27 protein-coding genes are annotated in these 40,659 nt (G+C 29.6%); 22 read left to right on the top strand and 5 right to left on the bottom strand.

The features are described from left to right. Positions 1-229: 229 nt before the first annotated feature. The 3 genes from xylA to xylB all read left to right on the top strand — a co-directional run bounded on the left by xylA (position 230) and on the right by xylB (position 4,332). Positions 230-1,549, top strand: coding sequence for a xylose isomerase (gene xylA, locus AAT22_RS16020; protein ID WP_016205623.1), 1,320 nt, complete (start codon positions 230-232; stop codon positions 1,547-1,549). A 61-nt stretch (positions 1,550-1,610) separates the two neighbouring features. Then, the gene (locus tag AAT22_RS16015; RefSeq protein ID WP_016205622.1) at positions 1,611-2,762 is read left to right on the top strand and encodes an ROK family transcriptional regulator; all 1,152 of its coding nucleotides are present in this window, start codon (positions 1,611-1,613) and stop codon (positions 2,760-2,762) included. A gap of 64 nt (positions 2,763-2,826) precedes the next feature. Further along, positions 2,827-4,332, top strand: coding sequence for a xylulokinase (xylB, locus tag AAT22_RS16010; RefSeq protein WP_047001980.1), 1,506 nt, complete (start codon positions 2,827-2,829; stop codon positions 4,330-4,332). 183 nt (positions 4,333-4,515) lie between these two features. Here xylB and AAT22_RS16005 read toward each other — a convergent pair whose 3' ends face one another. Beyond that, positions 4,516-5,601: a helix-turn-helix domain-containing protein gene (locus AAT22_RS16005; RefSeq protein WP_242849837.1), complete on the bottom strand. Its 1,086-nt coding sequence runs from the start codon at positions 5,599-5,601 to the stop codon at positions 4,516-4,518. Between the two features lie 51 nt (positions 5,602-5,652). Between AAT22_RS16005 and AAT22_RS16000 the strand changes: the two genes are divergently transcribed. The 6 genes from AAT22_RS16000 (at position 5,653) to AAT22_RS15975 (ending at position 11,243) form a co-directional block, all read left to right on the top strand. After that, positions 5,653-5,979: an AraC family transcriptional regulator gene (locus tag AAT22_RS16000; RefSeq protein WP_242849836.1), complete on the top strand. Its 327-nt coding sequence runs from the start codon at positions 5,653-5,655 to the stop codon at positions 5,977-5,979. 282 nt (positions 5,980-6,261) lie between these two features. After that, a complete protein-coding gene (gene rhaB / locus AAT22_RS15995; RefSeq protein ID WP_047001978.1) occupies positions 6,262-7,677 on the top strand; it encodes a rhamnulokinase in 1,416 nt (471 codons plus the stop codon). Between the two features lie 9 nt (positions 7,678-7,686). Further along, positions 7,687-8,943, top strand: a complete 1,257-nt coding sequence (gene rhaA, locus AAT22_RS15990; protein ID WP_047001977.1) for an L-rhamnose isomerase — start codon at positions 7,687-7,689, stop codon at positions 8,941-8,943. A 43-nt stretch (positions 8,944-8,986) separates the two neighbouring features. Then, the gene (gene rhaD, locus AAT22_RS15985; protein ID WP_047001976.1) at positions 8,987-9,805 is read left to right on the top strand and encodes a rhamnulose-1-phosphate aldolase; all 819 of its coding nucleotides are present in this window, start codon (positions 8,987-8,989) and stop codon (positions 9,803-9,805) included. A 183-nt stretch (positions 9,806-9,988) separates the two neighbouring features. Next, positions 9,989-10,630, top strand: a complete 642-nt coding sequence (locus AAT22_RS15980) for a histidine phosphatase family protein (RefSeq protein ID WP_047001975.1) — start codon at positions 9,989-9,991, stop codon at positions 10,628-10,630. 193 nt (positions 10,631-10,823) lie between these two features. Next, positions 10,824-11,243, top strand: a complete 420-nt coding sequence (locus AAT22_RS15975; protein WP_047001974.1) for a nucleotidyltransferase domain-containing protein — start codon at positions 10,824-10,826, stop codon at positions 11,241-11,243. A gap of 107 nt (positions 11,244-11,350) precedes the next feature. Here the strand turns inward: AAT22_RS15975 and AAT22_RS15970 are convergent, their stop codons facing one another. Continuing rightward, positions 11,351-12,355 (bottom strand): AraC family transcriptional regulator, encoded by a 1,005-nt coding sequence (locus AAT22_RS15970; protein WP_047001973.1) that lies wholly within the window; start codon positions 12,353-12,355, stop codon positions 11,351-11,353. 642 nt (positions 12,356-12,997) lie between these two features. Between AAT22_RS15970 and AAT22_RS15965 the strand changes: the two genes are divergently transcribed. The 8 genes from AAT22_RS15965 (at position 12,998) to AAT22_RS15930 (ending at position 28,916) form a co-directional block, all read left to right on the top strand. Further along, on the top strand, positions 12,998-13,948 hold the full coding sequence (locus tag AAT22_RS15965; protein ID WP_047001972.1) for an iron-hydroxamate ABC transporter substrate-binding protein: 951 nt from the start codon (positions 12,998-13,000) through the stop codon (positions 13,946-13,948). Continuing rightward, on the top strand, positions 13,935-14,927 hold the full coding sequence (locus AAT22_RS15960; protein ID WP_047001971.1) for an iron ABC transporter permease: 993 nt from the start codon (positions 13,935-13,937) through the stop codon (positions 14,925-14,927). The genes AAT22_RS15965 and AAT22_RS15960 overlap by 14 nt, the downstream gene beginning before the upstream one ends. Next, positions 14,927-15,934 (top strand): iron ABC transporter permease, encoded by a 1,008-nt coding sequence (locus tag AAT22_RS15955; protein ID WP_047001970.1) that lies wholly within the window; start codon positions 14,927-14,929, stop codon positions 15,932-15,934. Before AAT22_RS15960 ends, AAT22_RS15955 begins: the two co-directional genes overlap by 1 nt. Positions 15,935-15,936: 2 nt before the next feature. Continuing rightward, the gene (locus tag AAT22_RS15950; protein ID WP_047001969.1) at positions 15,937-16,737 is read left to right on the top strand and encodes an ABC transporter ATP-binding protein; all 801 of its coding nucleotides are present in this window, start codon (positions 15,937-15,939) and stop codon (positions 16,735-16,737) included. Further along, positions 16,727-18,115, top strand: a complete 1,389-nt coding sequence (locus tag AAT22_RS15945; protein WP_047001968.1) for an MFS transporter — start codon at positions 16,727-16,729, stop codon at positions 18,113-18,115. Before AAT22_RS15950 ends, AAT22_RS15945 begins: the two co-directional genes overlap by 11 nt. Before the next feature lie 432 nt (positions 18,116-18,547). After that, the gene (locus AAT22_RS15940) at positions 18,548-25,015 is read left to right on the top strand and encodes an endo-alpha-N-acetylgalactosaminidase family protein (RefSeq protein ID WP_052953984.1); all 6,468 of its coding nucleotides are present in this window, start codon (positions 18,548-18,550) and stop codon (positions 25,013-25,015) included. A gap of 860 nt (positions 25,016-25,875) precedes the next feature. Further along, a complete protein-coding gene (locus tag AAT22_RS15935) occupies positions 25,876-27,471 on the top strand; it encodes a peptide chain release factor 3 (RefSeq protein WP_016205583.1) in 1,596 nt (531 codons plus the stop codon). A 116-nt stretch (positions 27,472-27,587) separates the two neighbouring features. Next, positions 27,588-28,916 (top strand): IS3 family transposase, encoded by a 1,329-nt coding sequence (locus AAT22_RS15930; RefSeq protein ID WP_047001967.1) that lies wholly within the window; start codon positions 27,588-27,590, stop codon positions 28,914-28,916. 81 nt (positions 28,917-28,997) lie between these two features. Here the strand turns inward: AAT22_RS15930 and AAT22_RS15925 are convergent, their stop codons facing one another. After that, a complete protein-coding gene (locus AAT22_RS15925) occupies positions 28,998-30,044 on the bottom strand; it encodes an acyltransferase family protein (protein WP_047001966.1) in 1,047 nt (348 codons plus the stop codon). Between the two features lie 161 nt (positions 30,045-30,205). On the opposite strand from AAT22_RS15925, the gene AAT22_RS15920 reads away from it, so the two are divergent. Together AAT22_RS15920 and AAT22_RS15915 are read left to right on the top strand one after the other, a co-directional pair. Further along, entirely contained in the window at positions 30,206-33,157 is a 2,952-nt protein-coding gene (locus AAT22_RS15920; protein ID WP_047001965.1) for a cell wall-binding repeat-containing protein, read from the top strand. Between the two features lie 163 nt (positions 33,158-33,320). Beyond that, a complete protein-coding gene (locus tag AAT22_RS15915; RefSeq protein ID WP_047001981.1) occupies positions 33,321-34,505 on the top strand; it encodes a DegT/DnrJ/EryC1/StrS aminotransferase family protein in 1,185 nt (394 codons plus the stop codon). Positions 34,506-34,554: 49 nt separating this feature from the next. Here the strand turns inward: AAT22_RS15915 and AAT22_RS15910 are convergent, their stop codons facing one another. After that, entirely contained in the window at positions 34,555-35,472 is a 918-nt protein-coding gene (locus AAT22_RS15910; RefSeq protein ID WP_172655028.1) for an O-antigen ligase family protein, read from the bottom strand. Positions 35,473-35,954: 482 nt separating this feature from the next. On the opposite strand from AAT22_RS15910, the gene AAT22_RS15905 reads away from it, so the two are divergent. Both AAT22_RS15905 and AAT22_RS15900 read left to right on the top strand, forming a co-directional pair. Then, positions 35,955-37,133, top strand: a complete 1,179-nt coding sequence (locus AAT22_RS15905; RefSeq protein WP_047001963.1) for a DegT/DnrJ/EryC1/StrS family aminotransferase — start codon at positions 35,955-35,957, stop codon at positions 37,131-37,133. A 341-nt stretch (positions 37,134-37,474) separates the two neighbouring features. After that, positions 37,475-38,791: a nucleotide sugar dehydrogenase gene (locus AAT22_RS15900; RefSeq protein WP_047001962.1), complete on the top strand. Its 1,317-nt coding sequence runs from the start codon at positions 37,475-37,477 to the stop codon at positions 38,789-38,791. 138 nt (positions 38,792-38,929) lie between these two features. On the opposite strand, the gene AAT22_RS15895 is transcribed toward AAT22_RS15900, so the two are convergent. Further along, the gene (locus tag AAT22_RS15895; protein WP_047001961.1) at positions 38,930-39,772 is read right to left on the bottom strand and encodes a Cof-type HAD-IIB family hydrolase; all 843 of its coding nucleotides are present in this window, start codon (positions 39,770-39,772) and stop codon (positions 38,930-38,932) included. A 248-nt stretch (positions 39,773-40,020) separates the two neighbouring features. Between AAT22_RS15895 and AAT22_RS15890 the strand changes: the two genes are divergently transcribed. Further along, complete coding sequence (locus AAT22_RS15890; protein WP_047001960.1) at positions 40,021-40,575, top strand: sigma-70 family RNA polymerase sigma factor; 555 nt, start codon at positions 40,021-40,023, stop codon at positions 40,573-40,575. Positions 40,576-40,659 lie beyond the last annotated feature (84 nt).

Raw genomic sequence — 40,659 nt, 5'->3', positions numbered from 1 at the left:
TGGTTACTTTTATGCTTAATTCATTATCAACTTTTTTATAACTGTAATAATTAATATATGATTCAAATATATTAAAAACTTTTTAAAGTACATTTAAAAACATCTTAAAAAAGAATTTAAGTCATAGTAAAATAAAAATATAATATATGAAAACAATTTCCTTAAGAAGATCAAAAAACACAAAATAATATATTTTTATTTAAAATGACTAAAATTAGGAGGATGTAAAATGGTTGAATACTTTGCAAATGTACCATATATAAAATATGAAGGAAAAAATTCTAAAAATGACTTTGCTTTCAAGTACTATAATCTAGATGAGGTTATAGGCGGAAAAACTATGAGAGAACATTTAAAGTTTACAATGTCTTATTGGCATACTTTAGCTGCTAATGGATCAGATCCATTTGGAGTGGGAACTTATCAAAAACCTTGGGACAATGAAACAGATCAAATGAAGGTAGCTAAGGCAAAAATGGAAGCAGCTTTCGAGTTAATGGACAAGCTTGGAATGGATTATTTTGCTTTCCATGATAGAGATATAGCTCCAGAAGGAAAAGATTTAGCAGAAACTAATGCTTTCCTTGATGAAATAGTTGCATATTGTAAGGAATTAATGAAAACTTATAACAAGAAACTTCTTTGGGGAACAGCAAATGCTTTTGGTAATCCAAGATATGTACATGGAGCTGCTACTACTTGTAATGCTTATGTATATGCTTATGCAGCAGCTCAAGTTAAAAAGGCTATGGAAGTTACTAAAGAACTTGGTGGAGAAAACTATGTATTCTGGGGTGGAAGAGAAGGTTACGAAACTTTACTTAACACTGATTTAAAATTAGAGCAAGACAACTTAGCTAGATTCTTACAAATGGCAGTTGATTATGCACATAAAATTGGATTTACAGGACAATTCTTAATAGAGCCAAAACCAAAAGAGCCAACAAAGCACCAATATGACTTTGACGTAGCTACAGTATTAGCTTTTTTAAGAAATTATGGTTTAGATAAATATTTCAAAATGAATATAGAAGCTAACCATGCTACACTTGCAGGACATACTTTCCAACATGAAGTTGCATTAGCAAGAATTAATGGAGTATTAGGAAGCCTTGATATAAATCAAGGAGACCCAAATTTAGGATGGGATACAGACCAATTCCCAACCAATATATATGATGCAACACTTCTTATGTACGAAGTTCTTAAAAATGGAGGAATAGGTCAAGGAGGACTTAATTTTGATGCTAAAGTTAGAAGAGCTTCTTTTGAAGTAGAAGATTTATTTCTTGGATATATAGCTGGCATGGATACTTTAGCTCAAGGTTTAAGAATTGCATACAAAATGCTTGAAGAAGGAGAATTTGAAGCTGCTGTTGCTGAAAGATATAAGAGTTTTACAGAAGGTATTGGTAAGGATATCCTTGAAGGAAAAGCAGATTTTGAATCACTAGAAAAATATGCGCTGACTAATAGTTTAATTAAAAATAAATCAGGAAGACAAGAACTTTTAGAAGCAAAATTAAATCAATATATATTTAACGAATAATGATGTAAAATAATGTAGAGGCAGTAATTGTCTCTACATTATATTTATAAGTGGTGATAAAATGATAGTTTTAGATAATAGTGATATAAAAATAAACAATAAAAAGAGAATAATTAAATTACTTTCTAAGGAAAGAGAACTTACTAAGCTGGATATATCAAGAAAACTTGATATAAGTGTTCCTACTGTAACAACAATTGTAGGAGAGCTTAAGGAAGAGGGAATAGTAGAGGAAGCTGGAATGGCAACTTCAACAGGCGGCAGAAAGCCAGTAATTATAAGGTTTTTGCCTGATTCAAGATATAGTATTGGAATTGACCTTGGAAGAAATTATGTAAGAGCTATTTTAACTAATTTAGATTCCAAGATAATTGAAGATAAAAGCAAAGAATTAGATGTTATTACTGAAAGCGAAGTCTTAAGTATTATGAAATCATTAATAGAAGATTTAATTAATTCTATGACTAATATAGAAAATAAATTATTAGGAATTGGTTTTTCTCTTCCAGGTACAGTTAACGAAAAGGAGCTTACTTTAGAAGTTGCAACAAACTTTAGACTAAAGAATATATCTTTTAAAGAAATTTATTCTTATTTTAAATTACCTATTTTTCTAGAAAATGAAGCTAATTCAGGTGCTTTAGCTGAATCTAGACTTGGTGTAGCAAGGGATTTGAAAAATCTTATTTATGTTTCAATTACAGAAGGGATAGGTGGAGGAATTCTTTTAAATAATGATATGTACAGGGGAAGGGATAGAAGAGCAGGGGAAATTGGACATATGTGCATTGCTAAAAATGGAAGGCAATGCAATTGTGGAAGAAGTGGTTGCTGGGAAACTTATGCTTCAAGCCGTGCATTAATAAAAGATTACAATGAAAATACTAAGGATAAAGTAAAAAAGATAGATGAATTAGTTCAAAGATTTATTTCTGGTGAAGATACTGCAAGTAATGTAATTGAAGAATATATAGAAAATCTTGTAGAAGGAATAGAAAACTTAATATTTATATTCAATCCAGATTATATAGTTATTGGAGGAGATATAAGTAAGCACTCAAATATTTTTAGTAGTAAACTTTCAAGTAAAATTTTTGAATGTAATGAATTTTATAAAAAAGACGATGTAAAAATATTATTTTCAGGATTACAAGATGATTCAAATATACTTGGAGCAGCTCTTATGCCTATTTTAAATAGTTTTGGTTTTTAAAATTTATAAGTAATAAAAATTAGGAAGACTCTTTTAATAAGAAATTTTCAATGGGGGATTAAAAATGAATTTTATAGGAGTAGATTTAGGTACATCATCGGTTAAAATAGTTATTATGAATGATGAAGGTCAAGTTGTATGTTCAATTGCTAAAGATTATGATGTTAGCTATCCAAAGGTTGGCTTAGCAGAGCAAGATCCTGAAGATTGGTGGAATGCTACAAGAGATGGTATAAAAGAATTAGTCAAAACTTCAAATATAAGTGGAGAAACCGTAAAAGGAATAGGATTTAGTGGACAAATGCATGGTCTCGTTATATTGGATAAAAAAGGAAATGTATTAAGACCTGCAATACTTTGGTGTGACCAAAGGACACAAGAAGAGTGTGATTATTTAAATAATGAAATTGGCCAAGATAAAATATCACAATATACAGGAAACAAAGCTTTAACAGGATTCACTGCACCAAAGCTTTTATGGGTTAAAAAACATGAAGAAGAAATATTTAATAATATAGCACATGTTCTGCTTCCAAAGGATTATATAAGATATAAGTTAACAGGAGTATTTGCAACAGATGTTTCTGATGCTTCAGGTATGCTAATGCTTGATGTTAAAGAAAGAAAATGGTCTAAGGAAATGCTTGAAATACTTGATATAAAAGAAGAAGTACTTCCTGAAATTTATGAGTCATGGGAAGTTACAGGAAAGCTTACTAAAGAAGCAGCTGAATATACTGGACTTACAGAAGAAACTGTAGTAGTAGGTGGTGCTGGAGATCAAGCTGCCGGTGCTATAGGAACAGAAATAGTTGAAAGTGGAATTTTATCAGTTGCACTTGGAACATCAGGAGTAGTTTTTGCAAGCAGTGATAAATATGAAGTTGATGAACTTAATAGACTTCACTCTTTCTGCCATGCAAATGGAAGATGGCATCAAATGGGAGTTATGCTTTCAGCTGCATCTTGCTTAAAATGGTGGGTTGAAGAAATAAATAAAGATTTAAAAGTAGAAGGCGATGCTTTTGATTTATTATTAGAAGGTGCTTCCAAATCACCTGTAGGAAGTAATGGACTTGTATTCTTGCCATATTTAATGGGAGAAAGAACACCTTATAGTGATCCTAATGCAAAGGGAGTATTCTTTGGATTAAATATTACAACTAGCAGAGAAGACATGACAAGAGCTGTACTTGAAGGTGTATGCTTTGGTCTTAGAGATTCTCTTGAAATACTTAAGAGTCTTAATGTTCCGGTAGAAGCGATTAGAGTAAGTGGAGGTGGAGCAAAGAGCCCACTTTGGAGGCAAATTTTAGCTGACATATTTGGAGTAAAAGTTCAAGTTATAAGCTCTAAGGAAGGTCCAGCATATGGTGCTGCAATACTTGCTGCAGTAGGATGTGGGCTGTATAAAAGTGTAGATGAAGCATGTAAGAGTTTTATCAATATTACAGATTCTATAAATCCGACTTCTCAAAATGTAACAAAATACAATAAGATATATGATGTATATAATAAGTTATATCCAGCTCTCAAGAAATCCTTTGATGAAATAAGTAAACTTCAGTAATATAAAGACCTAAGGTTTGAAAATGCCTTAGGTCTTTATGGTAGTTAAGATTCATAGCAATGCAAGAGAAATTAATAACGATTTATATTAGTTTATAGCTATGAGTGTAAGGAAAGTCCTTTTAGGTTAATAGGCTAGTAGTTTATACACTAAGGCATTTAAATTTATTAAGGTCTATAACACTTAATTTATAGATGAATATAATAACCTATAATCCTTTGGGCTAATACCAACAAATTTTTTAAAAGTTTTTGTAAAATGGCTTTGATCAATGAAGCCAAGAGATACATATATATCAGCAAAGGATTTTTCGCCTGATTCAATAAGAGTTTTTGCTTCTTCAACTTTTTCCCTTTGAATATACTCTGTAATTGATATGCCCACTTCCTTTTTAAATAAATAAGAAATATAGCTAGGATTTACAGAGGTATGATTTGCAATTTGAGATAAAGATATTTTTGTATATAAATTTTGAGATATATAGTTAAGACATTTTAGTACAGAAATAGAGTAGTTACTAGTTTTAATTTTATGTACTCTTTCTCCATAATCTAAAAACATCTTTTCATATAAATTATATATATCTACAATTACGTTACACTCTTCTACAGTTTGTATATAAAAGTCGCTAAGACTTAAAGCTAGTTCCCAATCTAGTCCACCCTCAATAGCTGCATGTGATACTAATGATGTAAAACTAATAAATATATTCTTTTCATTTCTTAATGGATTTTTTGAGTGAACTCCCTTATTTCCATCAATATTACTTTCTGATTCAGTAAGATCTTTTAGTTTTTTTATATTTCCTTCCTTTATCCAAGTCAACAACTCTCTTTCGTATTTTTGAGAGTGATGTAATACAAATTCTCGTTTATTTGTAGAGAGATAAGTATCAATTGTATTATTCTTTTTAGATTCAACATTAATTAATGCTTGATCATTTGTTAAAAGATCATATGAATCTAATTTATAATCATAAATTAAATTATAAAGTAATAAGGCTATATCGCTGAAACTATTAAAATCCATTATGATTAGATGATTATAATAATCTATTAACTTTCTTCTATCTTTAGCAAGAAGATTAAATTCTTTGATAAGCAAATCAATTGATTTTTCATCTATTCCACAGGAAATAGTAGGGCCTACTAAGATAGTTCCTTCAAAGTTATCAGAAGTAGTTAACTTAATAGAAAAATAGTTTTCATAATATTTAGTTGATCTTAATTTTAGGAGTTTCTCGTTATTTATAGTAAGAAACTCTTTCAATATATCTAAGTTGTCTTCATATAAAGGATTATAGCTATACTCATAAGAATATTGGATAATTATGAAAAGATGTTAATAATTCAATGCTTAAAATATATAGATGAGTTTTACAGAGAAGGAAATCTTTTTGAGCTGTCTAAAGAACTTAAGCAACCACATTATAAGTTAAGCAAATTAATTAAAAAGCATACTAAGATGACTTTTAAAGAACTACTGCAAGAAAAAAGACTTAGCAAAGCTGTAGAGCTTTTAAAGTTTACAGAATATCCTATAGTTGAAGTTATAGATTTAATTGGATATGAAAATCTTACTTATTTCTATAAGATATTTAAAACAAAGTATAAAGTTACGCCTAAAGAATATAGAGAAAAAAAGTAGAAGACTATTAGAAATTTCTAGTAGTGTTCTACTTTTTCTAGGAAATTATAAAAAGATTACTACGTGAATAACTTTTTATAATTTCCTTCCTTCAGTTTTCAAGTAGACATATGTAAGTTTACGTTGACTTCGAGTGAAACGAGGTCATAAGTAAATTTACATATGTCTACTACTTTTTTGCAAATAAGGATAATAAATTAAACAAATAGAGTTATTAAATATAACTTTTATAAATAATATAATCAAGTTAAGTAAATGATTTCTTGATAGGGGGAATAGGTTATGGAATATCATCTAGCCATTGATATTGGTGCTTCTAGTGGAAGACATATATTAGGATTTATAGAAGATGGTAAGCTTAAATTAGAAGAAGTTTATAGATTTAGTAATGGAATAAAAAAGGTTAATGATGAATATTGCTGGGATTTAAAAAACTTATTTTTAGAAATAAAAAATGGAATAAAAAAATGCAAGGAAATAGGGAAGATTCCTAAAAGCATAGGGATAGATACTTGGGCAGTAGATTTTGTGTTATTAGATGAAAATGAAGATATATTAGGAAATACAGTAGCTTATAGAGATGATAGAACAGAAGGGATAATGGAAGAAGTTTTTAAGATAATACCTAAAGATATGCTATATCTTTATACAGGAATTCAGTTTCAAAGATTTAATACAATATATCAGCTTATGGCAATTAAAAAGAAAAATCCAGAAAATCTTAAAAAAGCTAAAACCTTTTTAATGATACCTGATTATTTCAACTTCCTCTTAACAGGGAAAAAAGTTAATGAATATACAAATGCCACCTCAACTCAGCTTGTAAACTCATTTGATAGAACCTGGGATGAAAATATCTTAGATTCTTTAGGAATAAATAGAGACATATTCCAAGAGATAAAACTTCCTAAAACTAGCCTTGGAAATTTAAGAAGTGAATTAGTTGAGGAATTTGGATTTGATATGGAGGTAGTTTTACCTGCAACTCATGATACAGGCTCTGCCTTTATATCCTCAGTATGTAATGACGATGATAGTGTTTATTTAAGCTCAGGAACTTGGTCACTTATGGGTGTTGAGAACAGGTTTCCAATATGCGTTCCACAGTCTATGAACTACAACTTCACTAATGAAGGTGGAATTGATTATAAGTTTAGATTTTTAAAAAATATAATGGGACTTTGGATTATACAAGAAGTAAAAAGGATGTATAAAGATGAGTATTCTTTTCAAGAATTAGTTGTAAGGGCTAAAGAAGCAGAGTGCTTTAAATCAATTATAGATGTAAATCATGATAGATTTTTAAATCCTGAAAATATGATTACAGAAATACAAGATTATTGCAAAGAAACTAATCAAGACATACCTAAAACTCCTGGAGAAATAGCTTATTGTGTATTTAACAGTTTAGGTATTAGCTATAGAGAATCTATTAAAGAACTTGAAGAAATATTTGAAAAGAAATATGAAAGAATTAATGTCTTTGGTGGTGGATGTCAAAATGAGCTGCTTAACCAATTAATAGCAGATAGAACTAATAAAGAAGTTTTAGCAGGGCCAGTTGAGGCAACAGCAATAGGAAATATAATTGCACAACTGCTTAGCTTTAATAAAATAGAAGATTTAAGAGAAGCTAGGAAACTTATAGCAGAATCTTTTGAAATAAAAAAATATACAGCCATAAAATGTATAAATTAGGAGGACATTATGAATATAAAAGAAAGATATTTAGAAGCAAAAAAAGATTATGAGAAATTTGGAATTAATGTAGATAAAGTATTAGAAGATCTTAAAAAGGTTAAGATTTCAATCCACTGCTGGCAAGGAGATGACGTAACTGGATTTGAGGTTTCACAAAGTGAACTTTCAGGAGGGATTGCAGCTACAGGAAATTACCCAGGAAAAGCTAGAAATGCAGAAGAATTAAGAAAAGATCTAGACAAGGCATTATCTTTAATTCCAGGTAAACATAAAGTTAACTTACATGCAATATATGCAGAAACAAATGGTGAAGTTATAGAAAGAGATGAAATAAAGCCAGAGCATTTTGAAAATTGGGTAAATTGGGCTAAAGAAAAAGAACTAGGATTAGATTTTAATCCAACTATATTTTCACATCCAAAAGCTTGTGATGGCTTAACTTTATCTCATCCTAATAAGGAGATAAGAGATTTTTGGATAAGACATTCAATAGCTTCAAGGAAAATAGGAGAATATTTTGGAAAAGAACTTGGCCAAACTTGTGTAACAAATCTTTGGATACCAGATGGATATAAAGATATTCCAAGTGATAGATTAGGACCAAGAGCAAGACTTAAAGATTCTTTAGAACAAATTTATGCAGTAGATATAGATAAAAAATATAATTTAGATTGTGTAGAATCTAAGGTATTTGGAATAGGTGCAGAAAGCTATACAGTAGGATCAAGCGAATTTTATATAAACTTTGCAGCTAGAAATAACATATTGTCTTTAATGGATACAGGACATTATCATCCAACAGAAGTAGTTTCAGACAAGCTATCAGCTATGCTTTTATTCAATGAAAAAGTAGCACTTCATGTAAGTAGACCAGTTAGATGGGATAGTGACCATGTAGTAATCTTCGATGATGAGCTTAAAGAAATTGCCAAAGAAATAGTAAGAAATGATGCCTTAGATAGAGTTATAATAGGTCTTGATTTCTTTGATGCAAGCATAAATAGAATAGCAGCATGGACTATAGGTACAAGAAATATGATTAAAGCATTATTATCAGCAATGCTTATACCTAATGAATTATTAAAGAAATACCAAGATGAAGGTAACTTTACAGAAAGATTAGCTTTAATGGAAGAGTTAAAAACTTATCCAATGGGAGACATATGGAATTATTACTGTGAAAAGAATAATGTTCCAGTAGGGGAAGCTTGGATAAAAGAAGTTAAAGAATACGAAGAAATTGAGTTATCAAAAAGAAATTAATTTTCACAAGGTAACTAATGAATTGCAAAGGTGGTAATAATGAATGGAAATGAATGATATTAAATTTATCAAAAACTTTCAAAAAATGACTAACGATGCTTGGCTTAAGGGTTGGCATGAAAGAAATGGTGGAAATATTACTTATAGATTAACAAAAGAAGAGGTTAATGAAATTAAAGACTTTATAGATGAGTCTACAGAATATAAATCAATTGGAGTAAAGGTTGAAAACTTAGCTAATGAATATTTTTTAGTAACTGGAAGTGGAAAGTTTATAAGAAATGTAGGAATTGATTTAGAAGCTAATGTAGGAATAATTAAAATAGATGAAATAGGAGAAAACTACCAAATTGTTTGGGGTCTTATAAATGATGCTAAACCAACTAGTGAACTTCCATCACACCTTATGAGTCACTATGTTAAATATGAACAAACAGGTGGAAAGCATAGAGTTATAATGCATTCTCATGCAACTAATATAATAGCATTAACATTTGTACTACCTCTTGATGGAGTAGTATTTACAAGAGAATTATGGGAAATGGCTACAGAGTGCCCAGTAGTATTTCCAAGTGGAATTGGGGTTGTGCCATGGATGGTTCCAGGTGGAACTGAAATTGCAGAAGCTACAAGTGAATTAATGAAAAAACATGACATAGTAATATGGGCTCATCACGGAGTATTCTGCTCAGGAGAAGACTTAGACTTAACATTTGGTCTTATGGATACAGTAGAAAAATCTGCTGAAATACTTGTAAAGGTATTATCAATGGGTGGAAAGAGACAAACTATAAGTTCACAAAACTTTAGAGATTTGGCTAGAGATTTTAAGGTGAATATTTCAGAAGAATATTTGAAATAATAAAATATTTGTAATTCAGTATGCAATGGTAATTACATCATATATATGTGTTTTAAAAGATTGTTGGTGGCTAAGCTATCAACAATCTTTTATATATAAATCAAAATGAATACTGAAAATAATATAGAAGACAAGTATAATATAATTAAGAAAATACAAGAGATATTAAAAGGAGAGTATTTTATGACTAAATTATATTTAACAAGACATGGTGAAACAGAATGGAATGAAAAAGGAATAATGCAAGGGTGGGGAGATTCACCACTAACTGAATTAGGAAAAAATCAAGGGAAATGGCTTGGAGATAGAATGAAGGATTTACATATAGATGTTATTTATGCTAGTCCAATAGGAAGAGCCTTTAATACTGCAAAAATAGTTAAAGGAGATAGAAATATTCCTTTAATTACTCACGATGGACTTAAAGAAATAAGAATTGGTGGATGGGAAGGCTTAAACCAAGAAGAAATGAAATCCTTAAGTGAAGAAAATTATTATAACTTTTGGAATGTACCATCTAAATATATACCAACAGGAAATGGAGAAAATTTCTACCAAGTAAAAGAAAGAGCCTTTGAAGCAATAAATGAAATTTTAGAAAAAGAAAAGGGCAAAACTATTTTAATTGTAACTCATACAATTACACTAAAGTCCTACTTAACAGCATTAGAAAATAGAGATATAGATACTTTATGGGATCCACCATTTATAAAACAGACAAGCCTTACAGAAATAAATTTTAAAGAAGATGGATATGATATGCCTTTAGTTGCATGCATGGAACATCATGAATATGCAAAGAAGGAATTTAATGAATTTAAATAAAATATATAGGAAAGAATTAAAACTATATAAATAATCTTTAAATATAAATTATCCAATTTAGCATATATGATAACTAATCCTAATATAGAAAATCACTTTTTCATTCTTAATATTTAAATTATCTGATGATTGGAAGAATATATATGTTAAAATATAGTATATAGAAAATTGTTAAAAGATAAGGAATGATATTATGAAATTATTAAATGATTTAAAACTTAATAAAATCGATAATTTAATTTCATTAGCCGTGTTTGGAAGCTATGGCACTAAATACTGGAGAGAAGGCAATAGTGATATAGATATCTTAGTTTTAATGATAAAAAGATACGATATTATGGATGAAATTAATTTAGAGGAGATAATTTTGCCTATATTGAAGAAGTTCTTCAATTATGAAAATATACATTTAACATTCTTAAACATGAGCGACTATGATAATAGGTTAGCAAAGCAATATTTAGACAGTAAAAATAAATTAATTATAGATGAATTTAAGGAAATTGATTTTAGATTATATGTAAATAAATATTTAAGAGAAAATAAATGGCTCATAAGAAAAACAAGAGAAGATAGTAAGCTTTTGGAGGATATTAATGGTAGCAGACTATAATTGAGCTTGTTCCCTGATACCTGCTACCTGTTCCCTAAAAAAATGAAACCAACTGTGAGCTGTGCCTTGTGAACTGTGCACTAGAAATTTTGCTTCGCAAAATATTACTATTCTTTCATCTTCCTAAAAGCTAGCGGTGTTTTCCCATGAGTCTTTTTAAACATTTTTACAAAGTTTCCGCAATAATTATATCCAACCATTTTAGAAATTTCTTCAATACTTAAGTCTGTTGTAGATAATAAGTTTTCTGCAATATTCATTTTAATAGATGTAGTATATTGGCTAATTGACATATGATATTTTGATGAAAATCCTGCTTTTAATTTCTGCTCATTTAAAAATACCATCTTACTTAATGTATTTATTGTAGGGGGATTGCATGCCTCCTTTGTTAAGATTTCATGGGCTTTTTGTAGTGCATTTACATCAGAAGCTGTTAGTGAAACTCGTCTATTTTTTCCAATCATAATATCACCATAATCTAATTGATTTGTAAAAGTATTTTCAATCGAACATTGAATTTCTTGTGACATTAAAGCAATTGCTTCTAGAATCTTACTTTCTAAATATAATAAAGTTAATTTATTAGCTTGTACTAAGTTTCTTAATTGTTGAACAATAGTTGCTATTTCCAGAGGAAGATAGCGATAAGTATAATTAGTTATAAAGTTATTAAAACCAAGTGTATTAGGAAAGTTTTTATCTATAATATCATCAAAAAACTTTTTATAAATAGTTATTTCTGCTCCATGAAAGTGTTGTCCCTTTTTCCATACTTGAGATCCTTTTATATTTTTTTCCACAACAAAAAATGAAGATGGAGAAAAAGAAGAGATTGGGTTATTTTCTATCTTAAACTTTGTAACCCCAGTATATACAGTACCAAAACGCATTATTGGTTCTTTATGATTAAAAGATAAAGAAAATTCATTTGGTATAGTATAATCACCAACTCCAAAATCATAGTATCCTTCTCGACTATATTTAATAAAATACCCAAGATCGGGCCTATCATCATTCTTATATATAGTGTAGTTTCCCATAGAATGAGGTGAAAATGTCATATTACTCAAAACTTCTTTTTGAAACTCATAAGTTGATTTTGATATCATTTGTTTTTAATGTCCCCCTATTTTTAATTATAAAAATATCTTATTATATTAATAAAATTTTTCCCTTAGGAAATAATAAATTTTACAAAGTAACATTTATCTTTGGTTCACAGTTAACAAGTCACAGTGCACAGTTAAGGAAATAATTCAGTAGAGCTGAATTAGAAAATTATTTTACTAACGCTGAAAGAGTTAAAATAAATCTAACTTTCAAAAACTACATAGTGGTTTCATACTAAATTGTGAACTGTGCCCTATGCACTGTGAACTGAATAAAATTATTATAGCAGAAAATCTATAATTTCCATATAAAAATTATTATATTGGATGATAAAATTATCAAATTAGATGCAGATATTGAATTGAGAATGAATATCACATACAATTACTAATGTAATAAACAAGTGAAAAGTATTATCAATAAAAAATTAATTAATACATAATAGTAAAAACTGTGCACAATGAGCTGAACAAAATTGTGAACTGTGCCCTGTGCCCTGTGAACTGAACTAAAACTGTGAACTGTGCCTTGTGCACAATGAACTGAACAAAAACTGTGAACTGTGCCCTGTGCACTGTGAACTAAACAAAAACTGTGAACTGTGCCCTGTGCACTGTGAACTGAATAATCGGAGGTATATTATGAAGAAGAATTTATTAAAAACAATAGTTGCATCATGTGTTACTGCAATAATGCTTGTAGGATGTGGTACAAATGGAACTACAACTGAAAACAAAGCATCAGATAAAACTGTAAAGGTAACAGATGTTAGAGGAGAAGTTGAGATTCCAGCAGAACCTCAAAGAATAGTGGATTTAAGTGGAAATAGTGATATTTTATCTATATTAGGATATAAGGTAATAGGAACAGCAAATAGTGATGCTTATGACTATACTAAGTTTCCTGCATATTTAGAAGAAACATTAAAGGGAGCAGAAATTTTAGGATATAGCATGCAAGATACTATGGATGTAGAAGCAGTTATGAACTTAAACCCAGATTTAATAGTTATATCAACAGTTCAAGAAAAAATGTACGATCAATTAAATGAAATTGCTCCAACAGTTATGATTAAATTAGAAGCATTAAACTGGAAAGAAGATGTTAAGGCATTTGCAAAAGTATTTAATAAGGAAGAAGCAGCAAATAAGTGGATTTCAAATTATGAATCAAAAGCAAAAGAAGCTGGAGATAAAGTTAAAAAAGAATATGGTGAATCTACAACTTATCTTTCATTCTTAGCAAGTGGTGGACAATTCTTTATATTTGATGGAGCAGGATTTGGAAATGTTTTATATGAAGATATGGGCCTTGCTAAACCAGAAGGAATGCCAGAACAAAGTGATATTAGTCTTCCAGTAGTTACATATGAAGGATTAGCATCAATTAAATCAGATTATATATTCTTAATAGCAACAGATGAAGATTTAGCACAACTTGAAAGTAATGCTATATGGAACAGCTTACCAGCAGTTAAAGAAGGAAAAGTAGTTAAACTACAATCATCACCATATTTTAATCAAGGATACAGCTCAATAGGTAGGGAATTATTAATAGATGAAATAGGTGAAATGTTAAATGGAACAAAGTAAGAAACGTACGATAATTTTTACAATTTGTAGTATGTTACTTCTAACAATAGGACTGCTTCTAGCTGTAAGGCTAGGGGCTGTCCATATTGGCTTTTCAGAGATTTGGGACAGTATCTTTAATTACAGTGAAACACTTGAGCTTATGTTAATTAGGGATGTTCGTATTCCAAGAGCTTTATCTGTATTATTTACAGGGGGAATTTTAGGAGTAACAGGAGCAATGATTCAAGGTGTTACAAGAAATCCAATAGCTGAACCTTCAATTCTGGGAGTCAGCCAAGGAGCAACACTAGTTATAGCAATATTTTATGCAGCAGGAATATCAGTAAATATTAAAAATGTTATGATAGCATCCTTAATAGGAGCACTTATAACAGGATTAATAGTTTTAGGATTTATATCTAAAAAAGCAAATAATAATTCCATTGCAAAGATACTTTTAGCAGGAACAGCTATGAGTACATTTTTCATTTCTTTAACAACTATAATAGGACTTTTATCAAATCAATCTCAAATGATAGGATTTTGGGTATCTGGTGGTTTTAGAAATGCAAGTTGGGCAGATTTTAGGTTAGTGTTTTGGGTAGGAATTATAGGACTTATTATAGGAATTTTATTATCACCTAAAATCAATATTTTAAGCCTTGGAGATGATGTTGCAATTGGACTTGGGCAGAATCCAGAAAAAATAAGATTTACAACACTTATGGTTATTATACCAATGTGTGCAGCAGCAGTAGCAGTTGGAAAAAATATAGCTTTTGTTGGACTTATTGTTCCACAAATAGTTAGAAAAATATTAGGTGAAGATTATAGAAGAAATATACCATGTTCATTTTTATTAGGAGCAACACTTTTAACATTTGCAGATGTTGCAGCAAGAATGTTATTAGATCCATATGAAACTCCAATTGGAGTATTTACAGCTTTAATAGGAATACCATTTTTTATAGCTGTGGCTAGAAAGGAGAGAGGATAATGAAAAAGAAAAGATTTAAAATAGTTTTAATCATTTTATTAATCTTATTAATAGCCTCCTTCTTAGTTACACTATGCTGGGGTACCTATAAAATATCTCCACTAGAAGTTATCAATGTTTTAGTTGGAAAAGGGACAAAACTTCAAAATACAGCAATTTTAAATATAAGACTTCCAAGAATGTTAGTTGGAATATTTGTAGCAGTTGCATTATCTACAGCAGGTTCAATACTTCAAACCATAACTAAAAATGATTTAGCAGAAACAGGAATTATAGGTATAAATGCAGGAGCAGCAGTTGCAGCAGTTTTATTCATTACATATAAAACAGCAAATTATTATAGTGAGCTTGGTTCTTTATCTATTTTTGTTCTTCCCTTTATGGCTATAATTGGAGCAGCAGTTTCTTCATTTATAATGTATATGTTATCTAGCAAAAATGGAATAAAGCCAAAAAGATTACTTTTAATTGGTATAGGTATGAATTCAGCTCTTAATGCATTTATAGTATTTAGTACATTTAGAGGGGGGCTTGGAGATTACAACAGAGTTTTAGTTTGGACCTCAGGAAGCCTTTGGGGATCAGGGTGGAGTTATGCTAAAGTAATCATACCAATAATAACTTTAATGTTCATATTAGTATTGTTAAACCATAAGAAATTAGATATTTTAAATCTCTCAGATGAGCTTTCAATATCTTTAGGATTAAATATAGAAAAAGAAAGAAAAAAGTTTTTAAGCTATGTAGTTATATTAGCAGGAACTGCAACAGCTTTTGCAGGAAACATTGGCTTTCTAGGACTTGTATCTCCTCATATTGCAAGAAAACTAGTTGGACCTTATCATAAGCACTTTGTTTCAATATCAGCAATAATAAGTGTTATAATAATTCTTCTTGCAGACTCAGTTTCAAGAAATTTATTTTCTCCAATTGAAATTCCAGTTGGAATTACTGTATCAATATTTGGAGTACCATATTTTATTTATTTAATGATGAAGGAGAAATAATTATGGAAGCTATTAGTATAAAGAATTTATCAGTTTCATATGAAAATAATATAATAATTGAAAATATGAATCTATCTATACCAAAGGGTGAAGTTAGTATAATAATTGGAGCAAATGGTTGTGGAAAATCAACTCTTTTAAAAACAATAGCAAGAATTAATAAGCCAAGGTCTGGAAATATTTTAATTAATGGTAAAGATATAAAGAAAATAAAAGAAAAATCTATAGCAAAAGAAGTAGCATTTCTTCCTCAAGGACCAGTATGTCCAAGTGGGATTACAGTAAGAGAACTTGTAGCTTACGGGAGATTTCCACACCAAAAGATGATAGGTGGATTAAATAGCCATGATAAAGAAGTTATTGATTGGGCAATTGAAGAAACTGGACTTTTAGAGTTTGCAGATAGAGAAGTTGAAAATTTATCTGGAGGGCAAAGACAAAGGGCATGGATTGCTATGACTTTAGCTCAAGAAACAGATATTATAATGCTTGATGAGCCTACAACTTACTTAGATATGTCATATCAACTTGAGGTATTAGAGGTGCTAAAAAAACTTAATAAGGAAAAGAAAATTACAGTAGTTATAGTACTTCATGAACTTAATAATGCTTGTAGGTTCGCAGATAACATAATAGGTCTTAAAAAGGGCAAAGTTATTTGCCAGGGAAAACCAATAGATGTTATTACGAAATGTACTTTAAAAGAAATATATGGAGTAGAGGCTAATCTTCAAACAAGTGAAAATGGAGATTATCCAATATGTATGGAATATGAACTTCTAAGGGGTGAACATGAAAAATAAAAATTTTATAATAATAGTTATAGGGCAAATTATATCTTTGTTTGGAAACGCCATTCAAAGATTTAGTATGTCCTTATACTTACTAGAATTTACAGGTAGTACAGCTGCCTTTGCAAATATATTAGCAATATCAACAATACCATATATATTATTTGCACCAATTGCTGGGATGCTATCAGACAATGTAAATAGAAAAAAGATAATGGTTTATTTGGACCTTTTCTGCTCAATACTAATTGGAGGCTATGCTTTTGTAGTATTTAGTGGAAATGATCATAAGTTGATAGTTGCAGCAGTTATGTTTATGCTATCAATATGCTATACATTATATGGACCAGCAGTAACAGCTTCAATTCCACAAGTAGTGGATGAAGAAAAACTAACAAGTGCCAATGGAATAATAAGTCAAGTAGGATCAGTAGTAAATTTTTTAGGACCAATACTTGCAGGAATTTTATATGGAATAGTAGGAATAAAATTAATAGTAATAATAAATGCAATTAGTTTTTTTGCTTCAGCAGTAATGGAAATGTTTTTAGATATTCCAGATGTAGTTAAGAATGTGGATGAAGAAGAAGCTTTTAATGTTAGTTCTTTAGATAAAAAAGATCTAAATTTAGTTACAGATATATCTGATATGGAGATAGCACCAACAGTTGAAATAACAAGAAGTAAAGATCAGAATACTAAAAACAGCAAAAACACTAACAGCAAAGTTTTATCAGTAAGATTTATAAAAGATTCCTTTATGGATATGTACAAAACCTTTAAATATCTATCAAAAAAGAAAAAGGTTGTTCTTGGAATTATAGCTTCATATGCTTTATGTAACATATTCTTAGTTCCAGTGCTAACAATACTAGCACCATACTTTATAAATATTTTTTTAGGATTACCATCACAGATTTATGGAATAGTTGAGGGAATATTTGTTTTAGGAATGATAATAGGAGGATTTTGGATAAGCATAAAACCAAAGATGTTTTCAATGAAAAAGGTACATTATACATATTTTCCAATGATTGCAGGAGTTTTACTAATGTCTTCATTAGGAGCCGTGAAAGCAAATAACTATGTATTAGCAATTTTATTTGGCATTTCTGGTATGGCAATTATGATGTCTTTATCATTATCAAATGTACTAACATTAACATTTATACAAAAGGAAGTACCATTAGAAATGTTAGGTAAAGTTTCAGCCTTTTCAACAGCCATTGCAACCATAAGTGTAGCCCCAGGGCAATTATTATATGGGCAGATAATAGAAGCAGGAATACCAATAGGAATAATTTTACTTATAACGGCAGCAGCTAATATTGCACTTGTAATTTTTGTTAAGTGGAATGTAAGAGCAATAGATGAAATGAATAATGTATAATTGTTGTCAAAACTCCTTAGGGAGTTTTTTTTGCTTTATAGGAAATTATATTTCAAGAATATTTGGTTAAATTGTTTATAGAAGTTAAGTTGTTAAAGCTATATCTAAAGAGAAAAAATACAGCAAGATAATATAACTTTTCACTAACATAATAATATTTTATTACTAATAAATAATGTAAAATTAGCTCATACTATTTATACCCAAATTCACTATATAAATACAGTGTTTAGAAAAATTTCTAAAAGGGTAAAGATTAATAAAAAGATACATTTGTAAATTCCTATTATTATAAAAGAACATATTTTACATTTTATAATAATAGGGTAAGAAACTTTCAAATGAAGGAGAGAAATGAAAGGAGGAAAGATAAAAAGCTGATAAAATTTAGTATAATCACAAATTTAAACTAAGGGAAAGGAGTTTATGTATATGGTTAATATTATAAAAGGGAAAATGAAAAGGTTTTGGTCAGCGTTGATAGCGTTTACTGTATTTTTTTCAACATGCCTGTTACCATCTTTACATGTTTTAGCAGCACCAAAAATTGCAGCACATATAAAAGCTGGAAGTGGTAATGGTAATGGTCATTTTGGCAGTACGACTCCAGAGGCTTTTGTATTATCAAATAAAAATGATATTACAAATGAGTCAATTAGTTTTCAAATGAAAGTAGGAAGTACAAAGAATCATACAAGATTTCGTTTTGTAACAAAATATGTAGATGATAATCATTGGGGATATATCGGGTATGATGGAGTAACAGGTTGGTTTATAGAATATAAGAATGGTGGCACAGGCTATCCATCAGTTAATGGACTACCAGAATTAAATCAAAATGATATAGTAAACATTAATACACAATATCAAGAAGATGGGCTTAAAGTAAGCGTAGAAAATAAGACAAGTGGTAAAAGTGGAGAAGCTTTAATTAAGACAGCTGAATTTATTAGTTTGAAGGATCAAAATGGACAAATAGGATTTGGAGCAGCTAGATATCAAGAAGAATACACTGATATATATTTCTCAAATGTAGTAGTTGGATATAGTAACTATAATACATGGACATTATATAAGGAAAATCTTGCAGGGCAACTATGGGAACCAGCAGTAGAGATTCCAGGAGAATCAGAAGAGGAGACACCATCTGAACAAGGGGAAAAGTGGTTTGTTTTAACAGGAGGATCTAACAATGGTGGAGGACATGCTTATGGTAATGCAAATGCAAAAGCACCAGTTTTATTACTTGATAACGATAAAAAGATGGAAGCTTCAGGACAACTTTCATTAAAGTTAAAGCCAAGCAATAACTGGGGAGTTTTTTATACTTATGTAAACGATAATAATTGGCTATATGTTGGATATGACTCAAGTAGTCAATGGTATTACCAATATAATTTAGATGGAAGAGGTTCTTATCCAAAGATTCCAGGTCTTCCTACACCTGTTGAAGGTGAAGAATTACAAATGTCTATATCAATAAGCAATGAAACATTATCAGTAACAGTTAATGGAGTTACATCTAGAGTTACAAATCAAGATTTAATTACCTTTGCTAACAAAAATGCTGGGAAAGGAAGATTTGGTGTAAAGACAAATGGAGCAACAACAATTTCCTTTTCAGATGTAAAATATAACGGAATAAATTGCATGGAAGATAATTGGGTATTCTGTGCAAATCGTCAAGGACAAATTTTTGAGGAAAAGTATTCAAAACTTGTACCTGCATCAGGAACTGTTTCAACAAAAGATGGAAAGGTAATTCCAGGAGCAGTTGTACGTATAGGTGTAAATTCAACTGAAGCAGATATAAATGGTAAGTATCAGTTTGATGGATTAGAAATTGGACAGTATAATATGGCTGTTACAAAACCAGGTTATGAAGCATATTCTAAAGTTATAAATATTGAAGATAAAGCTAATATAATAGATGTTATATTGGAAGAAAAGGCACCTTTAGATTTAACACAATATGATAGTATAGCATCAGATAGAATGAAAGTATATATAGGAAAGGACTTCCCAGTTGTTGCTAGATATCAAATGCTTGAAAATGGAGAAGAGGTAAAAGATCAATATTTCCGTGGTAATGAGACTGATATTAATACAATAGCAATTAATAGTGTAACAATTGAGCCAACTGTTACAGTGGAAGAAGATGCTGAAAACTTCAGAATATATGCAATGCATGTTAAGAATACTGAAAATAATATTGATTTAAATATGAAGGTAAAAGTAAGTGTAAAGGAAAATGATTTAACATGGGAAGTAATATCCTTAGATAAGGCAGAAGGTTGTGCTAAGATTGCAACCATTAATGTTCCAGGCTTAAATCTTATAACAATAGATGCTGTAGAAGAAGGTTCTAATTTTGCAGGCGCAAAAACATCTACAACAACTACAGTAAGTGGAGATGTTTTTATAGATTTTAAAAATGGATTTATTCCATCAGAAACAGATTCATATTTATATGGATTCCTTACAAATGAAAAGTTAAGTGCAGGTCTTTATAGTAATTCAGAAGCTGAAGGCGATAAACGTGTTGTTAGAAATAATGGTGCGGATTCAATTAGCCTTACAAGTGCAGCATGGTATTATGAATTAGGAGATAAGAGGGGACAAGCAGCAGCTAGCCAATATGAAGCTTATCCAGTAAGTGATTTACCATGTACAAAAGTATCTATTGCAGCAGATGAAAATGGAGATAAAGATATTGACTGGAATGATGGAGCACTTGCATTCCGTGATATTATGAATATCCCGTATAAATCAGAAACAGTAAAAGATATGGTAAACCACCGTATTGTTATGAATTTTGCAAGTATGGCAGCTAACCCTTATTTAACAACAGCTGATAATATTAAAAAAGTATATCTTGCAACAGATGGACTTCCACAATCAGTTGTATTAAAGGGCTATGGAAATGAAGGTCATGATTCTGCGAATTCAGAATATGCAGATATTGCAGAACAACAAGGTGGAGTAGAAGATTTCCAAAGTTTAATTAAAATTGCACATGATTATAATACTGACATTGGTATCCACATAAATGCACAAGAAGTATATCCAGAAGCAGCTTCATTTAATGAAGATATGTTACAAAAACCATTTGGAAATGGATGGGGATGGTTAGATCAGTCACATGTAATAGATAAGCTTTGGGATTTATCAAGTCAAGCAAGGTGGAAGCGTCTTGTACAATTATATGATCGTATTAATGGAACAGATTTCTATAATAGAGAATGGCCACAAGCAGTAGAAAATTCACTAGGTGAAGTAACTGCAACAAAAGAGGAAATTAAAGCTGATGCTGAAAGTCGTAAAGATAATATGGATTTTATATATCTTGACGTATGGTATCAAGATGCATGGGAAACAAGAAATGTTGCAAAAGAAATAAATTCTCTTGGCTGGAGATTCACAACAGAATTTAGTGCACAAGGAGAATATGATTCTACATGGCAACACTGGTCAACAGATGCGGCTTATGGTGGAGCAAGTGCAAAAGGATTTAATAGTGATATTATTCGTTTCATCAGGAACGATCATAGAGATTCACAAGTGTTAAATTATCCAAAGTATGGAGGAACAGCAGATAATCCATTGCTTGGAGGATACAGATTATATGGATTTGAAGGATGGGGTGGAGATAAAAACTTTAATAACTACATTCTACAAACATTTAATCAAAATCTACCTACTAAATTCTTACAACATTACTATGTAACAGATTGGGAAAACTATCAAGCTGGACAATCACCAGTAGGAAACCACGAAAAACAAATTACATTGAAAAATGATGCAGGAGATGAAGTTGTTGTAACAAGAAATGAAAAGCAAAGAAGCGATGATAATATTGAACGTACAATAACTTTAAATGGCAAAGTAGTATTAAATGATGTTGAATATTTATTACCATGGACAGATGAGGATGGATCAGAAAAATTATACCACTGGAATTTAGAAGGTGGAAAAACTACGTGGAATCTTCCAAATGGATGGGAAGGACTTGGAAATGTTGTAATGTATGAACTTTCTGATCAAGGACGTATAAATGAAGTGAATATTCCTGTAAATAATGGCTCTATAAATATAGAGGCTAAAGCAGCTACAGCCTATGTATTAGCAAAAGGTACAGAAATTAAGGAGCTAAAAAATAATTTTGGTGAATCTGATTATGTTATAGATCTAGGATTCAATGGATATGCAGCTGGAGAAAAATTATCTTCAGATGAATGGTCAGGAGATATAGAAAATGAATCAGTTGTAATAGAAAAAGCAAATACAGGCGATCAAAGATTAGCATTTAATAGTCCTTTGGACAATGTATCTGTAACAACAACTATTTCTGGTTTAAAAGAAGGAATTGACTATGTAGCAGAAATATATGTAGAAAATAACAGTAATTCAAAGGCAACTATAGAAGTAAATACAGGAAGTAAGACAGTTTCTAATTATACTGAAGGCTCAATTTTAAATAACTATGTTCAATCTGATCAAAAGAATGGAAGTAAAATGCAACGTATGCAAGTTTCATTTGTAGCAGAAAAGAGTACTGCAAAATTAACTTTATCTAGATCAGCAGGACAAGGCTCTACTTATATGGATGATATCCGTATTGTAGAAAAGAAATTAAATAATTTTAATGAAGATGGAGTATTTAAGCAAGATTTTGAAACAGTAGTGCAAGGGTTATATCCATTTGTATTAAGCTCTGCACAAGGAATTTCAGATCCTGTAACACATTTATCACAATTACATGAACCATATACACAAGCAGGCTGGAATGGAAGATTAATTGATGATGTAATTTCAGGAAATTGGTCACTAAAGCATCACGGTGCGAATACAGGAATAATTTATCAGACTCTTCCACAAAACTTCCGTTTTGAAGCAGGTAAAGTATATAATGTTGAATTTGATTATCAGTCAGGGCCAGACAAAGCATATGCTATGGTAATTGGAGAAGGAACAAATTATACTGCTCCTACAGCAGAACAGTATCTTGCACAAGCTCCTGGAGAGACAAAACATGTTAATATGCAAGTTATTGGTAGTGGAAGCGGACAAACTTGGATTGGTCTTTATGAAAATGGAAGTAAAGCAGGTAGTGGATCTATGGGACAAACAGACTTTGTTCTAGACAATTTAGTAATTACAGAGGATAAAGATGCTATTGCAGTTACACTTTCAAGTTTAAATCTTTATAAAGGCGAAATAGCTAAAATTTACGGAAGTGGTCTTGATAAAATTGAATGGACTTCAAGTAATGAAAATATAGCAGCTATAGATAAGGATGCAAATATTGTAAAAGCACTAGTAGGAGGAAATACAACTATTACAGCAACACTTCCAAATGGGGAAGAAGTTATATTTGAAATGAAAATTGTAGATGAGGTTGTAATAGACATTCCAAGAGAGGAATTAAGTAATATAAGTTCAAGTGCAAATACAGAAGAACCAACAGGTGAAGGAGCAGGAAGTGGAGTAGCTTCTGCAACTACTGATGGAGATTCTTCTACATTCTGGCACTCAAACTGGAGTGGTAGTGGATTTGTTGTAAGTAAAAATAATCCAGCAATTTTAACTGTAGATTTAGGAAAAGAAATTGAAATTGGAGGATTTAAATTACAACAAAGACCAAGTGCAAATAATGGTATTGTACAACAATACAAATATGAAATTTTAGATGTAGAAGGAAATGTTTTAGAAGTATCAGAATCTATTATTGTTTCGGACTCGAATACACTAGGAGGAGCTTGGGAAACTGCTAAGTTTAATAAACTACTTACTGCAAAAACAATTAAAATTTATGTTGAGCAAGGTAAAGGTAATTTTGCAGCAGTAGCAGAAGTTGTTCCAGTTCTTATACAAAAGGTTGCAGATACAGCAACATTAGAAGACTTAACACTTAATGTAGGGGAAAAAATGTTATTAGCTCCACAACATGAAAAAAATACTGTTCTAAAAGGTATTGTATGGAGTTCTTCTGATGAAAATGTAATAAAGGTAAATGAAAATGGTATTCTTACAGGAATAAGTGCAGGAACTGCTAAGATTAAAATAACAAATGCAGCAGGTTTAGCAGCAGAATGTACAGTAACTGTTAAAAATCAAAACTTAGATTATACAGCTTTAGAAGAAGCTATTACAAATTCAGAAAAGATTAATTTAACTTTATATAAGGATGGAGCAGAAAAAGATGCATTTGTAAAAGCCTTAGTAGATTCAAAAGCTTTAATTGGAAATGCAGTTTCACAAGATGAAATTAATAAAGCAATCCAAATTCTTTCAGAAGCACAAGCAGCATTAAAATTAGTAGAGACACCAGAAGAAGTTAATAGAAATGAATTAGGAAATGCAATTGCAGAAGCTGAAAAAATTAACTTAGATAAATATCTAGATGGAGCAGAAAAAGATACATTTGTAAAAGCATTGAAAGAAGCTAAGGAAGTATATATAAATGCATCAACACAATCAGCAATAGATAATGCTTTATCAAAGCTTAAGGTAGCACAAGATAATTTGCTAAAGGTTGAGAAACCTCAAGTTGATAAAGTAGATAAAACTAAGTTAGAAAAGTTTTATAAAGAATGTTTAGCTTATTATAAAGAAGAAAATCACTCAAAAGAAAATTGGGGAAAATATCAAGAAGCATTAAAAGCAGTAGAAAAAGTTATAAAGGATAATAATGCAACACAAAAAGACGTTGATAAAGCATTGAATGCTCTTGTTGATATTACAAAGCTAATGAATAAAGAACTTGGAAATCCTTCAACTACCCCAGAATTACCAGCAACAGGAGATGAAACTAGTTCTAATATATTAATTATAGGATTAGTAATTAGTACACTTGGAATTTTTGCATTAACTTTAAAGAGAAAAAAGATAGAAGTGTAATCTAAATTGATACAATTATAGAAGAAGGGCATGGATAGAATTCTTAATAGAAGGCTAGACCATGCCTTTTTATTATCTATGGAAACTTAATCCATTTTTTATAAGGATACCTTATGTAAAATAAACTCTATATTTTAAATACGAATCATTCTATAATTAAGACCTGATACTTGTTCCCTATAAAATGAGAATTTGTTGCAAATTGAGAATATAAAGGCTACGATAAATAGATATGTTTCATAAGCCAAATAGCTACGCAAAGAAGTACTAGGCTCGGGAGAACTACTATGCCAAGAGTTTTGGTTAAACTCGCTGCGCTCAGACAAACCAACAACACTAAGGCATAGTAGGTCTTCCTTCACCAAGTACTTCTAGTTTCTCGCTATATGCTTATTTCACCGTCTATTTATCTTAGCCAACTTATATTTAGAATTTAAATTAATAATGAATTAAGTTATTGGTAAAAAATAATTGGTGAGGGAAATTAAAAACTTAGTTAAGTGTAGCAGACTATAATTGAGCTTGTCCTTGTTCTCTGTTACTTTATTCCAAAAACTGCAAACTGTGAATTGTGCACTGTGAACTAAATAAATTGCTTCGCAATTTATGCAAAAATTTTCATTTTAAATTATTAAACTTTAGGGTATAATGAATAACTAGAGAAATAGAGATAAGGCACAATCAAATAAATAATAGACCAGTATGCTAGCCTATTTTGCGTAATACTGCGTCAGTAAATTTTTAGATAACTACCAGTATCTGCAAATTTACTTCCTTGTCTTACACAAAATATTCGTCGCATCTTTGGTTTATTATTTATTTTCATGTGCCTAAAACTTAATTTTAAGGAGGAAGCTACTTTGGCAGATTACATAAATGAAATAGAAAAAAGAAGAACCTTTGCTATTATATCCCATCCAGATGCAGGTAAAACAACATTAACAGAAAAGTTCTTACTATATGGAGGAGCAATAAGACTTGCAGGTTCAGTTAAAGCAAGAAAGGCTTCTACACATGCAGTATCAGACTGGATGGAAATAGAAAAGCAAAGAGGTATTTCAGTTACTTCCTCAGTAATGCAATTTAATTATAGAGGACATTGTATAAACATATTAGATACACCAGGACACCAAGACTTCTCAGAAGATACATATAGAACTCTTATGGCAGCAGATAGTGCTGTAATGGTAGTAGATGGAGCAAAGGGTATAGAAGATCAAACAAGAAAGCTATTCCATGTTGCATCTCTTAGAGAAATGCCTATATTTACATTTATAAATAAGATGGATAGAGAATCAAAAGATCCATTTGGATTATTAGAAGAAATAGAAAATGAACTTGGAATAAAAACATATCCAATGAACTGGCCAATAGGTTCTGGTAAAGAATTTAAAGGTGTTTATGAAAGAGATAACAATAGAATTATAGCCTTTTCAGCAGGAAATCATGGTCAAAGTGCAGTAGAGGCAGTTGAAGGCTCAGTAGATGACCCAAGATTTAGAGAAATACTAGGGGAAGCTCTTCACGATAAGTTAATGGAAGATATAGAACTTTTAGATATAGCTGGAGATGATTTAGATATAGAAAAAGTAAAATCAGGAGAATTAACACCAGTATTCTTTGGATCAGCTTTAACAAACTTTGGTGTTGAACCATTCTTAGAGCACTTTTTAGAAATGACTTCTGCACCATTACCAAGAAACTCAAGCATAGGAGAAATAGATCCATTTGATAAAAACTTCTCTGCTTTTGTATTCAAAATTCAAGCAAATATGAATAAGGCTCACAGAGACAGAATTGCATTCATGAGAATTTGCTCAGGTAAATTTGAAAAAGGTGAAGATGTTTATCATATGCAAGGTGGTAAGAAGATTAAACTTGCACAACCACAACAATTTATGGCTCAAGATAGAGAAATAGTTGAAGAAGCATATGCAGGAGATATAATTGGAGTATTTGATCCAGGTATATTCTCAATAGGAGACACTTTATGTGCCCCATCAAAGAAATTTAAATTTGAAGGTATTCCAACCTTTGCACCAGAACATTTTGCAAGAGTAAGACCAGTAGATACAATGAAAAGAAAGCAATTCGTAAAAGGTGTTACACAAATAGCTCAAGAAGGGGCAATCCAAGTATTTAGAGAACTATTTATAGGAATGGAAGAAATAATAGTTGGAGTTGTAGGTGTACTTCAATTTGAAGTTTTAGAATACAGATTAAAAAATGAATACAACGTTGATATTAAGATGGATAGACTTTCATTTAGATATGTAAGATGGATAGAAAATAAAGATATTGATATGGATAAGTTAAATTTAACTTCAGATACTAAAAAAGTTAAAGACTTTAAAGATAGAAATATCCTTATATTCCAAAATGACTGGGGTATTAGCTGGGCATTAGATCATAACAAAGGATTAATATTGTCTGGTGTTGGTAAAAGTGAAGAATAACAGGATAAAAGGGAGACTAAGTTTAAACTGATACCTATAGACTAGACACTTAAATAAAAGGGTTTATGTCTATAGGTATTTTTTATATAATTAAATAAATAGATGGAGGTTGCTAAATGGGTAGATTTTTATTAACGAGAGAAGATATAGAAAAATTAGAGAAGAATAAATATGTAGCTAAAGCAAGTGAAACAACAATAACTTATACATTTGAGTTCAAAAGATTATTTATAGATGAATATATTGCTGGAAAACCAGCACGAAAAATTTTTGTTGAAAATGGATTTGATATAGATATGATTGGAATTAAAAGAGTTGAAGAATCAGCTGCTAGATGGAAGAGAGCCTATGATAAAGGTGGTATTCTAGCTTTAGATAAATCCACAAGAACTCCACGTTACCGCAATGTTAATCGCAAATTAACAAAAGAAGAAATTATAGAAAGACAAGAAGCTAAGATCAAGCTACTTGAAGCACAGGTAGAACTATTAAAAAAATTAGACGAGAAAGAAAGGTTGCTGATAAAGAAAAATAAAGAATTGAATACTAGCACTAAATTTGAATTAATAAAATCTACAATTGAAATGAATAATTTTAAAAGGTTAACAGGATACTTTTGTAAGATTTTAGATGTTTCACGCTCGGGATATTACAATTATATAAATTCAGCAGATATACGAAAGCAACGTGATAATCAAGACTTATTTGCTAAAAATCTAATTTTAAAGGCTTTTAACCGACGTGGATACAAGAAAGGTTCTAGGTCTATTAAAATGATCTTAGAAAATGAATGTAATGTAATTTATAGCTTAAAAAAGATACAACGAATAATGAAAAAATATGAAATTATATGCCCACATAGAAAATCTAATCCTTATAAAAAAATAGCAAAAGCAACTAGAGAACATAGAACTGTTCCGAATCTCTTAGAAAGAAATTTCAAGCAAGGAACTCCTGGTTTAGTTTTATTAACTGATATTACATATTTGCCATACGGCGAAAACGATATGGCTTATTTGTCAACCATTCTAGATGCTGCAACAGGTGAAATCTTAACTCATCATATGTCTAAACGAATTACTCTAGATATAGCGACAGAAACAATACGAAAACTAAAAAAACAGAAGAGAGTAAAGTTAGCTGCAAATGTATTTATCCATTCTGACCAAGGCTCACATTATACAAGTCCTATATTTCAAGCCTTACTGAAGAAAAATGACTTGGGTCAATCCATGTCTCGCCGTGGGAACTGTTGGGACAACGCCCCGCAGGAATCTTTCTTTGGTCATTTGAAAGACTCTGTTAAATCTAAGAAGTGTAATTCATATGAAGAACTTAAAAGTAAAATTAATAAATATATAATTTATTATAATAACTACAGGTATAAATGGGATCAAAAAAAGATGACCCCTGTTCAATACAGAAATCATCTTCTTTGTGCATAACCCTTTTTTTATAATGTCCTTGACATAGGTATCGGATTAATTAAGTCTCCCTTTTTTATTCAGGATAAATTTTAAAAGTATTCATATAATGAATTTATTTAATATAGGTATTTTTTTTATTAAATAAGATAAAAACATACTACATATAAAAATTCCGAAAGAAATAATGGGAACAAGAATAATAGGTGCTTTAGTATTTAATGATAGAAATCCAATTTTAATAAAATACTTGATAAATAGATCATGAATTAAATATGCACCAAAAGAGCAAGAAGATAATACTGATATAAACATAATATTTCTATTAGAAAATGTAATATTATCAAAGTAATTCTTTAAGAACAGAAATACAGCTATACTATACATCATTAAATTTATACTAAATATACCTTGCCATGAATCAGTAGGTGTCGAATTTTTAATTGATAAATATTGAGTTATAATTACAGTAAATATTGCACCGGATGAACCAAGAAAATAAATCAATATTCTTATTGATTTTTTCAATTCATAATTAGTTAAATAAAATCCTAATAAATAATATACAACATATGCTTTTGGTATAAATATATACATTTTATTAATATTCTCTAAAATAAAATTAAATGGAAAGTAATCGGACAAGGTTGGAATAATAACAGAAATTATAATACCAATTAATAAAAAATATTCAATTTGTCTTTTAGTAGAATTAGAAGTTAATATTCTCAAAATTGGAGTTACAATATATAGTCCTATTATCATGTATAAGAACCATAAGTGATAATTAGTATTTCCTTTTAATATAGATATAATAATATATTTTATTGATTCAATATTTAGTGGAGTTCTAATTAAATAGATTGAACTCCAAAATAAAAGAGCAATAATAATTCTTGGTAAATATTTAGTATAAATATTTTTTAGAGTAATGCTCTTATTTGGATTTAAGAAAAACATACCACTTAACATAATAAAAATTTGTACACAACACCTAGCAAGTGAATTGTATATATTAATTACACTCCAATTTAATGAATTAACATCAATTATAGTCCATATAACACCAGAAACATGTAGTATAACTACAAGGAATATAGATATAACTCTTAATATATCAGCTGAAACTATTCTTCTATTTATAGACAATTCTATCACCTCAGATTAATGGTATTTTAATAAGAAAATACTGTCAAGCATTTAATAAGGATTAAATAAATTTTTATATCAATAACAATTCAGAATTATCCTATATTGGTTGAAAAAATCATATAAAGTTGTTATTCTATATTGGAAGGGGAGGTGAGTATGTGTCATTAAAGAAAATAAAAAAGATAGTGGCGCAATTATTATTAGTAGCATTTATAGTACCAAATGTAAGTGTAAAAGCAGTAACAAATAAGATAGATAATACAAGTAATTTAGTTATTGAAGAAACTAATAATAAACAAGAAGATTTGGTTATAGAAGAAACTAATAAGAATGAAGAATTAGAAAATAAAGAGGATAGTGGACAAGTTCATGAAAGTATAGAAAAGGTGGAACAATATAATAATGATTCTACAAAAGATTCTTCAAACTCTTTAGAAAGCGAGTTACAATTTAAAGACAAAAATGTAACAAAGCAAGAAGAACAAAAGGAAAATACTGAAGTTTTAATTACTGATAGTAATTCAATTAATTCTCTTAAAGGTACTAAATATCAAAAGAAGAAAGCTTTAAATACTAAAGTAAGAAGCTTTTCAATAACATCACAAGAAGAATTAGAGAGAGAAGAATTTAAATTAAAGCAAGAAGCTTTACAAAACTTAGAAGTTTTAGAACCAATGACAGATAAAAATTATGAGTTAACTATTGCCAATTCTGATGGAAGTTATGAGTTTGTTGAAGCTTATGATGATTTAGATGAAGCTGTTAAAGCAGCTAAAATTCTTGATCCATCTACAAAAGAAACTCAAGATCCAGCAGTAATAAATTATGTTGGACAAGTTGTTTATGCAACAAATCAAATGGCAAGAATAATAAAATATAGTAATAATTCTATTATTAGTGGAACTGTAGATCTATATAAAGAACCTCAATTGACTGATGCATTTACATATGTTAATCCAGGATATATGGATGATGCACCAATATTGGATATAAGTGGTACATCAGCAAAGGTTATGATAAGTGGATATGAAGGATGGGTAAATAATAACAAAGCTTCAGGCACGTATGATATGGTTGTAGTACCTTTAAGCCAAGCCAAAAATCCAAGTTACTATACAGTTAAAAATGGAGAATTAGTTCATTTTATCAGTTATGATTTGGCTGGAGTTACAGGATATAACTTAATTCTAGGAAAAGCCCCCTTTTTCTTAAAAGAAGGTGTTAGATATTTAAGCTATGATGGAAATTACTTTTATCAATATAATCATAACAACGCAACAGATATAGCTAATAAATTAGATATATTAATAAAAGATTATAAATCAGGAGTAAGGTCTAACTCTGTTAATAGTGGAAGCCCATATTATATTTATTATTTAAATTTACCTTTCAGGAGTAAGACTGTTTATTCAGCAAGTGATTTAAATAATTATATAAATGCAGTTATGGATGGAAAAATTGACAATAGAGAAAGAAAAGAATCTAAGCTTAAAAATTTAGGACAAGTATTTAAGGATGCAGAAAACACTTATGGAGTAAATGCACTATTAGCATTAGGTGTTTCAATAAATGAGTCAGCTTACGGAATGTCAACAATTGCTCAAACTAAAAATAATCTTTTTGGATTAAAAGCATATGATTCAGCTCCAGGAGAATCAGCTGACATTTTTGCAACTCCAAAAGATTCAGTAATAGACTTTACAAAGAATTATATTTCAAGAGGATATGCAGATCCTGCGGACTGGAGATATTTTGGCGGTTTCTTAGGAAATAAAAATAGAGGGACAAATGTTAAATATGCGTCAGATCCTTTCTGGGGAGAGAAAGCAACCAAATATGCTTATGAAATAGATAAGTATCTTTCAGGTGGAAATAGTAATTTGAAAGATACAAATTCTAAGCAAATTGGTGTTGCAACCTCTAATAATTCAGTTATAAATAGGAGTGGAACTTTATTATATAATGTAACTAATGATACTAATCAATATGGAGGGTATATAAACACACCATTCATAATATCGGATTTACAAAAAGTAACTATAAATGGTAAAAGTTATTATGAAATATATCCAGAAAGAAATACTCCAGTAGGGAAAGGTGGTACTGATAATAAGTATCATGGAAACTATAACTGGAATGATAGAGGATATATCTTAGCAAGTAATGTGAGTATGACAAATGAATACTTACCACCTATTGAAGTTAAATCTGGAATAAACAGATATGCAACAGCTGTAGAGTTAAGTAAGAGTTCATTTAATTCAGCAGAAACAGTTGTTATTTCAAATGGTTATGCTATACCGGATGGATTAGCAGCTACTCCAATTGCTTCGTATTATAAGGGTCCTTTATTATTAGTTGAAACTAGTTCAATTCCATCAGAAACTCAAAATGAAATAAAGAGACTTGGTGCTAAAAATGTAATAATAGTAGGCGGACTTACAGTTGTAACACAAGCAGTTGAGAATCAATTGCGAAATATAGGAATTACCAAAATAACAAGATTAGGTGGGATAAATAGATACGAGACAGCTCTTCAAGTTGCTAAATATATTGATCAAAATCTTTATGATGTAGAGAATTTAGTTATAGCAAATGGATATGGAGAAGCAGATTCAATGTCAATAGCACCAGTATCAGGTAGAGATAAAATGCCTATAATATTAGTAGAATCCAATAGTATCCCAAGCAACGTGAATAGCTGGCTAAAGTCAGAAGACTTAAATACTGCATATTTAATAGGTGGAGAAAGTGTATTAAGTAACAATATATTAAATCAAATAAATTCAATGACTAGACAAGATATTTCTAGTAATAGATTAGGTGGAGCGAATAGATATGATACAAATGCTAAAGTAATAGAGAGGTTTTTTGGCAACATAATCGATAAGGCTTATATTACAGAAGGCCTAGAATTAGCAGATGCCTTAACTTCAGGACCGGTAGCGGCTATTAACAATTCACCAGTCATAATATCAGAAGCTCAATTAACATATGCACAAAAGTCATTATTAAAGAGTAAGACAAGTAATTCTATTGTGCAAGTAGGTGGAGTAGTATCAAGGACAGTTATAGAAGACCTAAGGGGGCTTTTGAGTAGAACACAGTAATATTATGTAAGATAGATAATATATAAAAAGGTAAAGTGCATTTATATAGAGTATGTACTTTACCTTTTTGTTTATTATTATCTATCTTGCACTTTAATATGTATAAATATATAATTGTACTTATACTTATAAAATCATGAAAGGGTTGAAAATAATGGATAATATAAAAAAAATACCATTTTCTCCTCCAGATATAACTGAAGCAGAAATTAATGCAGTAGTAGAAGTTTTAAGATCAGGATGGATAACATCAGGACCAACACTTGCTAAATTTGAGGAAGAATTAGCACAATATTGTGAAGCAAATAAAGCTGTAGCATTAAATAGTGCAACAGCAGCAATGGAACTTATACTAAAAGTTTTTGACATTAAAGAAGGAGATGAAATAATAACTACTCCTTATACATACACAGCAACAGCTAGTGTAGCAGTTCATAGAGGTATAAAGCCCATTTTTTGTGATGTAGCTAAAGACTCATTTTTTATAGATTATGACAAAATTGGTGATTTAATAACAGAAAAAACCAAGGTAATTATGCCTGTAGATTTTGCTGGAATACCTTGTGATTATGATAGAATTAAAGAAGTTTTAAAAGAAAAAAATAGAGAAGATATAATTATAATAGTAGATTCAGCTCATGCCTTTGGAGCAAAATATAAAGGAGAAAGAGTTGGGGCACAATGTGATTTTCATACCTTCTCATTCCATGCAGTTAAGAATTTTACAACAGCAGAAGGTGGAGCAATAACATATAATGATAATAATTTTAAAGGAAGAGAAAATTTATTCCAAGACTTTAAATTCACTTCATTACATGGACAATCAAAAGATGCGTTATCAAAGATGAAAGCTGGAGCTTGGGAATATGATATAACTACAGATGGCTTTAAATGTAATATGACTGATATAAATGCTGCTATAGGTAGAGTTCAGTTAACAAGATATGAAGATATGTTAAAGTACAGAAAAGAAATATTTAATGTATATACAAGAATTTTAGAAAAAGAAGACTTTTGCATAATACCAGTTACCGAATACGGTGAAGGTACAGAAAGTTCATATCATTTATACCCATTAAGAATCAAAGGCTTTAATGAAGAAAAAAGAAATTTACTTATTCAAAGATTAGCTGAAAAGGGAATTTCAACAAATGTTCATTTTAAGCCACTACCAATGTTTACTCTTTATAAAAATTTAGGATATAAAATAGAAGATTATCCTAATGCATATGCACAATATGTAAATGAAATTAGTCTTCCTGTTTATAGTACATTAGAGTTAGATGATGTAGAATATATTGCGATGGAATTAATAAAAGAAGTAAATAAAATTAATCAAGAAAAATAAAGAAAGTTGTATCAGGTTGAATATTATCACAATCTGATACAACTTTTTATTATTTTTTATTATATAGTAGTGAAATAAAGTGTCCTGCATAAAACCAGTAAATTAATGAAATAAAACTTATTATATATACTAAATTACTTTCCATCAAATTAACAACAGGGATAGAAAGTAATAGCCCAAGTAATATAGTATAAGAAAGTTTGTCGGAACCGCTAAATTTTGATATTTTATAAACTCCATAAATAAGACAGGATAATATAAATAATAGTATCATTAATGTAGCTAAAAAACCGTTAACTGTCGTTATTTCCATATATATATTATGTATTCCACCCTTGGTAACACCTATTAAATCAGCAGGTTGATTTTGAATGAGGGTTGGAATGGTATTAGATGTACCTATACCGCTAAAAAAGGCAAATTTTATTATTCTTATGGCAGCAATCCATATATACTCTCTTCCTGTAAAAATATAGTGTAGTGTCTTAGCATCTAATTTGAAAATAAAAAATATAGAAATTATAGGAATGATCAACATTAAACCCTTAAGAAAATTATTTTTTATATATATAAATACAAAAGTAAAAATAATAGATAATAAAACTAAGTAACCGCTTCTTCCACCAGACAAAAATAAAGTAATTAATTGTATTATGGAATTGAAGATTAGAAATAATTTTATTCTTATTGATTTACATTTAAAAACAAGATATAGAGTGATTATTAATGAGATTGCAGAGGCAATTCCAAGAGCGTTTTCATTTTTGAATAGCCCAGTAAAAACAAGTAATTCCTCAACACCATCTGCATTAATAATAGTCTTTTGTATTTGATATCCAACAATGATTAATAATAATGATATTGATGATGTAATAGAAGTAAAGATAGCATAGAAATAAGAATACCAATCTAGTTCTTTTAATAGTATTTTCTCGTGTTTAAAGTTATCTATTGAGAAAAGAACCATTAATATTAATACATTCAATATCCAGACTTTATAATTTTCGTTTGTGGGATATTTATAGACTGTAAAAAAAAGAGTTATTGCTAAAAAAATATATAAAAAAATGTTAAATATAAAAATCCTTCTTTTTTTAGTAATTATTTCAATAAGGCTTATTAAGAATAAAATGAGAGCCCAAACCATACATATTTTATTTAATATTTTAAATATAGAAAAGTCAAAAAGTATGGTTACAAAAGATAAACTAACAAATAAGTAAAGTAACTTTAAGTAGAAACTGTTTGAAATTAAATTGTAAAATTTAATTAAATATCCTTTCAATTTAATACATCTCCTTTGGATAAATTTATAACACAATAATTTTAATTTTAACATTTAATTTATAAATAGTCTAAGAATTTATATTAAAAACATTGTATAACATAATAAATGTGGTAAAATATTATTATTAGTTTTTGTTATCATATATAAAGGAGCGTATAACAATGAATATACCTTTAATAGACTTACAAGCGCAATACAATTCATTAGCAGAGAAATTAGACAAAGCAGCTTTAGGTGTGTTGTCCTCAGCTAATTATATAATGGGAAAAACAGTAATAGACTTTGAAAAAGATTTTGCAAACTTTATAGGAGTTAAACATGCAATATCAGTTGGAAATGGGACAGATGCTTTAGTAATATCTCTTAAAGCAATGGGAATAGGAGAAGGAGATGAAGTAATAACAACTCCATTCACTTTTTTTGCAACAGCAGAAACTATTTCAGCAGTAGGAGCAACTCCGGTTTTTGTAGATGTAAATAAAGAAACTTTCAATATAGATGTAACAAAAATAGAAGAAAAAATAACATCAAAAACAAAAGCCATAATGCCTGTACATATATTTGGTCAAAGTGCAGATATGGATGAAATAAATGAAATTGCTAAAAAGCATAATTTATATGTTATAGAAGATGCTTGCCAAGCCGTAGGAGGGAAATATAAAGGAAGAAAAATAGGAACATTAGGAGATGTTGCTTGTTTTTCATTTTTCCCAACAAAGAATTTAGGATGTGCTGGTGACGGTGGAATAATAGTTACAGATAATGATGAAATAGCTACTATAATAAGAGCGTTAAGAACTCATGGTAGTGGAGAAAATGGTCAAAAAGCATATAATCTTTTAAATAATATAGAAGAAGAAGTAAAAACTGCTGAAGGAGCAAATGACACTGTTTATAATCCTCTTAAGTACTACAACTATTTAATAGGATATAATTCTAGGTTAGATGCAATTCAAGCAGCTATTTTAAGTGTTAAATTAAAAGAAATAGATAGTTGGAATTCAAAGAGAAGAGAAATAGTTGAGGTTTATAATAAAGCTTTACAAAATAGTGATTTAGTAACACCAATAGCAAAAGATTGTAATGAACATGTATATCACATGTATATATTACAAAGTGAAAATAGAGAAGAGGTATTAGCTAAGCTAAAAGAAGCAGGAATTGCCACAGGAGTTTACTATCCAGTACCATTACATCTTCAAAAGGTTTATAAAAACTTAGGATATAAAGAAGGAGATATGCCAGTATCAGAATATTTATCACATAGAACCTTTGCTATACCTGTATATCCAGAATTAACTAAAGAACAAGTTGATTATATAATACAAAACTTAAAATAAGAAATTGCTATGCAATTTTTATAGTTCACAGTTCACGATTCACAGTTCACAGTTATGGATAAAACTACTACGTAGTTTTTAAAATTATGAATTCGTCGCGGAATTAAAACTTTGAACTAAATAAAACTGTGAACTGAATAAAACTGTGAATTGTGCACTGAGCACTGTGAACTGAATAAAGCTGTGAACTGTGAACTGTGAACTGAATAAAGCTGTGAACTGAATAAAACTGTGAATTGTGCACTGTGCACTGTGAACTAAATAAAACTGTGAATTTTGCACTGTGCACTGTGAACTAAATAAAACTGTGCACTGTGAACTGAATAAAGGGAGGAATATTAATGTCAGTTTTAAAGGATGAATTATTACAAAAAATAAATAATAAAACTGCAAAAGTTGGTGTAGTAGGATTAGGTTATGTTGGATTACCTTTGGCAGTTGAAAAAGCAAATGCAGGATATCAAACAATTGGTTTTGATGTTCAAGATCAAAAGGTAGAAATGGTTAATAATGGCCAAAACTACATTGGAGATGTTGTAGATGCAGAATTAAAAGAATTAACAGAAAAGGGTCTTTTAAAGGCAACTACAGATTTTAGTTTTATAAAAGATGTAGATACAGTATGTATTTGCGTACCAACTCCACTTGATTTATATAAGCAGCCAGATTTATCATACGTTGTAAATTCAACAAGGGATGTTGCAAAGTATTTACATAAGGGTATGATAGTAATATTAGAAAGTACTACTTATCCAGGAACAACTGAAGAAGTACTTAAACCAATATTAGAAGAAAGTGGATTAAAATGTGGAGAAGATTTCTTCTTAGCCTTTTCTCCAGAAAGAGTAGATCCAGGTAATAAGAGCTACAACACTAAAAATACTCCAAAGGTAGTTGGTGGATGTACTGAAGAATGTACAGAAATAGCAGCTGCTTTATATGAAAATGTATTAGAAGGAGATATCCATAAAGTTTCTTCACCAGCAGTAGCTGAAATGGAAAAGATTTTAGAAAATACATTTAGAAATATAAATATAGGTTTAGCAAATGAAATGGCTATTCTTTGTAATAGAATGGGAATAGATGTATGGGAAGTTATAGATGCTGCTAAAACTAAGCCATATGGATTCATGCCATTTTATCCAGGTCCAGGACTTGGTGGACACTGTATTCCATTAGATCCTTTCTACTTAGAGTGGAAGGCGAAAGAGTATGACTATCATACTAAACTTATAGAAACATCAGGAATCATAAATGATTCTATGCCTGATTTTGTCTTAGAAAATATTATGAAGATATTAAATAAACAAAAGAAAGCTTTAAATGGATCAAAAGTATTAGTTATGGGCTTAGCATATAAGAACGATATTGATGACTATAGAGAATCACCATCATTTAAAGTTATAGAATTATTGGAAAAGAATGGTGCGGAAGTTATAGTTAACGATCCTTTCTGTGATACAGCAAAATATAAAGGTAAAACTTATTATTCAGTAGATTGGAAAGAAGTTATCGACGAATCTGATATGGTAGTTATAACAACAGGCCATAGCGTTTATGATTATGAAGAAATAGTAGATAGAGCTAAAGTTGTTTACGATACAAGAAATGCAACAAAAGAAGTTATTAATAATAGAGAAAAAATTTATAAATTATAATAAAAATTAAAAGTTATTATAATTTAAAGAACTATAGCAAATTTAGAGTATATTTTTATTTGCTATAGTTTTTTTTATGTAATAATAGATTTATCGTAGCCTTTATATTCGCATTTTAAATCAACTGTGCACTGCTAACTAATTAAGCACAAAGTGCTCTACTGCCTTAGCTACCCCATCATTATCATTAGTATCAGTAATGTAGTCAGCAATATCTTTTGTAATTTGAAGAGCATTGCCCATAGCAACTCCAATACCTGCAAATTTAAGCATTGAAATATCATTTTCAGAATCACCTATACACATAACTTCTTCTGCATTTACATTAAGAATATCAGCTAAATGTGCAACGGCATTTCCTTTGGATGTAGTTCCAATCATAATTTCAATATTATCAGTACCAGAACTAACAACATGAAGTTTATCCCCAAATATTTCTTTAAGCTCATCTTTAGCAGCCCATAGGTTATCTAAATTTTCTCTCTCAATTACAATACCCTTAAGGATTTTCCCATCAAAACTTTCTATAGCAGATATAAAATCACTATTTACAATAAATTTAACTTTCTTATCATCAGGAAGATGCTTATTCATAATAGTATAAGCATGATCATCAGGAACTTCATCTTCCCTCATAAGAGTATCCCAACTATTAAAGTTGATTTTTAAATTATGCTTTTTAATAATTTTATATATTTCAATAGCAATTTCTCTAGGTATAGCATTTTCTAAAACAGGAATATCCTCATAATTAGTTTTTATATAAGCTCCATTAGAAGTTATAACAGGAGTATTTTCAATTCCGATTAAATTAGAATAATATCTTGCAGATCCAAAAAGTCTGCCAGTAGTAATTGCAATATTAACGCCAAGCTTTTTTGCTTGTCTTAATGTTTCCTTGTTTCTTTCACTAATTTCATGGTTACTATTTAATAAAGTACCATCCATATCAATACAAATTAATTTAATTTTTTGATTCATAAATAATTTCCTCCAAAAGCCAATTAACAATTACGTATCAATAAGTTACAAATATTTAACTATTGATTATTAGTTGCTAATTGTTAACTGTGAATTATTAATTGTTATATATAGTATAATACATAAAGCTTAAAAATAAAAATTTCAAGGTTAAAAACTTTCATGTCAAAACTTGCGATAATAAATTATAGCAAATAGAACATATGTTTGCTATAATTAAAATACAAAGTTTTTGGAGGGGATAATTTATGATAAATTTAATATTAAAAGCTAAACAAGGTGATAAAGAAGCGATGGAGAAAATACTAAAAGAATTTGAACCATTAGTTTATAAAACATCAATTAGTTACTATATATATGGATATGAATCAGAAGATATAAGGCAAATAGCAAGACTTACAATAATAAAAGCAATAGATAAGTTTAATGTTGATTTAAGCAATTCTTTTCCATCTTATGTGCAAAAGAGTATTAAAAATCAAATGAATAAAGAAATAGAAAAAGCAAGCAAAAGATATTATGAAAATAAGTTAAACAATTCAATAGCAAACTCAATACAAATAAAAGAAATTATAGATGAAGATGTAAATATATCAGAAGACTATATTAAAAAAGAACTAAATAACAACTTATTCAAAGCTATAGAACAACTTAATTCAGAAGAAAAAGCTTTACTTAACTCAATTTATGTGGAGGGAAATACCTTAAAAGCTTATGCAGAAAATTTAAAGCTTGAATATTATAAGGTAAGATATATGAGAGACAAAGTTATTGGAAAAATTAAAGCAGCAATTAATGATTAATGATTAATTTAGCTCACAGCTTATTTAGTTCACAGTGCACAATTGGTTTGGCTAGGGAACAGGGGACAGGGAACAGGGGACAGG

The sequence above is a fragment of the Clostridium sp. C8 genome, assembly GCF_001010885.1.
Classification (GTDB): Bacteria; Bacillota; Clostridia; order Clostridiales; family Clostridiaceae; genus Clostridium; species Clostridium sartagoforme.
This window is presented reverse-complemented; position numbering and strand designations above follow the sequence as displayed.

Coding starts and splice junctions, on each gene's coding strand:
- xylA (WP_016205623.1), top strand. CDS start 230: ATGGTTGAATACTTTGCAAATGTACCATATATAAAATATGAAGGAAAA.
- AAT22_RS16015 (WP_016205622.1), top strand. CDS start 1,611: ATGATAGTTTTAGATAATAGTGATATAAAAATAAACAATAAAAAGAGA.
- xylB (WP_047001980.1), top strand. CDS start 2,827: ATGAATTTTATAGGAGTAGATTTAGGTACATCATCGGTTAAAATAGTT.
- rhaB (WP_047001978.1), top strand. CDS start 6,262: ATGGAATATCATCTAGCCATTGATATTGGTGCTTCTAGTGGAAGACAT.
- rhaA (WP_047001977.1), top strand. CDS start 7,687: ATGAATATAAAAGAAAGATATTTAGAAGCAAAAAAAGATTATGAGAAA.
- rhaD (WP_047001976.1), top strand. CDS start 8,987: ATGGAAATGAATGATATTAAATTTATCAAAAACTTTCAAAAAATGACT.
- AAT22_RS15980 (WP_047001975.1), top strand. CDS start 9,989: ATGACTAAATTATATTTAACAAGACATGGTGAAACAGAATGGAATGAA.
- AAT22_RS15975 (WP_047001974.1), top strand. CDS start 10,824: ATGAAATTATTAAATGATTTAAAACTTAATAAAATCGATAATTTAATT.
- AAT22_RS15970 (WP_047001973.1), bottom strand. CDS start 12,355: ATGATATCAAAATCAACTTATGAGTTTCAAAAAGAAGTTTTGAGTAAT.
- AAT22_RS15965 (WP_047001972.1), top strand. CDS start 12,998: ATGAAGAAGAATTTATTAAAAACAATAGTTGCATCATGTGTTACTGCA.
- AAT22_RS15960 (WP_047001971.1), top strand. CDS start 13,935: ATGGAACAAAGTAAGAAACGTACGATAATTTTTACAATTTGTAGTATG.
- AAT22_RS15955 (WP_047001970.1), top strand. CDS start 14,927: ATGAAAAAGAAAAGATTTAAAATAGTTTTAATCATTTTATTAATCTTA.
- AAT22_RS15950 (WP_047001969.1), top strand. CDS start 15,937: ATGGAAGCTATTAGTATAAAGAATTTATCAGTTTCATATGAAAATAAT.
- AAT22_RS15945 (WP_047001968.1), top strand. CDS start 16,727: ATGAAAAATAAAAATTTTATAATAATAGTTATAGGGCAAATTATATCT.
- AAT22_RS15940 (WP_052953984.1), top strand. CDS start 18,548: ATGGTTAATATTATAAAAGGGAAAATGAAAAGGTTTTGGTCAGCGTTG.
- AAT22_RS15930 (WP_047001967.1), top strand. CDS start 27,588: ATGGGTAGATTTTTATTAACGAGAGAAGATATAGAAAAATTAGAGAAG.
- AAT22_RS15910 (WP_172655028.1), bottom strand. CDS start 35,472: ATGGTTCTTTTCTCAATAGATAACTTTAAACACGAGAAAATACTATTA.
- AAT22_RS15905 (WP_047001963.1), top strand. CDS start 35,955: ATGAATATACCTTTAATAGACTTACAAGCGCAATACAATTCATTAGCA.
- AAT22_RS15900 (WP_047001962.1), top strand. CDS start 37,475: ATGTCAGTTTTAAAGGATGAATTATTACAAAAAATAAATAATAAAACT.
- AAT22_RS15895 (WP_047001961.1), bottom strand. CDS start 39,772: ATGAATCAAAAAATTAAATTAATTTGTATTGATATGGATGGTACTTTA.
- AAT22_RS15890 (WP_047001960.1), top strand. CDS start 40,021: ATGATAAATTTAATATTAAAAGCTAAACAAGGTGATAAAGAAGCGATG.